Source organism: Mesorhizobium sp. WSM4842 (assembly GCF_055901575.1).
The window spans coordinates 2,052,189-2,107,272 of sequence record NZ_CM148372.1 but is presented as its reverse complement, the minus strand read 5'-3'; the positions used below and the strand labels follow the sequence as shown (position 1 = coordinate 2,107,272).

Annotated in this window: 58 protein-coding genes, 1 tRNA gene and 3 pseudogenes (2 of these 62 only partly in view); 32 read left to right on the top strand and 30 right to left on the bottom strand. The window is 62.5% G+C overall.

What is annotated here, in order from left to right; all coding sequences use genetic code 11:
- A protein-coding gene (locus tag AC0NIE_RS10185; protein ID WP_473487972.1) for an efflux RND transporter permease subunit crosses the window boundary here: on the top strand, positions 1–2,974 show its 3' portion. 158 nt of this gene lie to the left of the window's left edge; only the last 2,974 of its 3,132 coding nucleotides appear in the window; its start codon lies off the left edge, out of view; the stop codon is at positions 2,972–2,974.
- 7 nt (positions 2,975–2,981) lie between these two features.
- Here the strand turns inward: AC0NIE_RS10185 and AC0NIE_RS10180 are convergent, their stop codons facing one another.
- Together AC0NIE_RS10180 and AC0NIE_RS10175 are read right to left on the bottom strand one after the other, a co-directional pair.
- Positions 2,982–3,173 (bottom strand): DUF2283 domain-containing protein, encoded by a 192-nt coding sequence (locus AC0NIE_RS10180; protein WP_123151247.1) that lies wholly within the window; start codon positions 3,171–3,173, stop codon positions 2,982–2,984.
- Entirely contained in the window at positions 3,170–3,433 is a 264-nt protein-coding gene (locus AC0NIE_RS10175) for a DUF4258 domain-containing protein (RefSeq protein ID WP_473487973.1), read from the bottom strand. Before AC0NIE_RS10175 ends, AC0NIE_RS10180 begins: the two co-directional genes overlap by 4 nt.
- 189 nt (positions 3,434–3,622) lie before the next feature.
- On the opposite strand from AC0NIE_RS10175, the gene AC0NIE_RS10170 reads away from it, so the two are divergent.
- The 4 genes from AC0NIE_RS10170 to AC0NIE_RS10155 all read left to right on the top strand — a co-directional run bounded on the left by AC0NIE_RS10170 (position 3,623) and on the right by AC0NIE_RS10155 (position 6,170).
- On the top strand, positions 3,623–4,438 hold the full coding sequence (locus tag AC0NIE_RS10170) for an SDR family oxidoreductase (protein ID WP_473487974.1): 816 nt from the start codon (positions 3,623–3,625) through the stop codon (positions 4,436–4,438).
- A 26-nt stretch (positions 4,439–4,464) separates the two neighbouring features.
- Positions 4,465–4,959, top strand: coding sequence for a MaoC family dehydratase (locus AC0NIE_RS10165; protein WP_029348059.1), 495 nt, complete (start codon positions 4,465–4,467; stop codon positions 4,957–4,959).
- Between the two features lie 98 nt (positions 4,960–5,057).
- Positions 5,058–5,705, top strand: a complete 648-nt coding sequence (locus AC0NIE_RS10160; RefSeq protein WP_473487975.1) for a TetR/AcrR family transcriptional regulator — start codon at positions 5,058–5,060, stop codon at positions 5,703–5,705.
- 219 nt (positions 5,706–5,924) lie between these two features.
- Positions 5,925–6,170, top strand: coding sequence for a DUF680 domain-containing protein (locus AC0NIE_RS10155; RefSeq protein WP_473487976.1), 246 nt, complete (start codon positions 5,925–5,927; stop codon positions 6,168–6,170).
- An 86-nt stretch (positions 6,171–6,256) separates the two neighbouring features.
- Here AC0NIE_RS10155 and AC0NIE_RS10150 read toward each other — a convergent pair whose 3' ends face one another.
- The 5 genes from AC0NIE_RS10150 to AC0NIE_RS10130 form a co-directional block, all read right to left on the bottom strand.
- On the bottom strand, positions 6,257–6,487 hold the full coding sequence (locus tag AC0NIE_RS10150; protein ID WP_292182999.1) for a hypothetical protein: 231 nt from the start codon (positions 6,485–6,487) through the stop codon (positions 6,257–6,259).
- Positions 6,488–6,538: 51 nt separating this feature from the next.
- On the bottom strand, positions 6,539–7,120 hold the full coding sequence (locus AC0NIE_RS10145) for a sarcosine oxidase subunit gamma (RefSeq protein ID WP_473487977.1): 582 nt from the start codon (positions 7,118–7,120) through the stop codon (positions 6,539–6,541).
- Entirely contained in the window at positions 7,113–10,106 is a 2,994-nt protein-coding gene (locus AC0NIE_RS10140; RefSeq protein ID WP_473487978.1) for a sarcosine oxidase subunit alpha, read from the bottom strand. The genes AC0NIE_RS10145 and AC0NIE_RS10140 overlap by 8 nt, the downstream gene beginning before the upstream one ends.
- On the bottom strand, positions 10,103–10,399 hold the full coding sequence (locus AC0NIE_RS10135) for a sarcosine oxidase subunit delta (RefSeq protein ID WP_095492142.1): 297 nt from the start codon (positions 10,397–10,399) through the stop codon (positions 10,103–10,105). Before AC0NIE_RS10135 ends, AC0NIE_RS10140 begins: the two co-directional genes overlap by 4 nt.
- An 88-nt stretch (positions 10,400–10,487) precedes the next feature.
- Positions 10,488–11,741 (bottom strand): sarcosine oxidase subunit beta, encoded by a 1,254-nt coding sequence (locus AC0NIE_RS10130; RefSeq protein WP_473487979.1) that lies wholly within the window; start codon positions 11,739–11,741, stop codon positions 10,488–10,490.
- A 263-nt stretch (positions 11,742–12,004) separates the two neighbouring features.
- Between AC0NIE_RS10130 and AC0NIE_RS10125 the strand changes: the two genes are divergently transcribed.
- Positions 12,005–12,763 (top strand): SDR family oxidoreductase, encoded by a 759-nt coding sequence (locus AC0NIE_RS10125; protein WP_473487980.1) that lies wholly within the window; start codon positions 12,005–12,007, stop codon positions 12,761–12,763.
- A 109-nt stretch (positions 12,764–12,872) separates the two neighbouring features.
- Positions 12,873–13,259 (top strand): SET domain-containing protein, encoded by a 387-nt coding sequence (locus AC0NIE_RS10120; protein WP_473487981.1) that lies wholly within the window; start codon positions 12,873–12,875, stop codon positions 13,257–13,259.
- Positions 13,260–13,346: 87 nt separating this feature from the next.
- Here the strand turns inward: AC0NIE_RS10120 and AC0NIE_RS10115 are convergent, their stop codons facing one another.
- Both AC0NIE_RS10115 and AC0NIE_RS10110 read right to left on the bottom strand, forming a co-directional pair.
- Complete coding sequence (locus AC0NIE_RS10115) at positions 13,347–13,694, bottom strand: DUF6766 family protein (RefSeq protein ID WP_474047273.1); 348 nt, start codon at positions 13,692–13,694, stop codon at positions 13,347–13,349.
- An 82-nt stretch (positions 13,695–13,776) separates the two neighbouring features.
- Positions 13,777–14,286 (bottom strand): ferritin-like domain-containing protein, encoded by a 510-nt coding sequence (locus AC0NIE_RS10110; protein WP_473488051.1) that lies wholly within the window; start codon positions 14,284–14,286, stop codon positions 13,777–13,779.
- A 408-nt stretch (positions 14,287–14,694) separates the two neighbouring features.
- On the opposite strand from AC0NIE_RS10110, the gene rpsU reads away from it, so the two are divergent.
- From rpsU to AC0NIE_RS10090, 4 genes are all read left to right on the top strand, one after another.
- Positions 14,695–14,967 (top strand): 30S ribosomal protein S21, encoded by a 273-nt coding sequence (gene rpsU, locus AC0NIE_RS10105; RefSeq protein WP_023675331.1) that lies wholly within the window; start codon positions 14,695–14,697, stop codon positions 14,965–14,967.
- A gap of 150 nt (positions 14,968–15,117) precedes the next feature.
- Positions 15,118–15,963, top strand: coding sequence for a tetratricopeptide repeat protein (locus AC0NIE_RS10100; protein WP_473487982.1), 846 nt, complete (start codon positions 15,118–15,120; stop codon positions 15,961–15,963).
- A 164-nt stretch (positions 15,964–16,127) separates the two neighbouring features.
- Positions 16,128–16,601, top strand: coding sequence for a DUF992 domain-containing protein (locus AC0NIE_RS10095; protein WP_123151260.1), 474 nt, complete (start codon positions 16,128–16,130; stop codon positions 16,599–16,601).
- A gap of 278 nt (positions 16,602–16,879) precedes the next feature.
- Complete coding sequence (locus tag AC0NIE_RS10090) at positions 16,880–18,316, top strand: MFS transporter (RefSeq protein WP_473487983.1); 1,437 nt, start codon at positions 16,880–16,882, stop codon at positions 18,314–18,316.
- Here the strand turns inward: AC0NIE_RS10090 and coaBC are convergent.
- The 3 genes from coaBC to ubiE all read right to left on the bottom strand — a co-directional run bounded on the left by coaBC (position 18,313) and on the right by ubiE (position 22,213).
- On the bottom strand, positions 18,313–19,782 hold the full coding sequence (gene coaBC / locus AC0NIE_RS10085) for a bifunctional phosphopantothenoylcysteine decarboxylase/phosphopantothenate--cysteine ligase CoaBC (protein ID WP_473487984.1): 1,470 nt from the start codon (positions 19,780–19,782) through the stop codon (positions 18,313–18,315). The two genes, AC0NIE_RS10090 and coaBC, sit on opposite strands and share 4 nt — an antisense overlap.
- Positions 19,783–19,848: 66 nt before the next feature.
- Positions 19,849–21,423: a 2-polyprenylphenol 6-hydroxylase gene (ubiB, locus tag AC0NIE_RS10080; protein WP_473487985.1), complete on the bottom strand. Its 1,575-nt coding sequence runs from the start codon at positions 21,421–21,423 to the stop codon at positions 19,849–19,851.
- A 13-nt stretch (positions 21,424–21,436) separates the two neighbouring features.
- Positions 21,437–22,213, bottom strand: coding sequence for a bifunctional demethylmenaquinone methyltransferase/2-methoxy-6-polyprenyl-1,4-benzoquinol methylase UbiE (gene ubiE / locus AC0NIE_RS10075; protein ID WP_473487986.1), 777 nt, complete (start codon positions 22,211–22,213; stop codon positions 21,437–21,439).
- Between the two features lie 148 nt (positions 22,214–22,361).
- Here ubiE and AC0NIE_RS10070 point away from each other — a divergent pair, with 148 nt between their 5' ends.
- The 3 genes from AC0NIE_RS10070 to AC0NIE_RS10060 all read left to right on the top strand — a co-directional run bounded on the left by AC0NIE_RS10070 (position 22,362) and on the right by AC0NIE_RS10060 (position 24,845).
- Positions 22,362–23,336: an adenosine deaminase gene (locus AC0NIE_RS10070; RefSeq protein WP_473487987.1), complete on the top strand. Its 975-nt coding sequence runs from the start codon at positions 22,362–22,364 to the stop codon at positions 23,334–23,336.
- A 208-nt stretch (positions 23,337–23,544) separates the two neighbouring features.
- Positions 23,545–24,174, top strand: coding sequence for a uracil phosphoribosyltransferase (gene upp, locus AC0NIE_RS10065; protein ID WP_123151264.1), 630 nt, complete (start codon positions 23,545–23,547; stop codon positions 24,172–24,174).
- Positions 24,175–24,281: 107 nt separating this feature from the next.
- Positions 24,282–24,845 carry a TIGR02281 family clan AA aspartic protease gene (locus AC0NIE_RS10060; RefSeq protein WP_473487988.1) on the top strand — a complete coding sequence of 188 codons (564 nt, stop codon included), beginning with the start codon at positions 24,282–24,284 and terminating at the stop codon, positions 24,843–24,845.
- Between the two features lie 59 nt (positions 24,846–24,904).
- On the opposite strand, the gene deoA is transcribed toward AC0NIE_RS10060, so the two are convergent.
- The 10 genes from deoA to AC0NIE_RS10010 form a co-directional block, all read right to left on the bottom strand.
- On the bottom strand, positions 24,905–26,224 hold the full coding sequence (deoA, locus tag AC0NIE_RS10055) for a thymidine phosphorylase (protein WP_473487989.1): 1,320 nt from the start codon (positions 26,222–26,224) through the stop codon (positions 24,905–24,907).
- Positions 26,224–27,042 carry a purine-nucleoside phosphorylase gene (locus tag AC0NIE_RS10050; protein ID WP_473487990.1) on the bottom strand — a complete coding sequence of 273 codons (819 nt, stop codon included), beginning with the start codon at positions 27,040–27,042 and terminating at the stop codon, positions 26,224–26,226. The genes deoA and AC0NIE_RS10050 overlap by 1 nt, the downstream gene beginning before the upstream one ends.
- 13 nt (positions 27,043–27,055) lie before the next feature.
- Complete coding sequence (gene cdd, locus AC0NIE_RS10045; RefSeq protein ID WP_123151268.1) at positions 27,056–27,448, bottom strand: cytidine deaminase; 393 nt, start codon at positions 27,446–27,448, stop codon at positions 27,056–27,058.
- A gap of 80 nt (positions 27,449–27,528) precedes the next feature.
- Positions 27,529–28,500 carry an ABC transporter permease gene (locus tag AC0NIE_RS10040; RefSeq protein WP_473487991.1) on the bottom strand — a complete coding sequence of 324 codons (972 nt, stop codon included), beginning with the start codon at positions 28,498–28,500 and terminating at the stop codon, positions 27,529–27,531.
- 1 nt (position 28,501) lies between these two features.
- A complete protein-coding gene (locus AC0NIE_RS10035) occupies positions 28,502–29,641 on the bottom strand; it encodes an ABC transporter permease (RefSeq protein WP_473487992.1) in 1,140 nt (379 codons plus the stop codon).
- On the bottom strand, positions 29,638–31,170 hold the full coding sequence (locus AC0NIE_RS10030; RefSeq protein WP_473487993.1) for an ABC transporter ATP-binding protein: 1,533 nt from the start codon (positions 31,168–31,170) through the stop codon (positions 29,638–29,640). Before AC0NIE_RS10030 ends, AC0NIE_RS10035 begins: the two co-directional genes overlap by 4 nt.
- A gap of 575 nt (positions 31,171–31,745) precedes the next feature.
- Positions 31,746–32,756 (bottom strand): HupE/UreJ family protein, encoded by a 1,011-nt coding sequence (locus AC0NIE_RS10025; protein ID WP_473487994.1) that lies wholly within the window; start codon positions 32,754–32,756, stop codon positions 31,746–31,748.
- Between the two features lie 17 nt (positions 32,757–32,773).
- Complete coding sequence (locus AC0NIE_RS10020) at positions 32,774–33,607, bottom strand: peptidyl-prolyl cis-trans isomerase (RefSeq protein WP_473487995.1); 834 nt, start codon at positions 33,605–33,607, stop codon at positions 32,774–32,776.
- 201 nt (positions 33,608–33,808) lie between these two features.
- A complete protein-coding gene (locus AC0NIE_RS10015; protein WP_473487996.1) occupies positions 33,809–34,810 on the bottom strand; it encodes a hypothetical protein in 1,002 nt (333 codons plus the stop codon).
- Between the two features lie 137 nt (positions 34,811–34,947).
- On the bottom strand, positions 34,948–37,326 hold the full coding sequence (locus AC0NIE_RS10010; protein ID WP_473487997.1) for a DUF3604 domain-containing protein: 2,379 nt from the start codon (positions 37,324–37,326) through the stop codon (positions 34,948–34,950).
- 227 nt (positions 37,327–37,553) lie between these two features.
- Between AC0NIE_RS10010 and AC0NIE_RS10005 the strand changes: the two genes are divergently transcribed.
- Positions 37,554–37,853, top strand: a complete 300-nt coding sequence (locus AC0NIE_RS10005; RefSeq protein ID WP_473487998.1) for a hypothetical protein — start codon at positions 37,554–37,556, stop codon at positions 37,851–37,853.
- A 387-nt stretch (positions 37,854–38,240) separates the two neighbouring features.
- Entirely contained in the window at positions 38,241–38,450 is a 210-nt protein-coding gene (locus tag AC0NIE_RS10000; protein ID WP_473487999.1) for a SlyX family protein, read from the top strand.
- A 303-nt stretch (positions 38,451–38,753) separates the two neighbouring features.
- On the opposite strand, the gene AC0NIE_RS09995 is transcribed toward AC0NIE_RS10000, so the two are convergent.
- The 3 genes from AC0NIE_RS09995 to AC0NIE_RS09985 form a co-directional block, all read right to left on the bottom strand.
- Positions 38,754–39,743, bottom strand: a complete 990-nt coding sequence (locus AC0NIE_RS09995) for a BMP family lipoprotein (RefSeq protein WP_473488000.1) — start codon at positions 39,741–39,743, stop codon at positions 38,754–38,756.
- A gap of 210 nt (positions 39,744–39,953) precedes the next feature.
- Positions 39,954–40,616: a peptide-methionine (S)-S-oxide reductase MsrA gene (msrA, locus tag AC0NIE_RS09990; protein WP_473488001.1), complete on the bottom strand. Its 663-nt coding sequence runs from the start codon at positions 40,614–40,616 to the stop codon at positions 39,954–39,956.
- Between the two features lie 82 nt (positions 40,617–40,698).
- On the bottom strand, positions 40,699–41,016 hold the full coding sequence (locus AC0NIE_RS09985; RefSeq protein WP_473488002.1) for a hypothetical protein: 318 nt from the start codon (positions 41,014–41,016) through the stop codon (positions 40,699–40,701).
- A gap of 414 nt (positions 41,017–41,430) precedes the next feature.
- On the opposite strand from AC0NIE_RS09985, the gene AC0NIE_RS09980 reads away from it, so the two are divergent.
- Both AC0NIE_RS09980 and AC0NIE_RS09975 read left to right on the top strand, forming a co-directional pair.
- Positions 41,431–41,520: transfer RNA gene (locus tag AC0NIE_RS09980), tRNA-Ser, on the top strand.
- Positions 41,521–41,843: 323 nt separating this feature from the next.
- On the top strand, positions 41,844–42,176 hold the full coding sequence (locus tag AC0NIE_RS09975; RefSeq protein ID WP_473488003.1) for a hypothetical protein: 333 nt from the start codon (positions 41,844–41,846) through the stop codon (positions 42,174–42,176).
- A gap of 112 nt (positions 42,177–42,288) precedes the next feature.
- Here the strand turns inward: AC0NIE_RS09975 and AC0NIE_RS09970 are convergent, their stop codons facing one another.
- Entirely contained in the window at positions 42,289–42,516 is a 228-nt protein-coding gene (locus AC0NIE_RS09970) for a hypothetical protein (protein WP_473488004.1), read from the bottom strand.
- A gap of 1,339 nt (positions 42,517–43,855) precedes the next feature.
- Here AC0NIE_RS09970 and AC0NIE_RS09965 point away from each other — a divergent pair.
- A complete protein-coding gene (locus tag AC0NIE_RS09965; protein ID WP_473488005.1) occupies positions 43,856–44,281 on the top strand; it encodes a hypothetical protein in 426 nt (141 codons plus the stop codon).
- 592 nt (positions 44,282–44,873) lie between these two features.
- Here the strand turns inward: AC0NIE_RS09965 and AC0NIE_RS09960 are convergent.
- Positions 44,874–45,704: an ATP-dependent DNA ligase gene (locus AC0NIE_RS09960; RefSeq protein WP_473488006.1), complete on the bottom strand. Its 831-nt coding sequence runs from the start codon at positions 45,702–45,704 to the stop codon at positions 44,874–44,876.
- Positions 45,705–45,842: 138 nt separating this feature from the next.
- Here AC0NIE_RS09960 and AC0NIE_RS09955 point away from each other — a divergent pair, with 138 nt between their 5' ends.
- Positions 45,843–46,031 carry a DUF3606 domain-containing protein gene (locus AC0NIE_RS09955; protein WP_123151770.1) on the top strand — a complete coding sequence of 63 codons (189 nt, stop codon included), beginning with the start codon at positions 45,843–45,845 and terminating at the stop codon, positions 46,029–46,031.
- A 250-nt stretch (positions 46,032–46,281) separates the two neighbouring features.
- On the opposite strand, the gene AC0NIE_RS09950 is transcribed toward AC0NIE_RS09955, so the two are convergent.
- The 3 genes and pseudogenes from AC0NIE_RS09950 to AC0NIE_RS09940 all read right to left on the bottom strand — a co-directional run bounded on the left by AC0NIE_RS09950 (position 46,282) and on the right by AC0NIE_RS09940 (position 48,425).
- Positions 46,282–46,737: a YybH family protein gene (locus AC0NIE_RS09950; protein ID WP_473488007.1), complete on the bottom strand. Its 456-nt coding sequence runs from the start codon at positions 46,735–46,737 to the stop codon at positions 46,282–46,284.
- A 237-nt stretch (positions 46,738–46,974) separates the two neighbouring features.
- Positions 46,975–47,372 (bottom strand): annotated as a pseudogene (locus AC0NIE_RS09945) (hypothetical protein).
- A 162-nt stretch (positions 47,373–47,534) separates the two neighbouring features.
- Positions 47,535–48,425 (bottom strand): LysR family transcriptional regulator, encoded by an 891-nt coding sequence (locus AC0NIE_RS09940; protein ID WP_473488008.1) that lies wholly within the window; start codon positions 48,423–48,425, stop codon positions 47,535–47,537.
- Positions 48,426–48,547: 122 nt separating this feature from the next.
- Here AC0NIE_RS09940 and AC0NIE_RS09935 point away from each other — a divergent pair, with 122 nt between their 5' ends.
- From AC0NIE_RS09935 to AC0NIE_RS09880, 12 genes and pseudogenes are all read left to right on the top strand, one after another.
- Positions 48,548–49,273, top strand: coding sequence for an SDR family oxidoreductase (locus AC0NIE_RS09935; RefSeq protein WP_473488009.1), 726 nt, complete (start codon positions 48,548–48,550; stop codon positions 49,271–49,273).
- Between the two features lie 97 nt (positions 49,274–49,370).
- Positions 49,371–49,759, top strand: a pseudogene (locus AC0NIE_RS09930) (carboxymuconolactone decarboxylase family protein).
- A gap of 70 nt (positions 49,760–49,829) precedes the next feature.
- Positions 49,830–50,123 carry an Atu4866 domain-containing protein gene (locus AC0NIE_RS09925; RefSeq protein ID WP_473488052.1) on the top strand — a complete coding sequence of 98 codons (294 nt, stop codon included), beginning with the start codon at positions 49,830–49,832 and terminating at the stop codon, positions 50,121–50,123.
- Positions 50,124–50,467: 344 nt separating this feature from the next.
- The gene (locus AC0NIE_RS09920; RefSeq protein WP_473488010.1) at positions 50,468–51,172 is read left to right on the top strand and encodes an outer membrane protein; all 705 of its coding nucleotides are present in this window, start codon (positions 50,468–50,470) and stop codon (positions 51,170–51,172) included.
- Positions 51,173–51,259: 87 nt separating this feature from the next.
- Positions 51,260–51,448, top strand: a pseudogene (locus tag AC0NIE_RS09915) (Atu4866 domain-containing protein); the annotation flags it as partial.
- Between the two features lie 88 nt (positions 51,449–51,536).
- On the top strand, positions 51,537–52,298 hold the full coding sequence (locus AC0NIE_RS09910; protein WP_473488011.1) for an NYN domain-containing protein: 762 nt from the start codon (positions 51,537–51,539) through the stop codon (positions 52,296–52,298).
- A gap of 122 nt (positions 52,299–52,420) precedes the next feature.
- Complete coding sequence (locus AC0NIE_RS09905) at positions 52,421–52,645, top strand: hypothetical protein (RefSeq protein WP_473488012.1); 225 nt, start codon at positions 52,421–52,423, stop codon at positions 52,643–52,645.
- A 295-nt stretch (positions 52,646–52,940) separates the two neighbouring features.
- Entirely contained in the window at positions 52,941–53,201 is a 261-nt protein-coding gene (locus tag AC0NIE_RS09900; protein WP_352965393.1) for a DUF982 domain-containing protein, read from the top strand.
- A 216-nt stretch (positions 53,202–53,417) separates the two neighbouring features.
- Positions 53,418–53,606, top strand: a complete 189-nt coding sequence (locus tag AC0NIE_RS09895) for a DUF3606 domain-containing protein (RefSeq protein WP_473373169.1) — start codon at positions 53,418–53,420, stop codon at positions 53,604–53,606.
- The gene (locus tag AC0NIE_RS09890) at positions 53,606–53,788 is read left to right on the top strand and encodes a hypothetical protein (protein WP_165848837.1); all 183 of its coding nucleotides are present in this window, start codon (positions 53,606–53,608) and stop codon (positions 53,786–53,788) included. Before AC0NIE_RS09895 ends, AC0NIE_RS09890 begins: the two co-directional genes overlap by 1 nt.
- Before the next feature lie 172 nt (positions 53,789–53,960).
- Positions 53,961–55,010, top strand: a complete 1,050-nt coding sequence (locus AC0NIE_RS09885; RefSeq protein WP_473488013.1) for a glycosyltransferase family 2 protein — start codon at positions 53,961–53,963, stop codon at positions 55,008–55,010.
- Positions 54,991–55,084 carry the 5' end (the start) of a class I SAM-dependent methyltransferase gene (locus AC0NIE_RS09880; protein WP_473488014.1) on the top strand. Its footprint extends 608 nt past the window's final position, so 94 of the gene's 702 nt are visible here — the first part of the coding sequence; the start codon lies at positions 54,991–54,993; its stop codon lies off the right edge, out of view. The genes AC0NIE_RS09885 and AC0NIE_RS09880 overlap by 20 nt, the downstream gene beginning before the upstream one ends.

Genomic DNA, 55,084 nt, shown 5'->3' with positions numbered 1-55,084 from the left:
CGTCGTCACCGTTAACACGACCTTTGAAGGCGCTGCGGCCGAGACCGTCGACCGCGAATTGACCGACGTGATTGAGGGCGCGGTCGCCCGCGTCTCCGGTGTGAAGTCGATCTCGTCCACCTCGTCCTTCGGCACGAGCCGCGTCACCATCGAATTCAACGACGGCGTCGACCTCGACGTCGCCGCCTCCGATGTGCGCGATGGCGTTGGCCGCGTCGTCGACCAGATGCCTGACACGGCGGATGCGCCGCGCATCGTCAAGGCCGACGCCAATTCCGAGCCGGTGATGCGGCTGGCTGTCACCTCCGACACCATGTCGGTGCAGGACATGACGGTGCTAGTCCAGGACCAGATCGAGGACGAGCTTGCCGCCGTGCCCGGCGTTGCCGACGTCCAGGTCTATGGCGACCGCGACAAGATCTTCCGCATCGATGTCGACCAGAACAAACTTGCCAGCCTGGGCTTCACCGTCGCCGACCTGAGGACAGCGCTGGCTTCGGTCGCTTTCGATTCGCCGGCCGGTTCGATCACCACGACCAACCAGGACCTGATCGTGCGTCCGACGGCGGACGTGACCACGCCGGAGGAGTTCGAAAACATCATCATCGGCGGCACGACCCGCATCCGCGACGTCGCCACCGTCACGCTCGGCCCCGACATCGGCCAGACCACATTGCGCTCGAACGGCAAGACCGGCATCGGTCTCGGCATCATCCGCCAGGCGGAATCGAACACGCTGGATATTTCGACCGGCGTCAGAGCCGCGGTCGCCACGCTGCAGGCGGATCTGCCCCAGGGCATGTCGATCAAGGTCACCAGCGACGATGCGGTCTTCGTCAACGGCGCGGTGCATGAAGTCGAAATCGCACTCGGCCTGTCCGTCTCCATCGTGCTGATCGTCATATACGTGTTTCTCCTCGACTGGCGCGCGACGCTCATTCCGGGGCTTGCGATGCCGGTCGCCATGATCGGGACGATCGCCGCCATCTATCTCGCCGGCTTCTCGGTCAACATATTGACGCTGCTCGCCCTGGTGCTGGCGACGGGCCTGGTCGTCGATGACGCCATCGTCGTTCTCGAAAATATCGTGCGACGACGCAACGAAGGCATGGGGCCACGCGCCGCGGCCGTGCTTGGCGCCCAGGAAGTGTTCTTCGCCGTCATCGCCACGACGCTGACGCTGGTCGCCGTGTTCGTGCCGATCTCCTTCCTGCCCGGCCAGACCGGCGGCCTGTTTCGCGAATTCGGCTTCGTTCTCGCAATATCGGTGCTTCTGTCCGCCGTCGTGGCGCTGACCTTTTGTCCGATGCTTGCCTCGCGCATGCTGTCGGTCGCGCCGCTTCATCACGAAGGCGGCAGCGGCATCGGCGCCCGCATCGGCGGCGCGCTGAACAGGCTCTACCGGCGCTGCCTACGTACCTGCCTCGATGCGCCGTGGATCGTGCTCCTGGTCGCGCTGCTGTTTGGAGCCACCGCCTTCACGCTGTTCGGCACGATTCGCCAGGAACTGACGCCGACCGAGGATCGTGCCGTCGTGCTCATGCGCGTCGACGCGCCGCAAGGCGTCAGCCTCGACTACACGACGCAGCAGATGCAGAAGATCGAAAAACTGATCCAGCCGCTGCGCGATTCCGGCGAAATCCGCAACACCTTCGAGAGCGCCGGCCGGAACGGCGCCTACAACGCCGGCTTCATGGTGATGACGCTGGCGCCATGGGACGAGCGCGACCGCAGCCAGCAGCAGATCATGGCCGACATCAGCCGGCTCACCCGGCAGGTGCCGAGCGTGCGCGTCTTTCCGATACAGCCCAACAGCCTCGGTATTCGCGGCGCCGGCAACGGCCTGCAGTTCGCGCTGGTCGGCAACAACCGTGCGGCGCTCGGCGACGCTGCGGTGAAGATCATCGCCGAGATGCAGAAGGATCCCCGCTTCCAGTCGCCGCGGCTCTCCGTCGACCCGACGCAACCCCAACTTTCCGTCGCCATCGACCGCGAGCGCGCTTCCGACCTCGGCATCGACATTACCGGGCTTGCCGATACCTCCCAGGCCATGCTCGACGGCAATGATGTCGTCGACGTCTATATCGCCGACCGCAGCTACGGGGTGAAGCTCGTCTCGACGACCAACCCGATCAACGATCCGACCGATTTGGAGAACATCTTCCTGAAGACGGCCGACGGCCGCTTCGTGCCGATGTCGACCATCGCCACGTTGACCGAGCGCGCCGTACCGCCCTCGCTGACCCGCGAGCAGCAGCAGCCGTCGGTGGCGATCACCTCCAACCTCAGCAGCGATTTCGCACTCGGCCAGGCGCTGACCCGCGCCGAAGCAATCGCCACGCCGCTGCTGCCGGCGGGCAGCCGCATCGTGCCGTTGGCCGAGGCGGCGACGCTGGGTGAGACCAACAGCGCCATGATCACCATCTTCGGCTTCTCGCTGGTCATCATTCTTTTGGTGCTCGCCGCACAGTTCGAGAGCTTCGTCAGCGCGGTCATCATCATGGCGACGGTGCCGCTCGGCCTCGCCTGCGCGATCTTTGCCCTTTTGCTCAGCGGCACCAGCCTCAACGCCTACAGCCAGATCGGCCTGGTGCTGCTGGTCGGCGTGATGGCCAAGAACGGCATTCTGATCGTCGAGTTCGCCAATCAGTTGCGCGACCGCGGGCTCGGCGTGCGCGAGGCGATCGAGCAGGCCTCCACCATCCGGCTGCGGCCGGTGGTGATGACGATGATCTGCACCGTGCTCGGCGGTGTGCCGCTGGTGCTGGCGAGCGGCGCCGGCGCCGAGGCGCGCATCGCGCTCGGCTGGGTGATCGTCGGCGGCCTGGGTTTGGCCACCGTGTCGACGCTGTTCCTGACGCCGGTCGCCTATCTCCTGCTCGGCCGCTTCGTCACGCCGAAGGTGGAAGAGGCATCGCGGCTGAAGCGCGAGCTCGAGGAAGCCGCCTACACCAATGTCGACCCGGCGGAGTAGGTTCGGGTCAGGCAGCCTTCAACATCGCGGCGGGAAGGTGTTCTCGGGCATCCAGCACCTCCATGCCGACGATGTGACCCTCAGCATCATAGTCGAGGACTATGCCTGCGGAAACTTCCTCGCTTTCCTGAATCGCTTCCGAGGAAAAACGGATGTAGGCAGCATTAGCTTCCGGGTCATATTCGAGTTTGAGTGTCATTTCGGCCTTCTCGCCCCGCGATCGAAGTAGACAGACAGTATACGGATTTCCTCAGGCGTTACCACACAGATGACGCGCAGGATGCGATTGCCATTTTCGGGCACCCGCTTGTACAGACGTATCACCGAGGTGTCTTTCACATCCGCCGCTTGCCAATCCGGTTCCCACACAGCTCGTTCGATCCAGCGTTTGTCGAGCGAACGTTCACGAATGACTGTCTCGGCATGGTTGGTGTACAGCAGCGGGCGTTTCGCAATCATTCCGCAGCCATATCCCGATCAACACCGTGCCGCCGGGCCCGGCCAGTCAGCCAACACGCGCCCCATCGCCTCGGTTTAGGCACTTTACCCGTGGCAAGGAATGATCGTACTTCGGGAAGCCTTGTCAACGCGAGCCATTTCGTCTGGACAAGGGGGCAGGAGCGAGGGAATTATCCGGAGGAAATTGCAATGAGCTATCTGGACGAGCTGTTTTCGGTGGCCGGCAAGACCGCGCTGGTGACCGGGGCTGCGACCGGCATCGGCCGCATGGCTGCAACCGCTTTGGTCAGGGCCGGCGCAACCGTGATGATCGCCTCGCGCAAGGGCGAGGATTGCATCAGGGTTGCCGGCGAACTGAACGGCCTCGGCGGCTCCGGCCGGGCCGAAGGCTTTGCCGGCGATGTCTCCAGCGAAGCTGGCATCGCAGCGCTGGTCGATGAGGTCAAGGCGCGGGCCGAGCGGCTGAACATCCTGGTCAACAATGCCGGCGTTTCCTGGGGCGCGCCGCTGGAAAGCTTCCCCTACCATGCCTGGGCCAAGGTGTTCGGCGTCAACGTCACCGCCGTCTTCCATCTGACGCGCGAGCTTCTGCCGCTGCTCGACGCCGCCGCCAGCGATGCCGATCCGGCCCGGGTGATCAATCTGGGTTCGGTGATGGGCACGCAGCCATTGGCCGACGACGCCTACTCTTACGCTGCGTCGAAGGCTGCTGTTCATCATCTGACGCGCACCTTGGCGATCGAGTTCGCCGCCCGCCGCGTCACCGTCAACGCGTTCGCGCCCGGCCCCTTCCAGAGCCGGATGACCGCCTTCGCCACCGCGACCGAGGACCAGGCCAAGCATGTCGGCGGCCATGTTCCGATCGGCCGCATCGGCGCGCCGGATGACATTGCCGGCGCAACGCTCTATTTGTGCAGCCGTGCCGGCAGCTATGTCACCGGCGCCATCCTGCCGATCGATGGCGGGCAGTCGGTGCAGCATGGGCTGACACTGTTCAAGGAATGAAGCCGCTCGCGTTCCGGACGGTTGAAATGGAGGACATCAGCGTGGAACCGATCAGTCTCGATGTGCTTCTGGCCAGCGTCGGCAAGGAAGTCGGCGTGTCGCCCTGGCGGGTGGTCTCGCAGCGCATGATCGACCAATTCGCCGATGCCACCGACGACCACCAGTTCATCCATTGCGATCCGGAGCGCGCCAAGCGCGAGACGCCGTTCGGCGGCACCATCGCGCATGGCTTCCTGTCGCTTTCGCTTTTGTCGGCGATGACCTTCGAGACCATGCCGCCGCTCGAAAACAGCAAGATGGGCGTCAATCATGGCTTCGATTCGCTGCGCTTCCTGGCGCCGGTGAAGACCGGCGCGCGCATCCGCACCCGATTCGTGCTGGCCGACGTCAAGGTCAGGCCGTCGGGCTGGGTGCAGACGGCGCATGATGTGACCATCGAGATCGAGGGGTCGAAAAAACCGGCGCTGACCGCGCGCTGGCTGACGCTGACATTGATCGAACGCCAGCCAGAAGCGGCTTGAGTGGCGAACGCTGGTAACCCTGTTACGGCGATCATCTTGTCCGATTCCGTACAGCGTATATAATTTAGCCAGCCACTAACAATAAAGGCAGGCGAAGATTGCCGCTCAGCGTCCAGACACGCCGCGAGAAACAAAAGGCCGAACTGCGCTCCGAACTTGTCGATGCGGCGCACAAGCTCGTGCAGGAGGAAGGCTATGAAGGCCTCACCATACGCAAGCTGGCCAAGCGCGTCGGCTATGCACCGATGTCGGTCTATTCCTATTTCGCCGACAAGCAGGACATTCTGTTCGCGCTGGCCGAGGATGCGTTCGAGACTCTGGCAAAGCGTATCGAGGATCACCCGGCCGACGATCCGATCGAGGCGCTGCGGGTGGTGATGACCGAATACGCGGCCTTCGGCCTTGGCAACCCCAACGAGTATCGCACGGTGTTCATGACCGAAAAGGTCAAGCCCCCGGAAGGCAGGAACTTCGCCGAGATGCAAGAGGGCAACCCGTTGATGAAAGTGCTGATCAATAGGGTCGAGGCCTGCGTTGCCGCCGGCAGGCTGAAGGGCGACCCGCGCGCCATCGCCACCATGCTATGGGCGGTCGGTCACGGCACGATCTCGCTGCTGATCACCTTTCCTTTCTATCCGTTCGGCGACCAGCAGGCTTTCGTCAAGCGGATGTGCGACTTCACGCTTGCCGCGCTGGCCACCCAGGACGTGCCGCCGCTGACCGAGACGCGGGTCAACTGCTGCTGAAAGGTTCCTTCGGTTTCGGGTACCTGAAGATCGTGTACGGCACGGGTGAACGGCGCCGCGTGCGCAACTCGGCGCGCGCTGGTGCGACGCGATTCCCAACATCCACATAAAATTTTCGTACATGTACGACTTCTGGCTTGAACCCTCTGATTGCCGGGTGTATATGTACGCTTTACCGTACATGTACGGAAAATTCAGCGGTTGAACTGGAGACAGAAGATGAGAAAGCCGATCTTCGCCCTCGCGGCCGTCCTGGCATTCTCGGGCGCGGCCTTCGCCGGCCAGAGCCAGCCCGGCAAGCAGGCGCCGGCCGCAGCCTGCGCCGACATCAACATCGAGCTCGATTGCGACGCGACCGGATCGGTCGAAAAGTCAGGCTCGGCCACTCGCAACGGCTCGACTGAAAACAAGGGCCCGCGGCTCGGTATCGACATCGATCCGTGGATCGTGCCAAGCACGTTCTGAGGTTCGAAGACAAAAGGGCGACAGGAAATCCTGACCGCCCGTTTTCGTGGCCATTTCAGCCCGGCGCCGCTGGAGCCCGATGGAAGCTATTTCCTTCGCTTCTTCATTCCGGCCACGATCTTGGCCTTGCCGGGTCTTGCGGGAGCACCGGAAATGGAGGTCCCGGTGATTGACACGGGATCACTGGCCGGAAACGTGTCCTCAAGCCCTTCCTCGAGTTCCTCTTCAATGTTTGGTTCTTGGTGCTGCTCGTGTTCGAACGAGCGCACGGCCGGCGTCTTCTGGACCGGTGGATTCGGCGCCGATTTCGACGGCATCGACATTCTCCCTCGACTTGCTCCGGCAACAGCCGACCGCAGCGAGTATTCCTAAGCCGCTGCGTCGCCTGCCGCCTCCGACAGGAAAGTAAAGACATAATCGGAAAAGGAACGCCAGCATTCAACGCGGAACGCGTCGGTCGCGGTGCGCAGCAGCACGATTTCGACCTTGCCCAGAATGGTGCGCGACGCCGCGCCGACCGGAAAGGCGTCGAGCGACAGATCCTGCGGGCAGCCTGAATTGATCGTCGCCGCCGCTGCCGGGCCGGTGACCGATATGGCGACGTTGCGATGCGAGATGCCGACCGCAGAATGCAGCACTGTCACCTCGGCGCAGTCGGCGAGCGGGTCTCTTCCCACCTCATCGATGACCAGCCATTCGTCTGGCCCAAGCCACAACGCCGTGCGCCCGGCCTTCGCCGCCGAAGTTTTGGGCTTTCGCGGCAGGGTCACGCCGAGCGCCTTCGAAAGCGCCGCGACCGAGGCGTCCGGCGCGCGCAGCGAAATACGCTCCGCCGGCTGCAACACTGCAAGCGTAACGCCGGTTACGGAAAGCTCCTGGCCCGCGAGGACCGGCCGGCGTTCGACCGACGGCGCAGCGGCTGCAGATTTCTTCGCGGCAACCTTAGCCATTGAGGCGCTCCCCCTTCTCGTCGAAGAACACCATGCCCGTGACCTCCACCTCGATCGTCCCGTTGGGCATCGGCACGTAAAGCGTCTCACCCATCCGGTCGCGGCCGCCGGCAACCAGGGCCAGCGCGATCGAGCGACCGCAATTTTCCGACCAGTAGCTCGAGGTGACATGGCCGATCATGGTCATCGGGATCGCCTGCTTCGGATCGCCGACGATCTGCGCGCCTTCTTCCAGCACCACCTTAGGGTCTTTGGTCTTCAGGCCGACCAGCTGCTTGCGGCCCTTGGCGACAAGATCCGGCCGCGCCATGCCGCGAACGCCGACGAAATCGGCCTTCTTCTTGCCGACGGCCCAGTCGAGCCCGGCGTCGTTTGGCGTCACCGTGCCGTCGGTGTCCTGGCCGACGATGATGTAGCCCTTTTCCGCACGCAGCACGTGCATCGCCTCGGTGCCGTAGGCGCCGGCGCCATGCTTCTGGCCCTCGGCCCACAACGCTTCCCAGACGGCCTGGCCGTAGTCGGCCGGCACGTTGACCTCGAAGCCGCGCTCGCCGGTGAACGACATGCGGAACAGCCTTGTCGGCACGCCGCAAATCCTGCCCTCGCGCACCGACATATGCGGCAGCGCCCCGTCCGACATGTCGATGCCCTCGATCAGCGGCGCGATGATCTCCCGGGACTTCGGTCCCTGCACCGCGATCACCGCCCATTGCTCGGTGATCGAGGTCAGCCAGACATTGAGATGCGGGAACTCGGTCTGGAGGTAATCCTCCATATGGTTCATGACACGCGGCGCACCGCCCGTCGTCGTCGTCACATGGAAACGGTCGACTGCAAGTCTTCCCACCACGCCGTCGTCATAGATGAAACCGTCCTCGCGCAGCATGATGCCATAGCGGCAGCGGCCGGGCTCCAGCTTCTCCCACGGATTGGTGTAGAGCAGTTCCATGAATTTGGCCGCATCCGGCCCGACCACCTCGATCTTGCCCAGCGTCGAGGCGTCGAACAGGCCGGCTGTCTTGCGCACCGTGACACACTCACGATCGACGGCGGTGTGCATGTCCTCGCCCGCCTTCGGAAAATACCAGGCGCGCTTCCATTGGCCGACATCCTCGAACATCGCACCTTGAGCCTCGGCCCAGGGATGGATCGCCGTCTTGCGGGTCGGGTCGAAGAGCGGACCCCGCGCGTGCCCGATGATCGCGCCGAAGGTCACCGGCGTGTAGGGCGCCCGGAACGTCGTCAGACCGACCTGCGGGATCGGCTTGTCCAGCGTCTCGGCGGCGATAGCCAGGCCGTGCATGTTCGAGGTCTTGCCCTGGTCGGTCGCCATGCCGTTGGTGGTGAAGCGCTTGACGTGCTCAATCGAGCGCATGCCTTCATGCACCGCCTGGCGGATGTCCTTGGCGGTGACGTCGTTCTGGAAATCGACGAAGGCCTTGACTGTCGTATCCGGCCCGGCGCCGGGCGCCGCACCCAGCATGCCGCGCGACCAGCTCTCGCTGGCGTCGACCTTCGGCTTGGTTCCCTTGACGGTGTTGGCGCTGGCATCTTTTGCCGCCTTGGCGCCCGCCGCATAGGCCTCTTCGATCGTCGCCGACAGCCCGTCCGTGCCGTTGCAGGCGCCGACGGAGACACAGTCCTGCGCGTAGGTGCCGGGCACGAAGCGCTTGGTCTCGTCGTTGAAGGCAACCTTGCCGCGCGACTGCGAGAACAGATGCACCGACGGTGTCCAGCCGGCCGACATCAGGATGGCGTCGACCGGGATGGTGCGCTCGCCGCCGCCATTCTTCGGCTGCACGGTCATCGACGAGACTCGCAATTTGCCGCCCGCGCGGATCACCGCGCGGCCGAAATTGACCTCGATGCCGAGCGCCCTCGCCTCGTCGATCACCGACCCGGTCGGGTTGTCGCGCAGGTCGACTATCGCCGCCACGCCGACGCCGGCTTTCTTGAGGTCGATCGCCGCCGCATAGGCGGAATCATTGGCCGTATAGACGCCGACATTCCTGCCGACCGCGACGCCGTAATGGTTGAGATAGGTGCGCGCCGCTGACGCCAGCATGATGCCGGGCCGGTCGTTGTCGGCAAACACCATGTGCCGCTCGATGGCGCCGGTCGCCAGCACCACGCGTTTGGCGCGAACCTGCCACAGCCGCTCGCGCGGCAGGTCGCGGCCGGGGTTCTGCAGATGATCGCTGACGCGCTCGACCAGCCCGACGAAATTCTGCGCATAATAGCCGAAGGCCGTGGTGCGGGACAGCACGCGGACATTGTTCATGGCCTTGAGCTGCGCGACTGCCGCCTGCGCCCAGCCAAAACCGTCCTGGCCGTCGACCTTGGCGCCGCTCTCGAAACGAAGGCTGCCGCCGAAATCCGCCTGCTCGTCGGCAAGGATCACGCGCACGCCGGTTTCGGCCGCGGCAAGTGCGGCGGCGATGCCGGCAGCACCACCGCCCAGCACCAGCACGTCGCAATGGGCGTAGCGCGCCGAATAATGGTCGGGATCCGGCTGGTCGGGGGCGACGCCGAGGCCGGCGGCGGCACGGATCTTGGGCTCGTAGAGGTTTTTCCAGGCGGACTTCGGCCACATGAAGGTCTTGTAGTAGAAGCCGGCCGAAAGCAGCGGCGAGGCGATGTCGCCGACCGCACTGACGTCGAAGGAAAGCGACGGCCAGCGGTTCTGCGACTGTGCAGTCAGCCCGTCATAGAGCTCCTGCACCGTGGCGCGGACATTTGGTGTCTTCCTGGCGGAGTCGCGCTTGATCTCGACCAGCGCATTGGGCTCTTCCGCCCCAGCGGACAGGAAGCCGCGCGGGCGGTGGTATTTGAACGAACGGCCGACCAGATGCACGCCGTTGGCAAGCAGCGCCGAGGCCAGCGTATCGCCCTCGACACCGGCATAGGACTGGCCGTCGAAGCTGAAGCGGGTCGTCTCTGCCTGCTTGAGGCGCCCGGCGCCGGGAATGCGGAACGCTGCGATCATTTGGCGGCTCCCGGCAGCTTCGCCGGCTTGGGTTCGCCGGCCTTGTAGGTCATCAGGAACCTGTCGCTGACGGTGTCGCGCACGGCATTGAAGAACCGCGCGCAGCCATGCATGTGCCGCCAGCGCTCATAAATGATGCCTTTGGGATTCGAGCGGATGAAGAAGAACTTTTCGAAGTCGTCATCGCTTGTCGCGGCCATATCTGCCGAACGTGCAATATGCGCCTCGCCGGCGTTGCGGAATTCGAGTTCCGGACGCTCTTCCTCGCAATAGGGGCAGCGGATGAGAAGCATGGTTGTTCCTACAATTCGCCATGGCCGACGCGGGCGCCGGCCGGTTGATCGCAAAGCCCCTGACCCAACATCCCGAAGGGAGCCATCATCAGTGTGCCACCGCTGCCGCTGCCGCCTCGTCGATCAGCCGGCCGGTGCGGAAGCGCTCGATGGTGAAGGGCGCGTTGATCGGGTGGGGATCGTCCCTGGCGATGGTGTGGGCAAAGACATGGCCCGAGCCGGGCGTCGCCTTGAAGCCGCCCGTGCCCCAGCCGCAATTGACATAGAGGCCGGGCACCGGCGTCTTGGCCAGGATCGGCGAGCGGTCGGGCGTCACGTCGACGATGCCGCCCCACGACCGCAGCATTTTCATGCGGGTGAACATCGGGAACATCTCGCAGATGGCGTCGAGCGTGTGCTGCAGGATATGCAGGCCGCCGGTCTGCGAATAGGAGATATATTGGTCGGTGCCGGCGCCGATGACCAGCTCGCCCTTGTCGGACTGCGAGATATAGGCGTGCACCGTGTTCGACATCACCACGCAGGGGAAGACCGGCTTGACCGGCTCCGACACCAGCGCCTGCAGCGGATAGCTTTCCAGCGGCATGCGCACGCCGGCCATGTTCATGATGACGGACGAATGCCCGGCGGCAACGACGCCGACCTTCTTGGCGCCGATGAAGCCGCGCGTCGTCTCGACGCCGGTGACCGCGCCATTCGGCGCCCGCTTGACGCCGGTGACTTCGCAATTCTGGATGATGTGGACGCCGCGCGCCGAGGCGCCGCGCGCATAGCCCCAGGCTACGGCATCGTGCCGCGCGGTGCCGCCGCGACGCTGCAGGGTCGCGCCCATCACCGGATAGCGCGCATCGCGCGAAATGTTGAGCGGCGGGCAGAACTCCTTGGCGGCTTCCGGCGTCAGCCATTCATTGTCGATGCCGTTCAGCCGGTTGGCATGGACGTGGCGTTTCAAAACCTGGATGTCGTGCACATTGTGCGCCAGCATCATGACGCCGCGCGGCGAATACATGACGTTGTAGTTGAGCTCCTGGCTGAGCCCGTCCCACAGCTTCAGCGCATGGTCGTAAATTCCAGCGCTCTCGTCATAGAGATAGTTGGAGCGGATGATTGTGGTGTTGCGGCCGGTGTTGCCACCGCCGAGCCAACCCTTTTCCAGCACCGCGACATTGGTGACGCCGTGCACCGTTGCCAGGTAGTAGGCGGTGGCCAGGCCATGGCCGCCGGCGCCGACGATGATGACGTCGTACTCCTTCTTCGGCTCCGGCGAGGACCACTGTTCCTCCCAGCCCTTGTGGCCGCGCATGGCCTCGCGGGCAATGGCGAATACCGAATATTTCTTCAACGTTCCAGCCTCGCAGATAGCGGCCGGGCATTCACTCAAGCCCCGGCGCGCGAGGTGTACCACTAGCGAAACCGCGCTGCCAGCCTTGCGCTGTTTGCGACGGCGCTTGCCGTTTTGCGCCACGGCCAAAAAGACCTGTCGAAGCAACGAACCGAACGACGCCTCCGGACGCCTTCGCAGGTATCGGGTGGCTCGCACCGCCTCGACCTGCGATCAACATCCCGATTGCCGGCAAAGCTGGCGCGAAAGAAAAGGATGCAAAAATGCTCGCACTCGCCAACAAGGTCGCCATCGTCACCGGCGCCAGCTCTGGCATCGGCCGCGCCACGTCCAAGGTGTTTGCCGAGGCTGGCGCCAAGCTGGTCGTCGCTGCCCGTCGCCAGGCAGAGCTGGACGCGCTCGTCGCGGAAATCGAGGAGGCCGACGGCACCGCCATTGCTCTTGCCGGCGACGTCCGCGACGAGGCCTATGCCAAAGCCCTTGTCGACCTGGCGGTCGGCCGGTTCGGCGGGCTGGATATCGCCTTCAACAACGCCGGCTCGGTCGGCAAGATGGGTCCGATTTCGGAGTTGTCGCTGGAGGGATGGCGAGAGACGCTCGACACCAACCTGACCAGCGCCTTTCTCGGCGCGAAATACCAGGTGCCGGCGATGGTCGATCGCGGCGGCGGATCGCTGATCTTCACCTCTACCTTCGTCGGCCATACCGTCGGTATGCCCGGCATGACCAGCTATGCCGCAAGCAAGGCCGGGCTGATCGGATTGACGCAGGTGCTTGCCGCCGAATATGGCGCGAAAGGCGTGCGGATCAACGCGCTGCTGCCGGGCGGCACCGACACGCCTTCGGCAACGTTCAAGACACCTGAATCGCGAGCCTTCGTCGAAAACCTGCATGCCTTGAAGCGCGTTGCCGAGCCTGAAGAGATCGCCCGCTCGGCGCTCTATCTGGCGTCGGATGCATCGAGCTTCACCACCGGCGCGGCGCTGTTTGCCGATGGTGGTGTCTCGATCAGCCGGACGTGAGGCGTTTCCCGCGTGGACGAGCGAGTCGCAATGTCGCAAAAGCGATCTTGCTTTCCAGCGCGATTTGGCGATTTCTTCGGACACTTCTGTTCGAAGACGGGCCTAAAACATGCTGCTGATCAGGACCTACATCGCCGCGAGCGCAATCGAGGGCGTCGGCGTGTTCGCCGCCGAGCCGATCAGGAAGGGAGCGTCGATCTGGCGGCTCGATCCGGATTTCGACCGGCTGATCCCGACGGAAAAATATAAGACGGCGCCGCCGCACCTCAGGGAATTACTCGACAGATATGCCTATCCAAGCCCGGACCGGCCCGGATTCATGGTCTATGAAGTCGACAACGGCCGCTTCATGAACCATTCCGAAAGGCCGAACACGGATTTTTCTCGGCATGGCGGGGCAACCGCGATCCGCGACATAGCGGCGGGCGAGGAGATAACCTGCGACTATGGCGAGTTCTTCGAGGATTTCGAGCGGCTTCATTTGGCCACGGCATAGAGGAAGCGCCTGTCCGCTTGCTCTGTTGCGAATGCTGACCATAAAACGGCCCGGGTCGACGATCGGCTCCAGGCCACGTTTCCAGCCCTAGTTCCGGTGAGAATGCGGCTCGTCGGTGTGGCGGCCGTCGTACTGCAGGTCCAGCTCCCGAATCGCCTCCTTGCCCTTCTCTGGATCGACAAGCCTGAGAAGCGCGTCGATCTTGGCCTCCATACGGTCGGTACTCTCCTTCGATTGCGGCGATCCGACGAAGAGCAGGAACGCCAGGCCACCGACCTGCCAGAGCAGCTGCAGGAATTCCGACTGCCAGTTCTCGAGCGTGTCGCGGCTCATCTCGATCAGATAGCCGCCGAACTCGGGCGGTTGGCCAAGCGCTCGCTGCTCGTCGAGATAGGCGAACCAGCCGAAAACCCAGTGGCCGAAAAGCGAAATGATGAAGAAGCCGAGGGTGATCTAGGCGTAGCTGTAGGCGCGCCACACCGAAGATCGTTTCACATTGCCCGCCGGCCTGCTGTCGTTACCGCTTGGCATTGTCGCTGTCCGACGCCGAGCGAGCCAGGAACTGCTGCGTAGTCGCGGGCAGCTTGTTTTTCAGCCACTCGGCCATCGCCTGCTCCTCACGCAGATTTTGTTCGCAGGCCCGGGCGATCTCTGTTTCGCCGAGGGATTCGGCGGTTGCGATTAGGATCGTGTAGGAGGCGATCTCCATATGCTCGAAGGTGTAGCTCGCGAGTGAGCCTTTCATCACCTCGTCGCCGGCGAAGACGCCGCTTAGGGACTGCGCCATCGCCAGCAGCTTGCCGCCGGCGTCCTTCAGCGCGGATGTATCTTCGCCCAATCTTTCGAGGCAGGTTCCGAGGCGCGCGGCGTGTCCCTTCGTCTCATCGAGGTGCAGGCTAATGCGCTTACTGAGCTCGGGATAACTCTCCAGCCGGCTCAGCAGTCCGTTCAGCATGGTTTCGGCCTGCTCCTCCATCGCATGCGCGTCCTTGAGCCATTGGACAAGCCATTCACGCGTGCCTGACATCGGCTTCCCCTGTGCTTGTTTCGCCGCAACAACCATTGGGGAACGAGGTTGGTTCCTTCGTTGATAGAGCCGGGCGGAGCGTTCTGCCGGATTGGGGCAGCCAGAATTTATCGGTGGCGAAGAAAACGCCAACGATCGCTCATCGGTGCGGAGAGCCCGCCCCGAGAAGGCAAATCTACTACCAGAGGTCGTAATTCCTTGCTTTGTGACGGCAGTTATGCTATTGATTTCCGCATCATGCTGATTTGCGCCGACGACCCGCCGCCGAGGCGGGTTTTTCGTTTCGGCAGTGGACAGAGCGGCATGATTCTGCTATCAGCCGCCACAATTCGTGGTGTAGACCGCCGCGGAGGCAAGCGACTATGGCCACTTGCCTGTTGTTAACAAACCCGAAAGACAGGATTGCCCGTGCAGGTACTCGTCCGCGACAACAATGTTGATCAGGCGCTTCGCGCGCTCAAGAAAAAGATGCAGCGCGAAGGCATCTTCCGCGAAATGAAGATGCGCGGACATTATGAGAAGCCTTCCGAGAAGCGCGCCCGCGAAAAGGCGGAAGCCGTTCGCCGCGCCCGTAAGCTGGCCCGCAAGCGCGCCCAGCGCGAAGGCCTGCTGCCGATGACGCCGCGCCCGGTGGCGGCTGGTGCTGCTGGTGCCGGTGCTCCGCGTCCGCCGCGGTTCTGACGCCAATTTTTCGTCCTTTTCGAAGGATACCCAGGGTGGCGCGATGCGTAATCGCCGCCACCTTTTTGTTGAATTCGACCAGTTCGGAGAGGGCCGGTTCGGAGAAGGAACAGACCTGACGGCGCGGCGGGCAGTGAGGACAGAGCAGACATGAATGCAACAAGCGTGGAGCGCAGAACCGCAATACGCGGCTTCGCCCTGACGGCAGCCCTGCTTTCCGGCTTAGCGCTCGCCGGCTGCCAGACAGCCCCGACCGGCGAATTCACCAACATCGACAAGGCACAAGGGTCGGCCGAAAACATCTCCTCGCTGTCGGCCGTTATCCAGCGCAGCCCCCAGGATCCGGAAGGCTACAATGTGCGCGGCTCGGCCTATGGCCGCGGCGGCCAGTATCAGGCGGCGCTCAAGGACTTCAACACCGCCATCCAGCTCAATCCGAATTTCTACCAGGCCTATTCGAACCGCGCTCTCATCCAGCGCTTCCTCGGCGACCAGGCGGCCGCGCTTGCCGACTACAACCGCTCGATCCAGATCAATCCCGACTATGACGCCGCCTATATCGGCCGCGGCAATCTCTACCGCAAAGCCGGCCGCATCCAGGAAGCGTTCAACGATTTCCAGAAGGCGATCCAGCTCGACACGACAGATGCGCGTGCCTATCACAATCGCGGCCTGATCTATCAGAGCCAGAGCCAGCACGCTTTCGCCATCGAGGATTTCTCGACCGCCATCTCGCTGGCGCCGGACGCCGCCGAACCCTACAATGGCCGCGGCCTCTCCTACCTCGCCATGAACGATGAGGACAATGCCTTCGCCGACATCAACATGGCGATCAAGCTCGACGGCAAGAATGCCGAGGCCTGGTCCAACCAGGCGCTGATCTACGAGCGGCGCGGCGACAAGGCCAAGGCGGCAAAATCCTACCGCGAGGCAGTGCGCCTCAACCCCACCTACCAGCCGGCCAAGGACGGCCTGGCACGCACCAGTACCGGCTGACCGACGGCGGCGTATCGGCCTGATACGGCAGGCCTGCCGTTTGGCATGCCTTCGAAACCTTCAATGACTGTGCATTGACGCTCGCCTTGATCGCGCCAAGTTCTCGGCGGAACGCTCGGGATGTTCAGCCGTTGTTCAAGGCAATTCGCGAAAGGACCCCTCCCATGATCAAGAAACTCGCCTGTGCCGCCGCCCTCGCCGCCACGGTGCTCGCTGCCCCTGCCAGCGCGGGCAGGCTGGAGCTTGGCGTGCTCGACTGCACCATCGACGGCGGCACCGGCTACATCGTCACATCCAACAAAGGCGTGGCCTGCACCTTTCGCCCTCATCATGGCGGTCCCCCCGAAGCCTATACCGGGGTCATTTCCAAGCTCGGCGTCGACGTCGGCAGGACGTACCAGGGCGAATTGATATGGGCAGTTCTGGCGGCCACCCGCGATCGTAATTCCGGCGATCTTGCCGGCAGCTATTATGGCGTCAACGCCGAGGCCAGCCTGGTGACCGGCGGCGGCGCCAACCTTCTGGTCGGCGGACTGAACAGCGCCTTCTCGCTGCAGCCTCTCAACGTGCAGGCGCAGACCGGCGTCAACCTGGCCGTCGCCGTCACCTCACTGGAGCTGATCCACTCTTTCAAATAAGCGCCATAGCGTGGCTCTGCGGCGCGGAACAGGATTGGACTGTTCCGCGCCGCATGATTTTTGGAATACCGCCATGCCAACGATGATCATCGCCGGCATCAACCTTCGATCACCCTGACTTCTCGCGTTCATCAGCATCTCAGCGCACCCGCAAAAACCGCTTGAGCTCAACTGCGGTTGAGGTTCTACAACCCGTCCCCGAAGCGCCGCGTGCCCGTTGGAGACGAAGAGCGCTCCACCATTTTTGAATCGGCGTATAAGAAAGTTCGGAGGGCGGGGTGACCGAAACCAGCACAAACAGGGTCGATTGGCGCGCGCTGTGGGCGAGCGGCGATCTGGCGCGCTTTTGCTTCATCAGCCTCGGCATCCTGCTGCACGCCACCAACGAAACCATGGTGGCAACGGTGATGCCGGCCATGGTCGGCGAACTCGCCGGCGTTCAGCTGGTCGGCTGGTCGCTGGCGATCTACGAGCTCGGCGCCATCGTCGCCGGCGCCGCCGCCGGACGGCTGGTGAGCTATGTCGCGCTGCGCACCAACATGGTGGTCGCCGCCCTGCTCTATGCCGCCGGTGCCCTGGTCTGCGCCATCGCGCCCTCCATGCCGCTGTTCCTGACCGGCCGCCTGATCGAGGGGCTTGGCGGCGGCGCGCTGGTGTCGCTGGCCTTCGTCTCGGTCGAACGGCTGTTTCCACGCGCCATCTGGCCGCAGCTTTTCGGTGTCATGTCGGCGATCTGGGGCGTCGCCGCCTTCAGCGGGCCGGTGCTCGGTGCATTGATGACCGAGTTGCTCTCCTGGCGTTGGGCTTTCGGTATCTTCACGATCGGCGGCACGGCCATGGCGCTGGCGAGCTTCATCGTGCTCGACACGCCTGAGGCAACCAGGCCGCAGGCGATCACTGGAACGGCGCCGCCGTTCCCCTTTGCCGCGCTCGGCTGCCTGGCCGTCAGCGTCGTGCTGATCGCCACGGCCGGTGTCGACATTGCCCTGCTGCGCTCGTCCCTGCTGCTTACGCTCGGCCTGATCGGGCTTGCACTGTTCATCCGCATCGACGCGCTGAAGCCGGGCTCGCGGCTGTTTCCGTCGCGGCTGTTCTCCTGGCGCTCGCCGGTCGGCGCAGGCATGACCATGGTCGCCGCCTTTTCGGTGGCGACCTGTTCCTTCGCCGTCTACGGGCCGCTGCTTCTGACCAGCCTGCACGGCATTCCGATCCTGACCACCGGCTATATCATCGCCGCCGAATCGATCGCCTGGTCGATCCTGTCGATCCTCGTCGCCAATGCGCCGCCGGAACGCGAGAGGCTGATCATCACCGGCGGCGCACTGATGATCGCGGCCGGCATCGCCGGTTTCGCCTACGCCGTGCCGGCAGGTTCGATTCCGCTGATCCTGTTTTGCGCTTTGCTGCAAGGCGGCGGCTTCGGCATTGCCTGGCCCTTCGTTACACGCGTGATCGTGGCATCGGCTAGGGACGGCGAACACACGATCGCCTCCGCCGCCGTGCCGACGATGCAGCGCATCGGCTATGCGGTCGGTGCCGCGTTGACCGGCATCGTCGCCAACGCCAGCGGTTTTTCCGAAGGCCTGAACCGTGCGGCGGCGGCAAATGTCGCCACCTGGCTGTTCCTCGCCTTCGTGCCACTCGGGATTCTAGGATGCCTTGCAGCGCTGAGGATCTCGGGGCCGGCAGCCCGGCCACAGGAAGCGACGGGCTAGACAGTAATCGTCTTCAGCCGTTCGGCGATCAAGGCGGCGAGCCGCGTCGCCACCTCGTCCTTGCTCATCTCAGGCCATTCGTCGACACCGGCCTTCGAGACGAGCCGCACCTTGTTGCGGTCGCCGCCCATCACGCCCGAAGACCCCATGCCGCTGTCATGCGACACATCGTTGGCGACGATGAAGTCGGCGCCCTTTTTCCTGAGCTTGGCCTCGGCGTTCCTGACGAGATCCTGCGTCTCGGCGGCGAAGCCGACGACCAGGCTGGGCCGCTTCCTGTGATGACCGACACCGGCAAGAATGTCAGGGTTTTCGACCATCTGCAGCGCCGGCGGCCCCTCGCCCGCCACCTTCTTGATCTTCTCGCCGGCCGAAGTCTCGCTGCGCCAGTCGGCAACCGCAGCGACGAATACGGCCGCGTCCGCCGGCAAAAGCTGTTCGACCGCGTCCTTCATCTCGTTCGCGGTTTCGACATGCTGCGTGGTGACACCAGCGGGATCGGCAATGCCAACCGGACCGGAGACGAGGCGCACATCGGCGCCCAGCCTTGCCAGCGCCGCCGCGATGGCATGGCCCTGCTTGCCGGAAGAACGGTTGGCGATGTAGCGCACCGGGTCGATCGGCTCATGCGTCGGCCCAGAGGTGACGATGATCTTCCTGCCTGCCAGCGGCTTCGGACTGATATCGAGCAGCGCCCCGATCGCGGCAACGATTTCCAGCGGCTCGGCCATACGGCCTTCGCCCGCCTCATTGCTCTCGGCCATCTCACCCTTTGCCGGGCCGACGAATGCGACGCCATCCTTCTGCAACGTCGCGCGGTTGCGCCGGGTCGCCGGATGCGACCACATTTTCGGGTTCATGGCGGGCGCCATCAAAACCGGCTTGTCGGTGGCGATAAGCACGGTCGAGGCGAGGTCGTTGGCATGGCCGTTGGCAAGCTTCGCCATCAGGTCGGCGGTGGCCGGCGCCACGACGACAAGGTCGGCCTCGCGCGACAGGCGGATGTGGCCGACATCGTGCTCGTCATTGCGGTCGAACAAATCGGTGAAGACGTGGTCGGCCGACAGCGCTCCAACCGACAGCGTGGTGACGAATTCCTGCGCCGCAGCGGTCATCACCACGCGCACGGCGGCATCGCGCTCACGCAGCCGGCGGATCAAGTCGAGCGCCTTGTAGGCGGCGATGCCGCCGCCGATGATCAGCAGGATTCGCTTGCCGGAGAGGGTGCCTCGCGGGATCTGGCTGGACACGGCGGCAACTGGCGTTGCCGGACCGTGCGAGCCTGTCAATTCGCGCAGGGTTTTCTCGATCTGGTCGATGCGGCCGACCGGACCGAGCTGCCCTTCGACCGCCGCCCGGATCATAACCCGCGCTTGTTCTTCCATCGAGCGGTCATTCTCTGCCGCCAGCCGGCGCAGCAGGTCCTTGACCTCGTCATCAAGGTTGCGAATGGTGATGCTGGCCATATGATTGCATTTTTGCTGATATGTTGAATGCAATGATAGCAATGCAATCAATTCAGGGCAAGCCGGCTAGAAAATCCGCCACGCGATGTAGACCAGCGTCAGCGCGATCACCCACAGCGCCAGCCGGCCGGATCTGCTATAGCGCGCCTCGGCCTTGCCGATCGCATGCGCCGTCCTTTCGTCGAAGCGCAGCCCGTGTTCGGCCATCAGATCGATCTCGCGCGACAGCCGCTCGGTGCGGGCGGCGAGGTCCGGCGCCTGGCGGGCCAGCGCCAGCAGCGCGTTGGCGCCGTCGCGTGCGTCGGCCAGCAGAGCACGCGGGCCGAGATTGCCTGATATCCAGCCGCCGACCACCGGTTCGGACGTCTTCCACATGTTGAAGGCCGGGTCGAGGGTGCGGGCAACGCCCTCGACCACCACCATGGTCTTCTGCAGCAGCACCAGTTCGGACCGCGTCGCCATATCGAAGAGGTCGGTCACCTCGAACAGGAGCGCCAAGAGCTTGGCCATCGAGATGGTTTCGGCCGGCTGACCGTGGATCGGCTCGCCTATGGCGCGGATCGCCTGGGCGAATGCCGCGACATTATGCCGGCGCGGCACGTAGCCGGCCTCGAAATGCACTTCGGCGACGCGCAGATAGTCACGGGTGATGAAGCCGTAGAGGATTTCGGCGAGAAAACGGCGCTCCTTCTTGCCGAGCCGGCCGGCAATGCCGAGATCGACAGCGACGATGGTGCCATTAGGCTCGACGAAGAGGTTTCCCGGATGCATGTCGGCGTGGAAAAAACCGTCACGCAGCGTATGGCGCAGGAACGACTGGACCAGATTGGCGGCGATCGCCTTCAGATCGTGGCCGGCGGCAGCGAGGCTGGCAATGTCGTTCAGCTTGATGCCGTCGACCCATTCCATGGTCAGCACGTCGCGGCCGGTGCGTTCCCAATCGACGGTCGGCACGCGAAAGCCGGGATCGTCCTTGGTGTTCTCGCCGAGCTCCGAAAGCGCTGCCGCCTCGAGCCTCAGGTCCATTTCGATCTTGGTGGTCTGCGCCAGCGTCTCGGTCACTTCGACCGGCCGCAGCCGGCGCGACGACGGGATGTATTTTTCCTGGAGACGAGCGGCGAGGAAATAGCTTTCGAGATCGCGAAAGAAGCGGCGCCGCACGCCCGGCCGGATGACCTTCACCGCCACCCGCGAACCGACGCCGTTCTCCAGGGTTTCCGCGAAATGGACCTGAGCGATCGAAGCCGCGGCAACGGCCTCGCCGAAACTGGTGTAGAGTTCGCCGACCTTGCGCCCGAGCGAAGCTTCTATCGCCGCAATGGCATCGGCCTGCGGAAAGGTCTGCATCTTGTCCTGCAGCATGGCGAGATCGAGCGCTATGTCGTTGCCGACGACATCGGGCCGGGTCGCCAGGAACTGGCCGAGCTTGACATAGGATGGGCCGAGCCGGACGACGGCCTTGGCCAGCCGGTCGCCACGCTCATAGGCAAGCGCGCGGCGGCGGGTGAACAGCCGCGCTATCCGCCAGCCGAGTTTCGGCAGACCGAAGAGCTCGTCGCCCGGCAGCGCCGCGACGACGCCTTCGCGGACCAGCACCCAGCCGGCCCGCACGAGCCTGAAACCAGCGCCGACACTGCTCATGACTGCGCCAGCCTCAAAGCTTCCAGCCCGAATGAAGCGCAGCTATGCCGCCGGAATAATTGCGAAAAGAAGCGCGCTCGAAGCCGGCTCGGGAAATCATCGCCGCGAAATTCTGCTGATTGGGAAATTTGCGGATCGATTCGACCAAGTAGGAATAGGGCTCGCCGTCGCCGGTCACCGCCTTGCCGATCCTGGGGATGGCATTGAACGACCACGCCTCATAGACCTTGTCGAGCAGAGGCATGTCGACCTCGGAAAATTCGAGGCAGAGGAAGCGCCCGCCGGGCTTCAGCACGCGATAGGCTTCGGCAAGCGCCACATCGATGCGCGGCACGTTGCGAATGCCGAAAGCGATCGTGTAGGCGTCGAAACTGGCCTCAGTGAAAGGCAGCTCCTCGGCATTGGCTTCGACGAAATCGGTGTTATCAGTCAGGCCCTTTTTTTCGGCCCGGTCGCGGCCGACCGCGAGCATCGAGCCGTTGATGTCGAGAACCGTGGCATGGGCGTTCCTGCCGCTCGCCTCGACGATGCGGAAGGCGATGTCGCCGGTGCCGCCGGCAACGTCGAGAACGCTCCAGCCCGGTCGTTTCGGTGGATTGAGCCATGTGACCATGGCGTCCTTCCACAGCCGGTGCAGCCCGGCCGACATCAGGTCGTTCATCAGATCGTAGCGGTTCGCGACCTTGTGGAAAACGTCATTGACCAGGGACTGCTTCTCGCCTGCCCCTACACGCTTGAAACCATAGGAGGTTTCCATGCCGCCAACGGCCGTGGTTCTCTCTACCGACATTATTTTTGATCCGCCATAAAACCGGCGGGACCATAGCCGATCGATGGTGCCGACGCTATTGTTTAAGGCGCGGTGTTCGGCCGCGCTTCCCGGTCGTGGAATCATGCTTATGGGTGCGCGACCTGGACTGACCTGACGGGATGACTGCATGCCTTTGAAAGCGGAACTGCACTGCCATATCGAAGGGGCAGCGGCGCCCGAACTCGTCGTCCGCCAGGCGCAGAAATACGGCAAGGACACCTCGCCCTACATTCAGGACAGCTCTTTCGTCTGGCACGATTTCACCTCCTTCCTCGCCGCCTATGACTTCTCCTCCGACCTGTTCCGCACGGAAGAGGACTATGCGCGGCTGGCCGATCATTACCTGACAAGCCTCGCCCGCGACGGAGCCATCTATTCCGAGATCTTCACCTCGCCGGACCACGCCGGCAACGCCGGCCTGTCGGCCAAGGCCTATACGGATGCGCTTGGCGAAGGCATGGCGCGCGCCAAGGCCAAGACCGGCATCGAGGGCCGCATGATCGTCACTGGCGTGCGCAACGCCGGCGTCGAATCGATAGAGCAGGCGGCGCGCTTCGCCGCCCGCTGCGGGCATCCGCTGGTCACCGGCTTCGGCGTCGCCGGCGACGAGCGGATGGGCGATCTGGAGGATTATGTCAGGGCTTTCGAAATCGCGCGGGAGGCCGGCCTCGGCATCACCGTCCATGCCGGCGAACTGATGGGCTGGGAGAGTGTCAAGGCCGCACTCGATCACATCCGCCCCGCCCGCATCGGCCATGGCGTGCGCGCCATCGAAAACCCCGACCTTGTTCGTCGCATCACCGAGGAAGGCGTCGTGCTCGAATGCTGTCCCAGCTCCAACATCGCGCTGAAGGTCTTCGATAGTTTCGCCGATCACCCTTTTCCGGCACTGCAGGCGGCAGGCTGCAAGGTGACGCTAAACTCTGACGATCCGCCCTATTTCTGGACGTCGCTGAAGCGCGAATACGACATTGCCGCAGAGCATTTTTCGATGAACGACAAGGCGCTCGCCGCCGTCACCAGAACCGCCATCGAGGCCGCCTTCGTCGACAAGAAGACTAAGGCAATGCTGCTGGGCCGGCTCGACGTCAAGGGCAGGTGAATGGTGAATGGTGAATGGTGAATGGTCCACCCGGCGCTTCGGTCCCTCAAGCGCGAATTTTTCCGCTCAACCAAAGACCCGCAAACCCATTCACCATTCACCATTCACCGGACCGTCAACCGCGAGTTTTTCCGCTGAACCAAGGACTCGCAAACCTATTCACTATTCACTATTCACCATTCACTAACTGCGCAGCTAGGAGAACACCATGCAGGGCGTCACTGTCGTCGACCACCCGCTTGTCCAGCACAAGCTGACCATCATGCGCAAGAAGGAAACCTCGACGGCCGGCTTCCGGCGGCTGTTGCGCGAGATCTCGCTGCTGCTTGGCTACGAGGTTACCCGCAATCTCGAGCTGACGACGACGACGATCGAAACGCCGATCGAGACGATGGAAGCGCCGACGCTGGAAGGCAAGAAGCTGGTCTTCGCCTCGGTGCTGCGCGCCGGCAACGGCTTGCTCGAAGGCCTGCTCGACCTGGTGCCGGCGGCGCGCGTCGCCCATATTGGTCTCTACCGCGACCATGAAACGCTGGAAGCGGTCGAGTATTTCTTCAAGGCGCCGAGCGATCTCGCCGATCGGCTGGTGATCGTCGTCGACCCGATGCTGGCGACCGCCAATTCGGCGATCGCGGCGATCGATAAGCTGAAAGGGCGCGGTGCCACCAACATCCGCTTCCTCTGTCTGCTGGCGGCGCCAGAGGGCCTCGAGCGCTTCACCAAGGCGCATCCCGATGTCCCGGTCTTCACCGCTTCCATCGACCGCCAGCTTAACGAGAAGGGCTACATCATGCCCGGTCTCGGCGACGCCGGCGATCGTCTGTACGGGACCAAATGACCGTGCCGCTCGTTTACCGATCGTTTACGCAAACGGCCGCTTTCCGCATCCGTTAAAGCCGCAAACACCATGTCGCGATAAGCATGGGCCTTCACGAAGGCCGGTCCATGCTGCGCAATCTTCTCATCCTTGGCGTGTTCGCCGTAACATCGGCGTCGTTCCCGATGCTCTATCAGTCGAATCCGCAGATGTTCGAAGGCCTGCTGAAATCGGCGGTCGGGGCCAGGCCGGAGGTCGAAACGCAAACGGACCTGAACCTGGCTGCGGTTCCCGACAGACCGGCGACGCCGCAGCCGCTCGGCCGCAAGGTCGTGGTCACCGCCGACGCGCGCGGGCATTTCACGTCGGCGTTCAAGCTCAACGGTCGAACGGTCGACGGCATGATCGACACCGGCGCAACGCTCGTCGCCATCAACAGTTCGACGGCACGCAGGATCGGCATTTCGCTGAACGCGTTGGACTTCAAACACCAGGTCAACACCGCCAACGGCGCCATCAAGGCTGCCCTGGTGACCGTCGATCGGCTGCAGATCGGCAAGATCACGGTCGACGGCGTTCAGGCGGTGGTGCTCGACGACAAGGCACTGCGCACCAATTTGATCGGCCTGAGTTTTCTCCAGCGGCTTGAAAAGTACCAGGTCGAAAACGGCGCGCTGCTGCTCGTCCAGTGAACCATGATCCCGAAAAGTGGAAACCGGTTTTCGGAAAGATCATGGTCCAATAAAAAAGATCATCCGCGCGGCAGGATCCGCCGGATGACGGTTTTTTCCGCAGGCGGCTTCGAAGCGCCGATCGCATAGGCCGAAAGCACGGCGGCCGCGGCCACTTCGGCATCCCCGGCATTGCGGGCATGGACCAGCGCCAGCGCCTCACCGGCGCGCACCTCCGCGCCGACCGGCAACAGCCGGGTGATGCCGACCGCATGGTCGATCCTGTCGTCCGGCCGTATGCGCCCGCCGCCAAGCCCGACGACGGCAAGCCCGATGTCGCGGGTGGCGATACCTGTGACGAAGCCGTTTTCGGCGGCCTTGACCGCAAACTCCGTCGCCGCCTTCGGCAGGTATTTTTCTGGGTTCTCGACGAAGTCGGCCGGACCGCCGAGCGCCGCCACCATGCGCGCGAAGACGGCGGCGGCACCGCCGCCGGCAAGCGTCTCGGCGGCGCGGCGCATGCCGTCCTGGTTGGACGACACCAGCCCGGCCGACTGCAGCATGTCTGCGGCCAATGCCAGCGTCACATCCTCCAGTCGCCGGTCGCGGAAGCGACCGGTGAGGAAATCGACGGCATTGCGCACCTCGACCGCGTTGCCGGCTGCCGACGCCAGCGGTTCGTTCATGCCGGTGACCAGTGCTGAGGTCTTCAGTCCGGCGCCATTGGCGACTTCGACCAGGCTGTTCGCCAGTGTCGTTGCGTCGCGCGACTTTTCCATGAAGGCGCCGTTGCCGACCTTTACGTCGAGCACCAGCGACTGCAGGCCGGCGGCCAGCTTCTTCGAGAGGATCGAGGCGGTGATCAGCGGCACCGATTCGACGGTTCCCGTCACGTCGCGGATCGCATAGAGCCTGCGGTCGGCGGGCGCGAGATCGGCGGTCTGGCCGATGATGGCGCAGCCGGCTTCAAGCACTGCCTTGCGGAAGCCCGCCACATCCGGCTGGCTGATATAGCCGGGGACGGCATCCATCTTGTCCAGCGTGCCGCCGGTATGGCCGAGGCCGCGGCCGGAAATCATCGGCACATAAGCGCCGCAGGCGGCGACGATCGGCGCCACCAACAGAGAGACATTGTCGCCGACGCCGCCTGTCGAATGCTTGTCCGTGACCGGGCCCGGCAGGTCCGACCAATCGAGCACGTCGCCGGAATCGCGCATGGCCAGCGTCAGCGCCACCGCCTCGTCGCGGCTCATGCCGTTGAAGAACACCGCCATGGCGAACGCCCCGACCTGCCCGTCCGAGACAGTGCCGGCGGTCACGCCTTCGATGAAGCTGGCGATCTCCTGCGTCGACAGCTTGTGGCCGTCGCGCTTGCTGCGAATGATTTCCTGGGGAAGCATCAGGCCGGGACCTTGCTCTCCGGCAATCCGTCCTGGAACACACGCTGGAGGATCGTCGCCAGCCGCGCGCCGCCGACCGGCGCCATGTCCTTGGTCTCCTGGTGCGAAAGCTCCGCCCCGGTCATCCCTGCGGCAAGGTTGGTGATGACCGAGCAGGCGGCGACGCGCAGGCCGAGGAAACGGGCGAGAATGACCTCCGGCACGGTAGACATGCCAACGGCGTTAGCACCCATGACGCGCGCCATGCGGATCTCGGCGGGCGTCTCGAAGCACGGCCCGGAAAACCACATATAGACGCCCTTGTGCAGCGCGGTAGCCGTCGCCTTCGCCGCCGTCTCGATCGCGGCGCGAAGGCCGGTATCATAGGCTTCGGTCAAGCCGACAAAGCGGCGATCGCTCGGCTCGCCGATCAGCGGATTGGAGCCCGAGAAATTGATGTGGTCGGTGATCAGCATCACCGAGCCCGGCCCCATGTCCGGATCGACCGAGCCGGCAGCATTGGTGAGGATCAGTTTCGAGATGCCGATGCCGGCGAGCACCTCCAGCGCCGGCCGCATCGCAGCCGCGTTGCCGTGCTCGTAGTAGTGCGCGCGGCCGGACAGCATCAGCACTGGTGTGCCGGCAAAACGTCCCGCCACCACCTCGCCGGCATGGCCGGTGACGCCGCTTCTGGGAAAGCCCGGCAATTCGGCATAGGAAATGCGGACGGCGTCCTCGACCTGGTCGACAAGCCCGCCAAGACCCGAACCCAGCACCAGCGCGGTGGCGGGCGCCAGCCCGTCCAGCCTTTCGACGAGACGATCAAGCGCTTCCTTCATTTCAGCCAGCTCTTCATTTCAACGTGTCGCCCTGGAAGCCGTAGGGCAGCATCTCGCCCATGGTCACGGTCTCGACCACGCCGCCATTGTCGCAGAGATAGAGTTTGGTTTCCGGCCGGCAAAATTCGGCCAGCCGCTGCCGGCAGCCGCCGCAGGGCGAGCATTTCGCCATGCGCTCGGCGATCACCGCGATCTCCGTGATCCTGCCGCCGCCGCCCATGATGTAGTGGCCGAGCGCCGTGGTTTCGGCGCACCAGCCTTCCGGATAGGACGCGACCTCGATGTTGGCGCCGGCAAAGACGCGGCCGTCCTCCGTGCGCAGTGCCGCCCCGACCGGAAACTTCGAATAGGGCGCATAGGCCTTGGCCATGGCGGCCTTAGCTGCTTCGAACAGATCATGCGACATTTAGTTTTTCCCTCGCATGATCTTGTCCGAAAACCGGGTTCCACTTTTCGCTGACGCGGACCTGCGGTTCGAAATCATGCTTAGCGTTCCTTGACATAGGGCACGCCGCCGGCGCGCGGCGGGATAGCCTTGCCGATGAAGCCGGCGAGCAGGATGACGGTGAGGATATAGGGCAGCGCCTGCATCAGCTGTACCGGCACCTTGCCGATCAGCGGCAGCGGTGTGCCCTGCAGGCGGATCGACAGCGCGTCGAGGAAGCCGAACAACAGGCAGGCGAACATGGCGTTGACCGGCTTCCACTTGGCGAAGATCAGCGCGGCCAGGGCGATGTAGCCCTTGCCGGCAGTCATGTCCTTCACGAAGCCGCCATTCTGCACCATCGACAGATAGGCGCCGGCAATACCGGTGAGCACCCCAGTGCAGATCAGCGCCCGGTAGCGCAGCCAGGCGACCGAGATGCCGGCGGTGTCGACCGCGGCCGGGTTCTCGCCGACCGCGCGCATGCGCAAGCCGAAGCGGGTGCGGAACAGCACCCACCAGGTGAACGGCACGGCGAGGAACGCGACATAGACCAGCACGGAATGGCCGGAGATGAGTTCCGAATATATCGGACCGAGGATCGGCACGCCCCTGACCGCGTCCGCACCGGGCCAGATGATCGCCCCGAACCGCTCGCCGGGCGCAAGCGCCGGCGTACGTCCACCTTGCTGGAACCAGGCCTGGCCGAGCATGATCGTCGATCCGGCGGCGATGAAGTTGATCGCCACGCCGGAGACGATCTGATTGCCGCGATGGGTGATCGAGGCAAAGCCGTGGACCAGCGCGAAAGCGACCGAGATGAGAATGGCCATGCCGAGGCCGATAAAGGCGGAATGGAAGACGGAGGCGGCGGCGGCGCCGGCGAACGCGCCGACCAGCATCTTGCCCTCGAGCCCGATGTCGAAAATGCCGGCCCGCTCCGAATAAAGGCCGGCGAGGCAGGCGAGCAGCAAGGGCACCGACAGGCGGATGGTCGAGTCCAGAACCTGGATGACGGCGTTGAACAAATCCATCTCAGGCACCCTTCCCCTTGATCGCTTCCATGCCGACAGATCTCGGGCTGAGCGAGGCGAACAGCGCCTGGACATAGGGCCGGAACATGTGCTCGAGCGCGCCGGCGAACAGGATGACCAGGCCCTGGATGATGACGATCATGTCGCGGCTGATCGCCGGCATCTCGAAGGCGAGCTCGGCGCCGCCCTGGTAGAGCATGCCGAACAATATTGCGGCGAGCACGATGCCGACCGGGTGGAGGCGCCCCATCAGCGCCACGGCGATGCCGACGAACCCGGCGCCCGAAACGAATTCGAGCGCGACATTGTGCTGATCGCCCATCGTCGGGTTGAGCGCCATCATGCCGGCCAGCGCGCCCGAAATCATCATGGCCACGATGATGATGCGGGTCTCCGAAATGCCGGCATAGCGCGCCGCTTTCGAGCTGTGGCCGTAGGTGCGCATCTCGTAGCCGAGCCTGGTGCGCCAGATCAGCACCCAGACCAGAAAGGCCATGGCCAGCGCCAGCAGGAAGCTGATGTTGAATGGCGCCGAACGGATCTTGGCGCCGAACAACTCGATGACCCAGTTGAGCTTCGGCAGTTGCGCGCCTTCTAGGAAGGTACGCGTCTGCGGCGCCATGGAGCCGGGCGGCTTCAAGAATCCGACCAGTGCGTAGACCATGACGCTGGCAGCGATGAAATTGAACATGATGGTGGTGATGACGATGTGCGAGCCGCGCTTGGCCTGCAGATAGGCCGGGATCAGCGCCCACAGCGCCCCCATCGCCGCGGCGGCGATGATCGCCAGCGGGAAGGTGAGCCACCATGGCAGCACGCTGTCGAAGGCCAGGCAGACGATGCCGATGCCGAGACCAGCGATATAGCCCTGGCCCTCGCCACCGATGTTGAACAGGCCGCAATGCGCCGCAATCGCCACAGAAAGCCCGCTGAAGATGAAGGTGGTGGCATAGAAGAGCGTGAAGGCGATGCCTTGCCCACGGCCGAAGGCGCCCTCGACCAGGACGACGGCCGCGCGGAATGGATTTTCGCCAACCAGTAGCACGACGAAGCCGGCGACGACGAAGGCAACGGCGAGATTGATCACCGGGATCAGCCCGTAATCGGCCCAGGCCGGCAGCTTGGCATAAGGCGTGCTCATTCCGCCGCCTCGCGGTGCTCGACACCGGCCATCAGCAGTCCAAGCTCGCCTTCGGTCGCCTCCGGGCCGCGCTCGCCGACGATACGGCCGGCAAACATCACCAGGATGCGGTCGGAGAGCGAGCGGATCTCGTCGAGTTCGACCGACACCACCAGCACCGCCTTGCCCTGGTCGCGCATGGCGATGAGGCGCTTGTGGATGAATTCGATGGCGCCGACATCGACGCCGCGCGTCGGCTGGCCGACGATCAGCACGCCCGGATCCTGTTCCATTTCCCGCGCCAGCACGATCTTCTGCTGGTTGCCGCCGGAGAAATTTGCGGTCTTGAGGCGGCAGTCCGCCGGGCGGATGTCGTATTTGGTGATCTTGTCCCTGGCGTCGTCGCGGATGGCGTCGATGTCGAGGAACGGCCCTTTCACATAGCGCGGATCGTCGTGATAGCCGAGGATCGAATTCTCGTTTTCCTCGAAGGCCAGCACCAGCCCGACATGGTGACGGTCTTCCGGCACATGGGCGAGACCCCGATCGCGCAGTTCGCCGGGATCGGCGGCCCCGGTGAGATCGATCGGTTTGCCGTCGAGCATGACGGAGCCCGAAACGGCGCGCCTGATGCCGGAAATCGCCTCGAGCATTTCGGATTGTCCGTTGCCGGCGACGCCGGCGATGCCGACGATCTCGCCGGCGCGCACATCGAAGGAGATGTCGTCGACCATAGTGACGCCGCGGGAATCCTTCACCGTCAGGTTCTTGACCGCGAGCTTGACGCCGCCGGCTTCCGCCTCGCCCTTCTCGACCCTGAGCAGCACGCGTCGCCCGACCATCAGCTCGGCCAGTTCCTCGACCGTGGTCTTCCTGGTTTCGCGTGTCGCCACCATCGTGCCCTGGCGCATGACCGAGACCGTGTCGGTGATCGCCATGATCTCGCGCAGCTTGTGGGTGATCAGCACGATCGTTTTGCCCTGCTCCTTCAGCTGCTTGAGGATGCGGAACAGATGGTCGGCTTCTGCGGGCGTCAGCACGCCTGTCGGCTCGTCGAGGATCAGGATCTCGGCGCCGCGATACAGCGCCTTGAGGATTTCGACGCGCTGCTGCAGCCCGACCGGCAATTCCTCGATGATCGCATCGGGATCGACCTCCAACCCGTATTCGCGCTCGAGCCGTTCCAGCTCGGACCGCGCCTTGGCGATGCTCTTCTTCAGCAGCGCATCGCTTTCAGCGCCGAGAATGACGTTTTCCAGCACCGTGAAATTGTCGACCAGCATGAAATGCTGGTGCACCATGCCGATGCCGAGCGCGATGGCGTCGTTTGGCGACTTGATCGACGCCGGCTGGCCGCCGACGCGGATCTCGCCGCTGTCGGCCTGGTAGAAGCCATAGAGGATCGACATCAGCGTCGACTTGCCGGCGCCATTCTCGCCGACGATGCCGTGGATGGTGCCGCGCACGATCTCCAGATTGATGTCGCGATTGGCGCGCACGGCGCCAAAACTCTTGTTGATGCCGATCAGCTCGATTGCGGCTTGCGCCATGCAGCCTGTCCCACTTTTATTTTTTTATCGCTTGGTCAAAACGCCTAGCATGACGCCCCGTCTGTGCCAATTGGTCGGAGCAGCGTTCACTCTCGACAAATCACCGCGCGCTTGTCAATTTCGAACGTGCCGCAGCCTTCACATTCGCTATTGCACCGGCCCGAAAACCGGATTCGATTTTTTTGCTTATGTCGAGTTCAACATAAGCCAAACTATGTCGAGTGCACGATTATGTAGAGCCGCCGACCTGCTGCTTCTAACGTCAAGGCATTGGGCAGATTTCTCTCAACATAACCGGTATGCATTTTCCGAATACAGAGAGGGCAAAAATAGCGATCAGATGAAAGAAAGTGTCGCTCGCCGTCACCTCACCGCTAAGCCTACCGCAATGTCGAAAAAGGGTGGGTTTTCTGCCGTAGGTCTCAGCGACCGGAACGAGCAACCAGCGCCACTAGCGGAAGTCCAAGTGCGGCGGACTCTGCCAATAGAATCCGCTGATTCCGAACATCCCCCTCGCGTCGGCGGTACTTTGGTCTTCATGGTCTGAGACCAAGCGCCCCCGAGTATCCGTCGGCTTATGTCCAGAAACCCGTCAGCCTCTCGATAAGCCAGAACGAGGCGAGGGTTCCGATCAAGTAGGTCGTTGCAGTTCTCATCCGGAATGCGGTGGTTGCCGGCAACCGAAGTTGCTTCGCTAACTGCATGGCGCCGAGGACCACGGCAATGAAGGCGAGTTGGCCCAATTCGACGCCGACATTGAAGGCAAAGAGCGCGAGCGGGATGTCGCCTTGCGGCAGGCCGATGTCGATGAGCGCGCTTGCGAAGCCCAGGCCGTGAAGCAGGCCGAACGAGAATGCCACGACCCCAGGCCAACTTGCCATCAGGCTGGGTTGCCCGCGTTGCATTCGCACAATCTCGCTGGCGAGGAGCAGAATACTAAGTGCAATCAGCGCCTCAACCGGCGGTCTCGGCACATGCAGGATACCGAGTGTGGCGAGCGAAAGCGTGATCGAGTGCGCGACGGTGAAGGCGGTGACCGTCAGGAGGAGCATGCGCCGGCCGCTAACGATCAGGATGAGCGCAAGAACGAAGAGCAGATGGTCGAAGCCGAGGAGAATATGCTCGATGCCCTGCATGACGAACGCGCCGACGACCGCGACAGGGCCTTGCGAGGTGGCAACGTCGACCCATGGCTGCGACGGGTGCACCAAGGTGGTCGAATGGGTGCCGTCCGGCATCTGCACGCGGACGAGCACGTCCGTGATGGTTGCCTGGAGGCCGACGAACTCGATCCGTTTGCCCGCGAGCCCGTCAGTGCCGGCCTCGATGACGCTGCGCTCAACGAGCGAATCGGAGAATTCCTGCTGCGCCGGCCCGCTGATGGTGCGGATGTCGTCTGGTAGCTTGATAACTACCGGGAGGCGCATCCCCGACAAGACCGGTGTCCGCCACAGTAGCTGGTAGTGTGTTGACGAGAGCTGATCGACCTGGAGGTAAGCCGGCCGGACCTCGTGCGCGCGGGCGATCGATATCGGCGTGAGTGTGGCGATCAGCAGGCTAAAGAAGGCAAGCCAGCCCCACGACAAGCGACTAGACTGCGCGTTCATTGCGGAACGAAGTCGGCCGCCCGGAGGGCCGACTGCGACAGATCCAGGTCGGCCAGAGCGGCTGCATCAATGGGTGGAACGACGACAGTGTAGCGCGACCGCATCGCTTCGTAGGCGGAGCGCTTGAGTTCCTGTTGTTTCTCGTCGAGCCATGCCGACTTGACGTCCGGTTCAACCTCCTCGAAGGCCGGTGTGCGGCCGGATTCCTTGCCCGTAACGAAAACGAGGTGCCAACCGTAGCCGGATTGAACCGGGCCTCGCCAGGCGTCGGGGTCGAGCGCAAAGAGCGACTTCGTGAATTCGGGACCAAACTCCCTTGTGACCTGTTCGGGGGTACGCTCAGCGTAGTAGTCCCGGAACATGAAAGGGTCGCCGATCGCGGTAAGCTCGGGTGCGTCGGCCGGTTTGGCGGCGATCCCGGCGAGCGCGACCACGGCGGCGTCGCGGGCGCCGGCCCCCCGATCGAGTGTGAAATAGAGGTGGCGGAAGCTTATCCGCGGCGGGAAGGCAAAGCGATCGGCATGCTGCGCGAACCATTGTCGGAGCTCAGCATTGCCTGGATTCTGGAGCGCGGCGACGTCGGCAGTCAGGAAATCCATCTTCTGCGCGAGCCGCCTCTTGATGATCTCGTCGTCCCGGTCGAGCCCGAGCGCGACGGCTTCGCGCGACAGGATTTCCCCGCTCACTTTCTGCTCGATCAATTGGCCCATCTGCTCCGGCGTCGGCAGCTCGCGGCCCTGCGCGACCCATGCGATTGCAAGCTGGCGGACGTCGTCCTTGGTGAGCACGATCTGGTTTGCTACGTCGGTGCGGCCAACAGCCGGATTCAAGAACTCGTAGACCGCGAAGAACAGCGCACCGGCGAGCAGGAAATGGACAAGTGGCTCTCGCAGCAAGTGCCGAACGAGACCCAACGCGCTGGAATGTGGCGCCAGCGGTGTCGCTGCAGCTGCAGGAGGCGGCTGCAGAGCTTGAGGAAGCGAAAGAGAGCGGGACTCTGGCACCATCGATCCAATCGTAAAGGCGGGGAGCTATTTGGCGTTCGCTTTGGCGGCGGCGGCACTCCGCAAATAGCTGATTACCGCGAACTGTGAGCCGGGGTCCTTGATCGTGTTGGACTTAAGGAGCTCGACATAAACGGTGTCACTGTCCCAGTAGCCCCAATCGGCGAGTTGCGGGGCGACGAAACCAGCCATCGGCCCGCGCTCGCCAATGAAGTCCTGGTATGCCGCAATCACCGCCTCACGCGGCACAGCCTGATCGGCATCGCCGAGGATGTTCAACGCGAGAAGCGCCGCCTCTATCTCCGGTAGCGTGCGCGTGTGGTCGGCGAAGTAGCTCGCCTCGATCCAGGCAATGCGCGACGGGCCGCGTAGCTCAAGATCAGCCGCGAGCATGGCGGAAAGGTTCGTGCTGTCGTGCATAGCCCGTGCCTCATCGATGCGCTGCTCCAGGCGGCTCGCGTCGGCGGTATGGCCCGCAAAGCCGAGGAGCAGCGTGTACGCCGCATGGCGCTGTGCCAGATGGGGATCGTCGAGCCAGCCTAAGACGCGATGCAGATCGATGCGCGATCTCACGACATCGAGCGCTGCGTATGGCGCCCTCGCAAGCTCGCCCCAAGCAATCTCGGCGGCCAAAGCATTGTCGTCCTCGAGATAGGGTAGAACCAGCGCAATTCGCTGTCGCCAGCCGGCCTCGCTCAGATTGAACGAGGTCTGGATGGTCAGCGGCCAAGTTCGTCGCGGGCGTTTGCCCTCGACTGAAAGGGTGGCGATGAGTTGCCGAAGCCAGCTCGCATACTCGACACCGATCGCTCCGACGTTCGTCCAGTCCGTCGAGATGACATGACGGAGAAGGAGCACCGGGCCAGTGCCCGGCGTCGTCCCTGCATCGGTCCCAGCGACTTTGTCGGCGATGACGTCGCCGGCGACATTCCCTTTGATCACTGCGACGACGTCATAGCCGCTCCCGTCAGGGAGTGGCACCGCGAGCACTGCCTCATCGGCCATGTCCAGCCGCAGGCCAACAGTCATCGACTGCCTGGCAGCGTCGTAGCAGAGAGGACAAGCGTTCGCCGTTGTCCCAGGGAGGAAGCAGAGCACGGCAGCGAGCGCCCAAACTAGGCGGCTACGGGCGAACGATATCCCCTCTCGCGACGACATCGGGTGCGTCACCGCAACTCGGGCGCGCTCGGACCGAACGGGTTGACCTCTGCCACGGCCGGGATGATTTCGTAGTTGGCGTAACCGAATTCGTTGCTGCGCGCGCCGAAGTACTTGTCGCCCAGCTGGTAAACTGCGACTTCGATCGGCGTGCCGGCGATCACGGTCACGAGCTTGCCGTTGTTTATGTAGTAAGGCTGCGTCAATCCGAGATAGCTGGCCTCCGGAGGATCGCCGACCACGCTTGGTTGCAGTGCGCTGCGCCCCGAGTGATAGATCTGCACTTGACCTTGGTTGACGGCAAGTTTCGAGGTGACGTAGCCCGGGTCGATGGGCGTCAGCGTCTTTCCCGACGAATCGGGCCCGGAAGCGCTGTACGTGATCTGATACTGGGTCCCGGTGACGTTGTTCTGTAGCCAGGGCGACTTGTCGACGATCAGAGCCGCGAGCGCCGCATCGTCGAGGGCCACCGCGCCCTGCTTTTCGAGGTCTGCGACCGTCCGGCCGGCACTGGCGAGCTTCTTTTCGTCGTCCGTCGGTGTGTACCAGATCGGCGAGCTCCACGCCCGTTCTTGGACGGTGGCGGGAACGACGTCAGGCGGCGCGATGCCGAGCTGGGCCGCTTGGATGGTCGTCCAACGGGGGGTCGGAATCTCAAGGACACGGGCATAGTAGAAGGCCGGCTCGCTCGCATCGAACTCTGGGTCCGTCCAAACGGTCTTGAGCTCGACCTCACCGATGGTATTGGTGTAGGTACCGCTACCGAGGTCGACGGTGCTGCCGATTGGGGGCACCACGCCCGTCCACTTGTCGGGCACGCGGTCACCCGCCCAGGCGACATCATAGACCTTCTCAAAGCTCTGGCCGCTCTTCGTCCAGCCCTTGACGATCTGGATACGATCGAGATTGCCGGAGGTCGGATCTTTGACCGCCCACAGAACGAACGTCGGGACAGAAGGAGCACCCAAAGGCCCAAGCTTCGGCGTCGGCGGCAGGTCGCCCCCCATTGGCACGCCGCGGTCGTAGCCAATCTTGACCCAATCCTTGTCCCCGAGCAGCACGGAGTCGTACTGCCAGCCGCCAAACAGGCGGACCTTGATGTGCGGACCGCTGACGGCGAATGTCTCCTTGCGTTGCATCGCGTTGAAGATCGACTCGCGCGTATTCTCCTCTGCCCACACGCCAGTCAGACCCGCGGTGCCCTCCAGGCGCGGATCGACGCCGCCGAACAGACGGCCCGACATGCGCCCCTCCATGTTTCCGTCGGCAGTCGCGTGGCCTCCGAAGAAATTGTCCTGGCGATAGGGCACGCCGGTATTGTGCGAGTCGGAGGCGGCACCAAAGCCAAACCTGTAAGGGTTGAACCCCTTGGTATCCTGGAGCGCAAGACCATCCTTGAGAGCCTGCCGGGCATAACTGCCCATGACGTGTGGAATGCGGCCTCCCGGATCACCGAGGAGGTATGTGAAAATCTCGAAGTTTGCGAACTCGTCATTGGGCGAGAGGAGGGGGTGGGTCTCCGACTGCCCCTTGAGCTGCTTGATCTCGATCAACGGCTCGTTGCGCATCCGGTTTTCCGCGTATGCCCTGTCGATCGGCCGCCCATGGAGATCGACCTCGGTTGGATACATGCGGCCGTCAGAAAGATTGGCATTGTGCGAGATTGCCAGGAGCTCGTTGCCGGCCTTCCGCTGCGCGTCCATCCACGTCCACAAATCGCCGGGGTCCGTTGAATCTAGGGCACTGAACGGCATTGCCGGCACGTGCGCACAATCCTTGAAGAAGATGTTGCGGTGGAGGTTCATGTTGTTGGGCATGGACGTCCACTCATAGCTGCAGAAAGCGGTGAACTTGCCGGGTTCATTGGCTTTGTTGGCGAGGTCGATGTTGTTGTCCCACACCGTATGAGCGATCTCGGTACTCATCAGCTCCTTGATCGGAGGGCCGCTCAGCAGCACCTTTATGGCGTAGAAGTAGACTCTTTGAATCTCTTCCGAACTGTTGTTCTTGAGGATCAGGGGCGCCGCTGCCGGCTCCTTGCTGACCGGCGAGTTGGGGTCATTGGCCAATTTGATCACACCGACATATTCGGAATGATCAGTCACGCCGGCGAAATCGAGCGGGGTATCTATCTTGATATCGTAGCCGAGCGGATGCTTGATCGTCTCGCCCTTGAAATACTTGTAGGCGTCACCAGGGTCGGTCAGTCGATTGCCCATGGTCCAGGCATCGAGCGACCAGCTGGTGTGGAGATGGGTCTCGCCGAAATAGGCTTCCCGGTCCGGGTTGCTTTGTGCCCGGGCTGGGGCGTTCGCGCCGATCAGTGACGTGACGGCGCTCGCGGTCAGAATAAACTTGCAAAGTTTACTAAAGAACGACGTCCGCATCACTTCCTCCCGAGTTCCCCTCGCGCCAGGGTGACCGTCCGTGTACGGCCGGGACAGCGCGGCATGTGCGTAAGTTCGGCCGAGCAGGTCACCACGCAAGCTCAGTGGGCCGAATAGTCCGCCGAAACCTGAACCCTGCATATTGTCCTTTGGTGAAGCGGCCGACGACCGCTTGGCCCCATCTAAAGGACGTTCGCCTCGAAGCACCGCCAAGTCCGAGTTGGGTCATGGGTGCGAGTTCGTCCGAGGGCGAGCGATCCTGGCCGCTGGTCACGGAGTTCTTCGACTATTTGCGCAAGGTCGGCATTGCGCCGGGATACCTTCAGGAGTTCCCCGGCCCCGTAAAGCACCTGCTTGTCTGGCTGGACAGGAACCACATCGGGCTCGATGCGGTCGACGGCGAGGTGGTGAGCCGGTTCCTGACACATAGCTGCAATTGTCCGCGACCGGCCGGCGAACGCTATCAGTCGCGCCACATGCACAGGCCGGTGTTCAAGGGATGGTGCCGCGCACGATCTCCAGATTGATGTCGCGATTGGCGCGCACGGCGCCAAAACTCTTGTTGATGCCGATCAGCTCGATTGCGGCTTGCGCCATGCAGCCTGTCCCACTTTTATTTTTTTATCGCTTGGTCAAAACGCCTAGCATGACGCCCCGTCTGTGCCAATTGGCCGGAGCAGCGTTCACTCTCGACAAATCACCGCGCGCTTGTCAATTTCGAACGTGCCGCAGCCTTCACATTCGCTATTGCACCGGCCCGAAAACCGGATTCGATTTTCGGAAAGCACGATGCGAAGATCGTAGGTGTTAGAGGGTAGTTTGGGCGTCCGATTGGACGCATGTCGCTCTAATGTGGCGAATCCCGAAATTCGCATCTCTTGAGAGTTGCGCAGCAAGAACCCGAGGTTTTTCAGATGACCATGCCCGCCGACCGGCTGACGACGCTGGAAATCCGCGCCGCCGAGCAGGAGAAGACCATCGAGGAACTGTCGGACCAGATCGCCGAGCAGTGGAAGGTGATCGAGCGCATGCAGCGCAAGCTCGATGCGCTGGCCGACCGCTTCCTGGCGCTGGAGGAGCAGAGTGCATCCGACGTGCCGGTGACCAAGCCGCCGCATTGGTGAGCTTGCGGATAAGAAAAAACCGCCGGGTTTCACCCAGCGGCGTCGATCAGATCGGCAATCTCGCGATCAATAGCAGGGCTATCGCAGGTGGAAAGCCGAGGCTTTCGCTCTACGATGTACCCCCACCCCTAACCCCTCCCCACAAGGGGGAGGGAGACTTCCGTTGGCGCTGACCTCGGCAAAATGGCTGTCTTTTCGGTGCCAAAGGGAAGTAAAGGCGCGCGGCAGCGTTCCCTCCCCCTTGTGGGGAGGGTTAGGGTGGGGGTCCACCTTCGCAAGAATCCAAATGCGATTGCCCCGCGATCAATAGGGGCAGGAATTGTCCGACATGTAGTCGTGCACCTTGATGGTGCCGGCAATAATGTCAGCCTTGGCCTTTTCGACCGCCGCCTTCATCGCGTCGTCGACAAGCGCCTTGTTGTTGTCGTCCATGGCGTAGTCGACACCGCCCTCCTTGAGGCCGAGATCGTTGATGCCGCCGGTGAACTTGTCGTTCTTGGCGTCCATGAAGGTGTTGTAGACGGCAACGTCGACGCGCTTGACCATCGAGGTCAGCACCTTGCCGGGCTGCAGGCCGTTCTGGTTGGAATCGACGCCGATGCCGAGCTTGCCGCCGTCGGCCGCTGCCTGCAACACGCCGACACCGGTGCCGCCTGCCGCTGCGTAGATCACGTCGGCGCCCTGGTCGATCTGCGTCTTGGCGATCTCGCCGCCCTTGGCCGGATCGTTCCAGGCTGCCGGCGTGTCGCCGGTCATGTTCTGGATGACATCGGTCGCGCCGGCCGCCTTGGCGCCGCCGACATAACCGCAGCCGAATCGGCGGATCAGCGGAATGTCCATGCCGCCGATGAAGCCGACCTTCTTCGACTTCGAAGCCATCGCCGCCATCACGCCAACGAGGTAGGAGCCTTCCTGCTCTTTGTAGACGACGGAGCGGACATTGGGCTTGTCGACGACCATGTCGATGATGGCGAACTTGGTCTCGGGAAACTCGACGGCGATCTTCTCCAGCGCATCTGCCCAGGAGAAGCCCGCCATGGCGATCGGATTGCGGCCGTCCTCGGCGAAACGGCGCAGTGCCTGCTCGCGCTGGGTCGCGTTGCTGACCTCGAATTCCACATAGGCGATGCCGGTTTCGGCCTTGAACTTTTCAGCGCCATTATAGGACGCTTCGTTGAACGACTTGTCGAACTTGCCGCCGAGATCGTAGAGAAGTGCTGGCTGAATGTCCGCGGCGAAGGCCGGAAGAACCATCGCAGTTGCGGCCAGGAGGCCGAGAACGATACGTTTCATGTGATCCACACCCTGTCGGTTATTTTTTCCGTTATGCACCGCCTGCCTGCCCGGTTCTCCGGCAGGCATGCGACATCAGACAGGAGTGTCTTCCTCCCGCTTCGGGCCAATCTGGCACGGCCCGAAACAAAATTCACGTGGAATTTTGACCTCTTGGAAAAGCTGTGGCGCCGCATGGCGGCGCCACGGATCATCGTCTCGCCGAAGGCCTCAAGCGGAGGCGGCCGCCGGGATGGCGCAGGTGACGCCGGTGCCCTGCAGATTGCAATAGCCGTAGGGATTCTTCGCCAGATATTGCTGGTGGTCTTCCTCGGCGAAATAGAACTCCGGTGCCGGCGCGATCTCGGTGGTTATCCTGCCGCGGCCGGCGCCGCGCAGCGAGGCCTCGTAGGCGTCGCGCGACGCGATCGCCGCCTGGTATTGCGCATCGCCAAACGTGTAGATCGCCGAGCGGTAGGTGGTGCCGACATCGTTGCCCTGGCGCATGCCCTGCGTCGGGTCGTGGCTTTCCCAGAACAGCTTCAGAAGCTGTGCATATGACACGATCTTCGGGTCGAAAACGACGAGCACGACTTCGGCATGGCCGGTAAGGCCGGTGCAGGTTTCCTGGTAAGTCGGGTTGGGGGTGACGCCGCCGGCATAGCCGACGGCCGTGACCCAGACACCCTCGACCTGCCAGAACAGGCGTTCGGCGCCCCAGAAGCAGCCCAGCCCGAACATCGCCGTCTCCAGCCCCTCGGGATACGGCCCCTTGAGCGGCCGCTTCGAGACGAAATGCTTGGATGCCGTCGGGATAGGCTTGGCGCGGCCCGGCAGCGCCTCGCCAGGCTTCGGCAGATTGAGTTTCTTGTTCAGCATGTCGCTGAGAAACATGTGCGGTCTCCCTTTCTCTTTGTTTGGGGCTTTCTCTTTGTTTTGGGGACGCCAGAAGGTCATCAACAACAAATCATCAGGTCTAGGCGAACCGCCCGGTCGGCCGCTCCCGCCTGTAGCCGATCAAGTAGAGAATGAAGGCAACCACCGCAAACACGGCGAAACCGGGCTGGTTGAGCACCCAGGCGACGGCGCCGTCCCACAGCAGCGGACCAGCCTTGTCGCGGACGAAGCTTTCGAAGGCGCTTCGCGTATCCGGCGAGACGGCGAGCCAGCTCGTGTTGAGCGGGGTCATGACCAGCGCGGAGGCCGCCACCGAGCGTGTCGCGTCGATCACCGCCATGATGACGGAAACCGAAAGCGCAACCAGTGCCGCGAGACGGAAGACGAAGCGGAACATCCAGACCTTACCTCCCCGGAAGCTTATCAGATGTCTGTATCGGCCTCATAAATAGGATCTGCGCACTTTATCCGCAATCGCGACACGCGAAGTTGAACCTACGCCGCCAGTTTGCGCCGCTGAGGCGCCAGTCGGCTAAGACGCCGCCGCCGATCGCGGCGATCGGCTACCAGGGCAGCGCTGGTGGCATGGCCAGAGCATCCTTATCCGACAAAGCGAATAGAGTGCCGTTATGGCTTGGCATTCGATGCCGGATCGACTAGATGAGCCCCGCACCTGTTGCTTTGACGGCTCAGGTGGGGGGAAAGGGTGTCCGCTGGTTGACGGCACCCACGGTGCGGAGTTCCGGACCGCAATCCCCAAGGGAGCCCCCAACCCGCGCGGTGAAACCGGCCGCGGCGAAAATGCTAAGACGGAGAGGTGGCCGAGTGGTTGAAGGCGCACGCCTGGAAAGTGTGTTTACGGGAAACCGTAACGCGGGTTCGAATCCCGCTCTCTCCGCCAGATATCAGATATCCAGTTAAGTATTTGTTGTCGTTGCGCTTTGTGAGTTGCGGCCTTTTTGTTCCTAACTCCGTTCCTAACGTCCACAAACGATGAAGCTCGGCCATCGTGCCGCCAGCCCCCTTTTGTTGACTTTGCTTAGGAATCGGAAGCTTCCCTCTACGCGGTGGGGGAAATAGCCATGACTGTTTGCGTTTGCGTCAAAGTAAACGAGTGCATGGTATTTGCTGCGGACAGCGCATCATCCTTCGACGGGTCCTGTCAGGGGCGCCTCTTGCGGGGGCGAAGCTTTTGAAGTTCAGTGTGCGCAGGGGGAAATCACCATGCGCAAACGCTACATTTTCGCGGCGGCAGGGACCGCGACCATCCTTTTAAGCGGCTGCTCCGGTTCGGGCTTAGGTATGCCTGGCTCACCGGCTTGGTTTGCCACCACACCGCAGGCGGAACAGGCAACCTATTTCCGGAACCGATGTGTCTCCTACGGCTTCGAGCCAGGAACCCCAGCCATGGCCCAATGCATCCAAAACGAGTCCATTTCGTCTCGCGGCAGGGCATCCGCTAGAGCAAATGCGGCGTTTACAAACATGCAAAACAGTCAGCCAAAAACGACGACTTGCAACCGCTTCGGTAACACCGTGAACTGCACGACATTTTGATACTTTGGGCAGTCCGCACCTATTGCGAACGCTCGACCGCAAATGTTGGCGCGTCACCGCCCTCGCCGGTCTGGCGGGGCTTCTGTCCTAGCCCACTGCGTTTGCCGCGATGTCAATCATTTCCGCACAAGTCGCAGAGCGCGCCGTCTGCCGCTTGGGCTTCGTTGACAGCCTGCTTCCCGAGCTTCGGGCGGACAGTCGGGGTTAACCAGTTCGCAAAGGACGGCGGCAGCATCTCGCAGAACCCCCTTATCTCATCCGGCGTCAGCTTCTCGAGACATCTCGCGGCTTCCAGAAGATCAACGACAAGATCATCGGCATGCGCGGGCACGTGCGGCATTTTGAAAACCCCAATGTGGACGGCAGATTAGACGCACTAACATAAGGTTTGGCAATCAACCGACGGTCGCGCTTTTGAACGGGCTACAGCAGCACGTGTGCTCATGGCGCCGATATAGCGCGGCGTGCGCGTCGCCAGCGCGCGTTTGGGCCGGCTTAAATTAGCAATCGCTCAGCACTGGTGCGATAACACCAGGAAGATGGGATTCACATTCGCCGCGTTCCGATCTAGAATCGCCCTATGGACACGGTGTTTGATGACCTTTTCCGAGCCCTCAGAGAGCCCCGTACAGACGTGCGGGCGCTGATCAGCGCCTTTGTCCTCGATCTCGGCGAAGCTCTTCACAGGCGTTGCTATCGGGCTGGGGATAGCCATCGGCATGGCGCTGGCCGGTTAGGTCCGCCTCGCGCGTCGGATCGCGAGGCGCAATCCGCGCCCGAGAAAGGGACGGGGAAATCCATCCCAGTCCGCTTCGATACGCTATTTGCAGTGGCGCCGGCAGACTCCCATCCTCCGCAATGGCCTGCCCCGGCCGGCTCTCTAGTCCTCATCCCCGAAACCCAGCAGTGATGCATGGCGTATGTGGCTGTGGTCGCCACGAAGATGCCTGACGCGCAGCTTCATCCCAGGCTTGACCCGCTGCGTCGCGGCCGTTTCTTTATGCCCTCGGGCGGCGGGCCAGCCTGCTCCTGAACACGCTTCCAGAGGCGATCCTTCATGTCGCGACCAAGGGTGATGAAGGCCGAACCGACATACTCCCCGGTGCCTGGCTCAGCCAGCAGGGCGAATGCAGCCTTGCCCCGTTCAAGAGACGCAAAAAAGCCCGCTAGCCGAAGCCAGCGGGCAATGGAAGATAGTCCAGGTTGGGGTCAAGCCCCGCCGGCTTCAATATTGACGTGTTCCATGAAGACAGCGCATCGTTCGAGCAGATGGAAAGCCGCCGGGCGGCGCCAGTTCCTGCCGCCTGAGGTCTGTGGAGCGTCAGTGCGGCGCAACACCCGCCAGGAGATATTTATAGCCGTGCGTCGTCATCCAGCGTGCGCGGGCGAGATGCGTCTCCCACGCCCTGAATGCCGCTCTGGTTCCTTCTCGGGATCGACGCTTCGCGCCGGTACGCCGCCGCCACTTCTCTGACCGATTGTCGTAGCGAGATATGTCCACGTCCCCTAGCTCCCGAGGAGAGAATGCGACCGGCGTGAGGAAGAGTCCAAAAGGGGGCGGCGTACCGAGTGAGGAGGCGGCATCGGCCTGCTCAATTGTGTTTTGACTATTTGGCTGCACGGGCGCGTATAATATCAGGTTCGCCCCGGTTGGGCGGACTAAACTCAGGGAGGATGTTATGAAGATGAATCGACGTAATGCTCTTGCCCTTGGTGCCACCTCGTTGGCGGCCCCGCTACTGGTCGCAAAGCCCACTTCGGTAGCGGCCAAGACCTACGGTCCGACTGATGGCAAAGAGATTTTTCCCGGCGTTCGACTCGTCGAACTGGGAACACGGGACTCCCATATCAAGGGGTACAAGAAAATCGCCATGGAAGACGTAGTGTATCAGCCAAAGGGAACTAGTCCGCTGGGTGATGTTATGGCTGACGACATGGTCTGCACGGTCACTGAAGGCGAGCTGCAAGTCACGGCCGGGGAAATGCAGTTCACGGCCAAGGAAGGCGACGTGTGGAGCTGCGGCAAGGGTAGCACGAAGGAGGCGGCGACGAACAACGGAACGGTGGTCGCTGTGATGCGGGTGATTAACCTGAAGGTTGCATAAAGTTGCCTGTGAAGATGGCCGGCGTCGCATGTGGACGAAGCTTCAAGGCCGTTTTAGCAATCCTGAAACAAAAGGCGGATTGGACCGTTTGCAATCTGCCAGCACTCTGGCGACTCCAGTAGACCCTCCCGCTGGCTTCGGCTGGCGGCTTTTTGCGGTGCGCCATGAGAGAAACGGCCCGATCGGGCGTCAACCCGCGTCGCTGGCAGTAGCTCGGCGATGCGGCGGCTTGAATCCAGTGGGAGCTGATCTACCCGAGCTTGTCAAATAGTGGGCGTTTGGCCGGGCCGGTGAACTTTGCGTTGTCGCGTCTTCGAGACACAAACGGCGTTCTAGTCTTCATCCCAAAAATCCTGCAGCGAGGCATGCCGATCTGAATTAACCTGCTACTGGTTAAAACTTGTGCGGCTTATAGCCCGGCCTTTTAAATGGAGGAAAACGCGGCCTCGACGAAGTCCCTGCCAAAAGTCGCATCATGGCCGATCATCCCCGGCTTGACCCCTGTGTCGCCGTCTCTTCATCCGCTCGGTAGCGCCGCGTGCCAAGGCTATCATCGAGACGGTCGAGCGGCTAAGCCGGTGTCCAAACGACGCTACTCCTCGTCACCGAAACCAAGCAGCGAGGCATGGCGTATGTGGCTGTGATCGCCGCGGAGATGCTTGATGCGCAGCTTGACGCCAGGAGCGACCCATTGCGTCGCCGGCCGCTTTTTCATGGCCTCTGGCGGCGGCCTGGCGTGGTCCCGAACCCGCTTCAACAGCCGCTCCTTCATGTCGCGGCCCAGGCTGATGAGGGCGGAACCGACATATTTCCCGGTGCCGGGCTGCGCCAAAAGGGCGAAGGCCGCCTTGCCAGGCTCGCGCTCGACGCCCAGCAGTTCGAATTCGTCGACCGTGAAGCTCTTGGTCTTCAGCCAGTTCGAGGTCGGGCCGCTGCGATATTTGCTGTCGGGGCGCTTCGAGACAATTCCCTCAAGCTCGACCTGCTCGACGAGATAGAAGACAGACTTCGCGTCACCAGGCATGGCCTCGCTGAACTGGATCCGGCTGTTCGGCTTGATGATGCCGTGGAGAATTTCGCGGCGCGCCTTGCAGCCGATGTCACGCAGATCATGGCCGTTCAGATGCATGATGTCGAATGCGACGAGATACATGCCATAGGGATTGTTGTGGACGGCGTTCTGGAGCGCGTTGAAGTCGGGCATTCCGGCCTTGTCGGTGATGACCGCTTCGCCGTCGATGATGGCGTTCTCGACCTCGAGCTCCCCCGCGGCTTCCACAATGCCCAGATATTTGCGCGTCCAGTCCTTGCCGGTTTTGGTGAAGACGCGAATATCTTCGGGGCTGTTGATGACGACCTGGGAGCGGTAGCCATCCAGCTTGATCTTATGAATCCAATTGTCACCCTCGGGCGGCTTGGCCACCAGTTGGGGCTCCATCGGAAGTATGAACTCTAGCCGGCCGGTGCCGGCACCTCCCCGCCTGCGCATGGAACCTAGTCTAGGTCACCGGCGTATATTAGCCATAGTTAACATAACGAAATTCAAAAAAGGACGTGCGATATGGCAGACGACAAAACCAAACGCGACTTCCGTGACCGCAGCAAGATATCGGCGGACGATGATTATGAGGTGAACTTTTTCGCTCTGCAGAACAACATCAGGCCGGAGCAGGTGCGCGAACTGATCCGCAAGCACGGCAACGATCGGGCAACCCTGACCGAGGCCGCGAAGGCATTGCCGGCACAATGATGACCAAACTTTCAGACCTGAGGCCGCCGATCGCCGGCTGGTCGTTGGCTATCCCGTACGATAGGCAGAAAAAGCCCGCGCCCCGTGGAGGGGAAGAGGACGCGGGCTGATCGGAGGGACGATCCGATCTTGCAGCATGTCTGCACAGGAAATAATGCCGCGGAAGCTGAACTTTCTAAGCCTTTGTTCCAACGCAAAAAACCTGCCGCACCTTTCGCCAAGCCGGTCAATGAGGCCTGGATATCAATCCCTATTGGGCCGCACCTAAATTCCAGATGTCCCGATGCAGGCGCCATGTCCTGTCGTCGCCCTTTTTCCAGACGACGATGTACTTGCCTGCAACGGTGGAGAGGGCGCCGTCTTTGCTCGGCACATCGAGCGTAAATGCGCCAACTTCGTAGGCGAGGTTCGCGCTCTCTTCCACTTCCACTGCCTTCAGGGTGAGATTCTTCATCCCGCCTTTGATCGCGCCCTGCCAGAATTCTTCCACGCCCTTGCGGCCATCGACGCGCTTGCCGTCGGGCGGCAGCACCGCAGCGTCCTCCGTATACAATTGACCCACCGCCGCCGCGTTTCCGCTGTTGAAGGCGTCCGTGAATTTCGTCAGCGCCGCTTCGATGTCCTCGCGAGCCGACTGGGCGGCCGCAGACAATGCAGAGGAAAGAAGCAGCACAGCAGCAAATGCAAATGACTTAACCAGTCTCATTTCGTCCTCCCTTTGCGTGATCGACATATCTATGAATAGCACGCCCAACCCGAGCGCGCCGCCGCGCCCGCTCAATCGGCCAGACCATGATGTATATTAGGCATATCTAAACCATGATTTACATTAGGCTTATCTAATATTATGGCGCAAGCGCCAGACGCTCTCAGCCCACAACCCCGATCGGCCCGCTTCCTCCGCCAGAGGCGCGCGCTTGGTTCAGCAAGGTCCCGACGCCGTTCAGTGTGGAACCGCAGGTATTCCCGAGACTGAGCGCGCCGTTTCGACGGAGAAGACCACGAAGGCAAAGATCAGCACGCTGACAGCGACGATCATCGAGCCCGTGGCGACGATCGGCTCGAGGGCCGGATTTCCATGCAGCATCACGTAGAGCCGGTAACATCACGACCAGGCCAAGATTGTAGACGCCGTAATGGACCATCGCGATCCTGCGGGCGGCTTTTGTCGGGTTCAGGGCGTAGTACCCCCCGGAATATTGCACTTGTGACCCATCCCAGAAGACTGATGTGTGCGTGAGCCGGGTAAGCACCGTGATTGCCTGAAATTGCCATCTGCAGGCCGGCTGCGATTCCCAAGATAAGAAAGACGATCGCTGTCTTGAAAAAGAGTTCCGAGATTTTCGGCTATCTTGTCCTCCCAAGCCGTTGCTGGCGGCCCGGCAGCCTATGGGGGTGACCGGCCAGCCACCGGGCCTGACCGGCTTGCGCCGGCTGACGAAAACATGCACTCACGCTAATGTAATTGCAACATCGACATGGTCGCCATACCGGCGAAAGACGCTAGCCATGACGCCGTAGGTGATCGACAAGGGCGCGCAGCTTCGGCGCGACGTTGCGACGGCTCGGATAATAGAGGAAGAAGCCGGCAAAGCGCGGGCAATAGTCCTCGAGAACTGGCACCAGCTCGCCCCGATCGATCCACGGGCGAAAGCTCTCCTCCATGCCGAAGGTGACGCCGGCGCCGGCGATGGCCAGCTTTATCATCAACGCCATGTCGTTGGTCGTGATCTCCGGCGCAACGGCGACGCTGAACTCCTTGCCGTTCTCGGCGAATTCCCAACGATAGGGCGCGACCTTCGGTGCGCGGCGCCAGCCAATGCAGCGATGGCCGGCGAGTTCCCTCGGATGCGAAGGGGCCCCGCACCGACCGCGATAGGCCGGCGCGCAGACAGCCAGCTGCCGCTCGTCACCGGCGACAGGCACCGCGATCATGTCCTGCTCGACCACTTCGCCGAGCCTGACGCCGGCATCGTATCCCTCGGCGACGATGTCGAATTCCTCGTCCGTCACCGTGATGTCGATCTGAACCTCCGGATGGGCTTCGGCAAAGCTCGCCAGGAATGGCCCTGAAAGAAAGCGCTCGGCGATCGACGAGACGGCGAGCCGCAACTGCCCGCGCGGACGCCCGCGCAGGTCCCCGGTGGTCTCCATCGCGGCGCGCATGTCGGCAATGGCGGGCGCTATCTCGGCGTAGAGGCGTTCGCCAGCCTCGGTCAGGCTGACGCTTCGCGTCGTGCGCTGGACAAGAGCGATACCGAGCGTCTCTTCCAGGCGCTTCATCGTCTGGCTCACCGCCGAGCGGGTGACGCCCATGCGGTCCGCAGCCGCGCGAAAGCTCCGCTCCTCGGCCACGAGGGCGAACACCGCAAGCGCATTGAGATCCGGCTGCATTGGTTAGCTGTTCTTTCCATGCTGCGAACAAATGGTCGTCTTATCGCAACAGTGGAACAGATCCATCTTGGTGGCAACCGCCTGCATGGCGGTTCGCAAGATCAACCAGACGGAGACGAAACATGTCCCTCAACAAAGTTGTGCTCATTACCGTGGCTTCGAGCGGCATTGGCGCCGCCATCGGCCGGGAGCTCGGTGCTGCCGGAGCAAAGGTCATGCTCGGTGCGCGCCGCACCGATCGGCTGGACACGCTCGCAGAAGAGATCAGGGCAAACGGCGGGGAGGCAATGACACGCCGCCTGGACGTGACCGACCGCGCCGATGTCGCCGCCTTTGCCGAAGCGGCGCGCCGGGCCTGGGGACGCGTCGACGTGATCGTCAATAATGCCGGCGTCATGCCGTTGTCGCTGATGGCGTCGATGAAAGTCGATGAATGGGACCGAATGGTCGACGTCAACATCAAGGGCGTGCTCTACGGCGTTGCCGCGGTGCTGCCGGAGATGACGGCCCGAGGCTCCGGCCACGTTGTCAACATCGCCTCCATCGGCGCGCTTTCGGTGTCGCCGACAGCCGCTGTCTATTGCGCAACCAAACACGCGGTCCGCGCGATCTCCGATGGCTTGCGGCAGGAGCACGACAACATCCGCGTCACGTGCATCCATCCCGGCGTGGTCGAGAGCGAACTCGCCGACACGATCACCGATCCGGTGGCGGCGGCAGCGATGAAGACTTATCGCGCCATTGCGCTGCAGCCCGACGCGATTGGCCGTGCCGTTCGCTTCGCCCTCGAACAGCCGGACGATGTCGACGTGAACGAGATCGTCATACGACCGACAGCCAGCAAGTAGGGAGGCAACAATGGATTTTCGTTTTCACAGCTCGTATAGCGCGATTGCCGTCGCGTTGCTGCACGGCGCGGTCCCTCAAACCGCCAAATCGCAGACGATGGAAGAGCGACTGCAACGCGGCGATGCCGTCGTCAGGAGCCTGAACAATGGCGCTCCGCAGCCTGCGCTGGAACGCAGAGACAGGAGTTTCCGTTTCTGGCCTGAGCAACCCAAGGCTATGCGCTCGGCGACGTCCGGTCCCGTCCGGGGCTCGACAACCGCACACGCCAACTCGCCGCCGTCGCGGTATTCGCAGCCATGGGCGAGACTGCGTTCATAAGAATTCATGCCGGTTATGCGCTCAATATCGGCGTGTCCGAGGAAGAGCTGAAGGAAGTCATCTACATGGTGACGGTTCCGGCCGGATTCCCCCGCGCGATCGCAGCATCGCAAGCGCTCTCCGAGCTGTTCACCGAGCGTCGCGCCGCTCCCGGCAAACAGCCCTGAGGAGCTGTCCATGAAACAGATTTCGATACTTGCCGCTGCCGTGCTTGTTGCCGGGGCGGCCGTCTTACCCATGCAGAAAGGTCACGCCCGGATGAATGTCGAGCAAAATACAGTTACCCAACCTTCGGCAAGCCATCCCTATGTCGGGATGTGGGTCACGGCCGATGGCCATATCCGCCACGACTTGCTTCCAAACGGTCGCTATGACGAAGCGCGCGGAAGCCGTGAGAGCGCGTACCAGGGGCGCTATGAGATCCGAGGAAATCACATCGACTATTGGGACGACACCGGCTTTACCGCTGACGGAACGTTCATTGGCGGCGTGCTGCATCACGCCGGTATGATCTTGTATCGGGAGAAGTAGTGACGTTCGTCGAGTCTCGACAAAAACGTTACCGCTGCACCATATGTCATTGGTGCGAAGCCGGTCTCCCGGCGCACCTGTCACCGTACTGCTCGCGCCTGGCGTGCAGATAACGCCTGCCTCCTTCCCGCCGCATTTCGCACACGCGCTGCTGCAACTCACATACAGCGACTCCTCGGCGGTCAGGAAGTCGGCAAGAGTCACGCGCGCAAAAAGGAACCAGGATCACCGCCACAACCGAACGGTGCATTTGCCTCCGTGTGTTGCGCCGCAGTTACAGTTAAGCCACAACCTTTTGTGGTAGTCCATTCTTGGTCACTTCCTTTTAACACAGGCATCAGTCCATGAAGAAAATCGTGTTTGCCACTACGTTCCTTTTCAGCGGTGCGGCCTTGGCCCTGCTTCCGGTTCCGGCCTTCGCGGCCGATGCAATTGTTTACGAGCCCGCGCCGGCTGCGGCCGTTGCCTACGACTGGAGCGGCCTTTATATCGGTGTTCAGGGCGGCTATCTCTGGGGGCAGGCAGATCACAGCTACTCCAACGGTGCGCCAAGTGACGATTCCGATCCCGATGGCTTCATTGGTGGCGTCCATGTCGGGTACAATTGGCAATCCGGTTCTTTTGTCTACGGTGTCGAGGGTGATTTCGAAGGCGGTAGCGTGGATGGCAGCTTCGAAAACACAGCCGGACTGACATCTGTTGGAACCAGCGAATTGAACTGGCAGGGCTCGATCCGCGCAAGGCTCGGCTACGCATACGATAAGGCGCTTCTCTATGTTACCGGCGGCTGGGCGATTGGCGATTTCGACTTCGGTGGCGGCCCCTTCCCGCTTCCTGTCAGCGGGGACTATTCGGATACGCTCAACGGCTGGACGATCGGTGCCGGCGGCGAGTGGGCCTTCAACGAACATTGGACCGCGCGACTGGCGTATCGGTATACAGACTTCGGAGAAGCCTCGGGCAATTTGGCTCCGGGATTCCCGGATGTCGATATGCCGGTTGACCTAACCACCCACGCGGTGAGGGTCGGCGTCAGCTACAAGTTCTGATCCTTTGGGGACGCAAGGGAAACCCCGGCCTAGCGGCCGGGGTTTTCGTTTGGGCTCGAATAGCTATCACCGCCTCAACATCCGCACCGCCACAACTTGCTTCCAAACGGTCGCTATGACGAAACGCGCGGAAACCGTGAGAGCGCATACCAGGGCCGCTATGAGATCCGAGGAAATCACATCGACTATTGGGACGACACCGGCTTTACCGCGGACGGAACGTTCATTGACGGCGTTCTGCACCAGGCAGGCATGATCTTGTATCGGGAGAGCTAGCCGACGTTCGTCGAATCTCGATAAAAAGGTTTCGCATCGTGCCGCTGCACCATATGTCATTTGGTGCGACGCCAAAAAGGAGCCCACCTTGCCTACCGAACCACGTTCTCCACGGCTTGCAGTGCTGATCGACGCAGACAATGCCTCGGCCAAGATTGCCGACGGGTTGTTCGAGGAAATCGCAAAGATCGGCGAGGCGAGCGTTCGTCGCATCTATGGCGATTTTTCCAGCACCCGTTCGAAGGCATGGGCCGATGTGCTGTCGAAGCATGCGATCATCCCGCAGCAGCAATTCGCCTACACCACCGGCAAGAACGCATCCGACATCACGCTCGTCATCGACGCGATGGACCTTCTCCACAGCGGGCGGTTCGAAGGCTTCTGCCTGGTGTCGTCCGACAGCGATTTCACCCGCCTTGCAGCTCGCATCAGGGAACACGGGATCGACGTGTATGGGTTTGGCGAGCAGAAGACACCGGAGAGTTTCCGGCAGGCATGCCGCCGGTTCGTATACACCGAGAACCTGCTTGCGACCGCACCAGCCAACGCTCAGGATGCGGCGCCGACGAAATCTTTGCAGCCGCCCAGCGCCGCGACGCCGATCATCACCAAGGTCATTTCACAGATGGGAAACGAGGACGGCTGGGTGCCGCTCGGCATCGTAGGCAATCAGCTCGCCAATCTGGCATCGGACTTCGATCCGAGAACCTTCGGCTTTCGCAAGCTGAGCGATCTCGTGCGGAAGACCAATGCCTTTGAGATCGATCATCCCGAGGGCGGAGCGATGCGTATAAGGGTCAAGCCAGCTGCGAGGAGCCGAGAGAAATCGAAGTCGGCAGCGTCGCGCTGAGCCTGCAAAAAGGCAACTGTCCCCGGTCCGATTGGCCTCTGGTCGGACCACTATTTCGCTGGCGGAAACCGCCATTCGGCGTATCATTCTCGTCGGAGGGGGGTTCATGGCGGAGGAGGCCGATGAACATCGTTTCGAGAGTGCCTGTCGTGACGGCCCAGGAACTTGTTTCATCTGCGCTTTCAAAATTTCGCGCTGGCGACACCATATCGACCAGAGCCGCAATAGACGCCATCCGCCGGGCAGCCCCGGCTTGTGAGGACAGCGACGACCATCTGGTCGAGCTTGTCGTGATGACCGCAATTGGTAGGACCATGGGGGTCGTGTTCGACCATCGGTCCCGCTAATGCATGTCGCCCTGCGCCCAATCAGCTTGCGCACTGTCGGAACTAAAGCGCGTCGCGTTTGATCGGCCTCATGCGACGCGCTTCAGGTTGCTGTTTTATGCATGTCGTTATCGCAAAACCGCTGCACACCCTCGGGTCAGGGCCCGAGGGCATGCTTTTGCGCGACATGCATTAGGGCGGCGACGTAAGCCACTCAGTAACCATGAATTGTGATCGGGATGGATCACGCCATTCGTCATCGGAACGAATAGTCCCGCTGCGCCGTTGCTGTCCTTGGAGTCAAGGAGTGGCGGTAATGCGTGATGAACAATTCGACGTTCCGGTGACGATCGAGAGCGAACGGGTCGGCCGCCCTCTCTCTGTGACGAGGACGGTCCAGGCGGCCTCGCTGCTGGTCGACAAATGGCCAGACGAAAAGCGCGGGCCGAAATATCGCGCGGCCTTGAAAGCCATGATGGACGCGATGGAGCAGCGACGGGCGGTTGGCAGTGCGCGGCGGGCATTCACGGCCGCCGCCAAGGAAGCCCATGTGTTTGTGCGCGAAGGCCGGCACTAAAGCGCATCACGTCTGAAGAGATTCGTGCGACGCGCTTTTAGTTCTTGTTTTTGCATGTCGTTGTCCCAAGCCGCTGCGCACTTTTGGGCGACATGCATTGCTGTTGTTTATGCATGTCGTTGTCCCAAAACCGCTGCGCACTTTTGGGCGACATGCATTAAGGAACCTCACGAAATCTCCGTCGTTATGCTCTAGGTCGAAACGAGGAGAACTGCCATGCCCGACGACAAGACCAAGACCGACAACCGCGATCGCTCACAAGTTGCCGGCGACGAAGACTATGAGGTGAGGCATCTCGCCGAGGAAGCCGGCATTACTCCCAAACAGGCACGCACCTTGATCAAGCGCCACGGCACCGATCGCAGGGTGCTGAACGAAATCGCCGAGAGCATAAAGGCGTCGTGATGTCTGACAAGCGGACCACAATGGCGGATCGGAAGAAACGCGAACCGGACGACAAGGAGGCCCTGCGCCTGGCCGAGACCACCGACGTTTCGCCCAACCAGGCGAAGGATCTGATGCGCAAGCACGGCAAGGACCGCGCCAAGGTCGAGAAGGAAGCGAAGAACTTCAAGGCCGAAGGCTGAGCCGCCGATTTGGCGGAGCGTCTGCCCTCGCCGTATCCCCGCATCACCGTCGCACGCGCCCGGCCATCCGTACGCTTCGCTTATCTGGCGTCGCGGGCCGGCAATCCTGAGCGGCTTATCAATTTTCTAACAAATTCGGCCTATTCCCGTTCTAATCATGGGAGCTGGGCTTTTGGCGCAAACAGAGAAAATCGCTGCGCGACGCGCCGTCGCGCTGTCGGTTGTCGTGCCGTGCTACAATGAAATCGGCGGGGTCGCCGAACTTTACCGGCGCGTCACAGCCGTTTGCCGTGAACAAGCGGGGCTTTCCTACGAGATCGTGCTGGTCATCGACGGAGCCACCGACGGCACCCGCGAGGCCATTTTCGAACTCGCCAAGCAGGACAGCCACGTCGTCGGCATAGACCTCGCCCGAAATTACGGCCACCAGATTGCGCTCAGCGCCGGCCTGGAGTTTTGCCGCGGCCAGCGCATTCTCATTCTCGATGCCGACCTCCAGGACCCGCCGGAATTGCTCAAAGCCATGATGGCAAAGATGGATGAGGGGTTCGACGTCGTCTATGGCCAGCGGCTGAAGCGCCAGGGCGAAGGCTGGTTCAAGCGCGCAACCGCCGCATTGTTCTACCGGCTGCTGCGCAAGATGGTCGACGTCGACATGGCGCTCGATTCCGGGGATTTTCGCCTGATGAACCGCCGCGCGCTCGATCATCTCAATGCGATGCCCGAGCGTTACCGCTTCATTCGCGGCATGGTGAGCTGGATCGGCCTCAAGCAGGTGGCCTTTGCCTATGAGCGGCACCAGCGCTTCGCAGGCACCACGCATTACCCATTGAAGAAGATGGTGCTTCTGGCAATGGATGCGATGACGAGCTTTTCCATCGTGCCCCTGCGGTTCGCCTCGCATCTCGGTATGATCTTCGGCTTTCTCGGGCTTGCTGCGCTCGGCTACACGCTCTTCTCATGGTTCGCCGGCAGCGTGTTGCCCGGCTGGACCAGCCTGGCGGCAATCGTCCTGATCCTCGGCAGCGTCCAGCTTCTGGTCCTTGGGATTTTCGGGGAATATCTCGGGCGCATGTATATGGAGACCAAGCGACGGCCGCTCTACCTCATAAACGAGATCGCTGCCCATGATCCTGCCGCCGGGAAGCTGCCGGTCCATCACCTTCAGGAAATGGCCCATGAACTGACGAAGGGAGCCGCGCGTGCTTCAGGCCGAGTTTGACCAGTTCGCGCTGGAGTATCAGCAGCAGCATGCCGCAAGTATCCGGCTGAGCGGCGAAACCCCGGATTTCTTCG

Excerpts from the sequence above, each read along its gene's own strand:
- AC0NIE_RS10180 (WP_123151247.1), bottom strand. The coding sequence starts at position 3,173 with ATGACACTCAAACTCGAATATGACCCGGAAGCTAATGCTGCCTACATC.
- AC0NIE_RS10175 (WP_473487973.1), bottom strand. The coding sequence starts at position 3,433 with ATGATTGCGAAACGCCCGCTGCTGTACACCAACCATGCCGAGACAGTC.
- AC0NIE_RS10170 (WP_473487974.1), top strand. The coding sequence starts at position 3,623 with ATGAGCTATCTGGACGAGCTGTTTTCGGTGGCCGGCAAGACCGCGCTG.
- AC0NIE_RS10165 (WP_029348059.1), top strand. The coding sequence starts at position 4,465 with ATGGAGGACATCAGCGTGGAACCGATCAGTCTCGATGTGCTTCTGGCC.
- AC0NIE_RS10155 (WP_473487976.1), top strand. The coding sequence starts at position 5,925 with ATGAGAAAGCCGATCTTCGCCCTCGCGGCCGTCCTGGCATTCTCGGGC.
- AC0NIE_RS10150 (WP_292182999.1), bottom strand. The coding sequence starts at position 6,487 with ATGCCGTCGAAATCGGCGCCGAATCCACCGGTCCAGAAGACGCCGGCC.
- AC0NIE_RS10145 (WP_473487977.1), bottom strand. The coding sequence starts at position 7,120 with ATGGCTAAGGTTGCCGCGAAGAAATCTGCAGCCGCTGCGCCGTCGGTC.
- AC0NIE_RS10140 (WP_473487978.1), bottom strand. The coding sequence starts at position 10,106 with ATGATCGCAGCGTTCCGCATTCCCGGCGCCGGGCGCCTCAAGCAGGCA.
- AC0NIE_RS10135 (WP_095492142.1), bottom strand. The coding sequence starts at position 10,399 with ATGCTTCTCATCCGCTGCCCCTATTGCGAGGAAGAGCGTCCGGAACTC.
- AC0NIE_RS10125 (WP_473487980.1), top strand. The coding sequence starts at position 12,005 with ATGCTCGCACTCGCCAACAAGGTCGCCATCGTCACCGGCGCCAGCTCT.
- AC0NIE_RS10120 (WP_473487981.1), top strand. The coding sequence starts at position 12,873 with ATGCTGCTGATCAGGACCTACATCGCCGCGAGCGCAATCGAGGGCGTC.
- AC0NIE_RS10110 (WP_473488051.1), bottom strand. The coding sequence starts at position 14,286 with ATGTCAGGCACGCGTGAATGGCTTGTCCAATGGCTCAAGGACGCGCAT.
- AC0NIE_RS10100 (WP_473487982.1), top strand. The coding sequence starts at position 15,118 with ATGAATGCAACAAGCGTGGAGCGCAGAACCGCAATACGCGGCTTCGCC.
- AC0NIE_RS10095 (WP_123151260.1), top strand. The coding sequence starts at position 16,128 with ATGATCAAGAAACTCGCCTGTGCCGCCGCCCTCGCCGCCACGGTGCTC.
- coaBC (WP_473487984.1), bottom strand. The coding sequence starts at position 19,782 with ATGGCCAGCATCACCATTCGCAACCTTGATGACGAGGTCAAGGACCTG.
- ubiB (WP_473487985.1), bottom strand. The coding sequence starts at position 21,423 with ATGAGCAGTGTCGGCGCTGGTTTCAGGCTCGTGCGGGCCGGCTGGGTG.
- ubiE (WP_473487986.1), bottom strand. The coding sequence starts at position 22,213 with ATGTCGGTAGAGAGAACCACGGCCGTTGGCGGCATGGAAACCTCCTAT.
- AC0NIE_RS10070 (WP_473487987.1), top strand. The coding sequence starts at position 22,362 with ATGCCTTTGAAAGCGGAACTGCACTGCCATATCGAAGGGGCAGCGGCG.
- upp (WP_123151264.1), top strand. The coding sequence starts at position 23,545 with ATGCAGGGCGTCACTGTCGTCGACCACCCGCTTGTCCAGCACAAGCTG.
- AC0NIE_RS10060 (WP_473487988.1), top strand. The coding sequence starts at position 24,282 with ATGCTGCGCAATCTTCTCATCCTTGGCGTGTTCGCCGTAACATCGGCG.
- deoA (WP_473487989.1), bottom strand. The coding sequence starts at position 26,224 with ATGCTTCCCCAGGAAATCATTCGCAGCAAGCGCGACGGCCACAAGCTG.
- AC0NIE_RS10050 (WP_473487990.1), bottom strand. The coding sequence starts at position 27,042 with ATGAAGGAAGCGCTTGATCGTCTCGTCGAAAGGCTGGACGGGCTGGCG.
- cdd (WP_123151268.1), bottom strand. The coding sequence starts at position 27,448 with ATGTCGCATGATCTGTTCGAAGCAGCTAAGGCCGCCATGGCCAAGGCC.
- AC0NIE_RS10040 (WP_473487991.1), bottom strand. The coding sequence starts at position 28,500 with ATGGATTTGTTCAACGCCGTCATCCAGGTTCTGGACTCGACCATCCGC.
- AC0NIE_RS10035 (WP_473487992.1), bottom strand. The coding sequence starts at position 29,641 with ATGAGCACGCCTTATGCCAAGCTGCCGGCCTGGGCCGATTACGGGCTG.
- AC0NIE_RS10030 (WP_473487993.1), bottom strand. The coding sequence starts at position 31,170 with ATGGCGCAAGCCGCAATCGAGCTGATCGGCATCAACAAGAGTTTTGGC.
- AC0NIE_RS10015 (WP_473487996.1), bottom strand. The coding sequence starts at position 34,810 with ATGACTGTTGGCCTGCGGCTGGACATGGCCGATGAGGCAGTGCTCGCG.
- AC0NIE_RS10010 (WP_473487997.1), bottom strand. The coding sequence starts at position 37,326 with ATGCGGACGTCGTTCTTTAGTAAACTTTGCAAGTTTATTCTGACCGCG.
- AC0NIE_RS10005 (WP_473487998.1), top strand. The coding sequence starts at position 37,554 with ATGGGTGCGAGTTCGTCCGAGGGCGAGCGATCCTGGCCGCTGGTCACG.
- AC0NIE_RS10000 (WP_473487999.1), top strand. The coding sequence starts at position 38,241 with ATGACCATGCCCGCCGACCGGCTGACGACGCTGGAAATCCGCGCCGCC.
- AC0NIE_RS09995 (WP_473488000.1), bottom strand. The coding sequence starts at position 39,743 with ATGAAACGTATCGTTCTCGGCCTCCTGGCCGCAACTGCGATGGTTCTT.
- msrA (WP_473488001.1), bottom strand. The coding sequence starts at position 40,616 with ATGTTTCTCAGCGACATGCTGAACAAGAAACTCAATCTGCCGAAGCCT.
- AC0NIE_RS09985 (WP_473488002.1), bottom strand. The coding sequence starts at position 41,016 with ATGTTCCGCTTCGTCTTCCGTCTCGCGGCACTGGTTGCGCTTTCGGTT.
- AC0NIE_RS09975 (WP_473488003.1), top strand. The coding sequence starts at position 41,844 with ATGCGCAAACGCTACATTTTCGCGGCGGCAGGGACCGCGACCATCCTT.
- AC0NIE_RS09970 (WP_473488004.1), bottom strand. The coding sequence starts at position 42,516 with ATGCCGCACGTGCCCGCGCATGCCGATGATCTTGTCGTTGATCTTCTG.
- AC0NIE_RS09965 (WP_473488005.1), top strand. The coding sequence starts at position 43,856 with ATGAAGATGAATCGACGTAATGCTCTTGCCCTTGGTGCCACCTCGTTG.
- AC0NIE_RS09955 (WP_123151770.1), top strand. The coding sequence starts at position 45,843 with ATGGCAGACGACAAAACCAAACGCGACTTCCGTGACCGCAGCAAGATA.
- AC0NIE_RS09950 (WP_473488007.1), bottom strand. The coding sequence starts at position 46,737 with ATGAGACTGGTTAAGTCATTTGCATTTGCTGCTGTGCTGCTTCTTTCC.
- AC0NIE_RS09940 (WP_473488008.1), bottom strand. The coding sequence starts at position 48,425 with ATGCAGCCGGATCTCAATGCGCTTGCGGTGTTCGCCCTCGTGGCCGAG.
- AC0NIE_RS09935 (WP_473488009.1), top strand. The coding sequence starts at position 48,548 with ATGTCCCTCAACAAAGTTGTGCTCATTACCGTGGCTTCGAGCGGCATT.
- AC0NIE_RS09925 (WP_473488052.1), top strand. The coding sequence starts at position 49,830 with ATGCAGAAAGGTCACGCCCGGATGAATGTCGAGCAAAATACAGTTACC.
- AC0NIE_RS09920 (WP_473488010.1), top strand. The coding sequence starts at position 50,468 with ATGAAGAAAATCGTGTTTGCCACTACGTTCCTTTTCAGCGGTGCGGCC.
- AC0NIE_RS09905 (WP_473488012.1), top strand. The coding sequence starts at position 52,421 with ATGAACATCGTTTCGAGAGTGCCTGTCGTGACGGCCCAGGAACTTGTT.
- AC0NIE_RS09900 (WP_352965393.1), top strand. The coding sequence starts at position 52,941 with ATGCGTGATGAACAATTCGACGTTCCGGTGACGATCGAGAGCGAACGG.
- AC0NIE_RS09895 (WP_473373169.1), top strand. The coding sequence starts at position 53,418 with ATGCCCGACGACAAGACCAAGACCGACAACCGCGATCGCTCACAAGTT.
- AC0NIE_RS09890 (WP_165848837.1), top strand. The coding sequence starts at position 53,606 with ATGTCTGACAAGCGGACCACAATGGCGGATCGGAAGAAACGCGAACCG.